Below are 57,671 nucleotides of genomic sequence, written 5' to 3'. Positions count from 1 at the left end.
CAGCAACAGCAATGTCATCATTCCGCCAAACAAAATGTTTTCCCGAGTCACTGCCATGTCGTTGATGTAAAACAATGGCGTTGCACCGTTATGTCGAAATAGCGGCAGGATTCCCATAGTAAACACTGCCACACCCAGTCCGGTCATTACACTTCTCTTCCACACGACGCGCCCGCACAAAAAAAGAGAATATACTAAGGAGATCACAAAGGACGTCACGATCATTACAGGATGCATTGTAGACATTGTCACAGCAAGTACTGCTGCCAAATATCCAAATATCACCCACGGATGAAATGATTCAAACGCTGACCTTTGCATTCTTCCTCCTTACTACATTCTCTTTCCTATTTCCTACTCGACCTTTCCGGTACAAGTATACAGCCATTCGATATGATCTCCAGCTTTGACTGAATAATTGGAAGCCCCATAATTAGGCAGCTTGCCATTTACCCGGTACAGCCAGCCACTCATATCGCCGGCTTCCTTTTCATATAAATATCCGATGCCCCGAATATACTCTGTCGAAAACATCGTACTATACTCTGCATCAAGCGCAATATTTTTCGCCTTGCACACCTTCTGTAAGATCGAATATACCGTATCGGATGCCGTGATATTTACCGTTGTCTTCTTAAGAAACAGACCGTTCTCCGGCATCTTGGCCTTTACTTTATCCGATAACGAATCCCAATGCTTCCGTAAACTGTCACAGCGGATCGTTATCGTACAGGTAAGTGCTGCAGGTTTTGCTGTCGCTTTCTGCGCAGCGGATGGCTTCTTCGTTGCTTTCGGTACCGACGATGACCGCTTCGTTTTGGTCGACGGCTTCCCGGTCGCTTTCCGTGCCTTCAACGGCTTTGTCGTCCTCTTTACAGACGGTTTTTGTTTCGCAGAAGGCTGTGGCGAAGCGGTGTTATCCGTCCCCGGCGTACGTTGCGGCGATTCCTTCACCGTTTTAGGCTTTGTCGTCTGTTTCCCCGGTTCTGACGTTGACGTTCTTCCCGGTGCCTCAGATGCACCGACCTCGTCCGGTGGCTCCGTCTCTGATACAGTGCCGTTGTCTGTCTGCGTCTTATCCGGCGTAGCAAACAGATCATTTGCTAACTGCTTCTGCTCTTGTTTGTACTGACCAACCGAACGGATCCGCACACCGGATAACGTGATCCCAAGCAGTACCAAGATCACAAGGCCCGTGACTATTTTCTTGATTCTGCGCTTATCGCCCTTCATTAGGACTTACTCCTCTCCCAACGTCCGGAAGCACCACACGGCAATACCAGCCCATTGCTGCTTACCGGCAATCCGATCTCCTGTGCATCCACATGACCACCAAACTTTGGTACCAGCGCAGTATTCATCATATAAGACAATACCGCCGGCTGTAATCCGGTCGTATAGGAATTGATCAGGAAAAACAACGGATCCTTACTTAACACTTTTGTACACAATTTCACAAATGGAAAAATCTTTTCTTCGATCTTCCATATCTCGCCCTTAGGCCCTCTTCCATAAGAAGGCGGATCCATAATAATTCCATCGTAATGATTGCCACGGCGGATCTCACGCTCCACAAATTTCACGCAGTCATCTACCAGCCAGCGGATCGGCTTGTCCGATAAACCGGACAGTGCTGCGTTGTCCTTAGCCCAAGCGACCATTCCTTTGGACGCATCCACATGTGTCACAGAAGCTCCTGCTGCCGCTGCTGCAAGCGTTGCTCCACCTGTATAAGCAAATAAATTTAATACCTTGATCGGTCTGTTGGCCTGACGGATCTTGTCACCAAACCAATCCCAGTTCACTGCCTGCTCCGGAAAAAGCCCCGTGTGCTTAAACTGAAATGGCTGCAAATGAAACGCAAGTTCTCCATAATGGATCTTCCATGTCTTCGGGAGATCAAAGAACTCCCATTCACCGCCGCCACGATTGCTGCGATGATAATGTCCATTCTTTTGCTTCCAACGCGGCTCTTTATGTGGCGTATTCCAAATAACCTGTGGATCCGGACGCACTAAAATATAATCACCCCAGCGCTCCAGCTTCTCTCCATTTGAAGTATCAATAACTTCATAATCTTTCCAACGGTCTGCAATCCACATATTATCCCTCCAGACTCTGTTCTGCCTGCTTCAGTGCATCCAAAATAAACTTCGTAGAACTCTCTACATAGCCTTTGCGCAGCTCTTCCACCGGCGCAAAATCAATATTGTCGGCAATGCACTTATGTCCATCAAAACAGTCTTCAATACGACGATCCGAAAGTCCAAACATTTCCATGACAGACAAAATTTTGTCGCCGTTACGCTTTCCGACAAAAAACTGCTTGTGGAATAAGATGGAGAAACAGGTTGCATGGAAAGAATTGGTGAAAATATACTCTGCTTCATCCATATAACCAAGCCACTCCTCGATACCAATATCATAAACTACTTTATGCCGTGTTCCTGCCGGAATTTTGGCATCTGCCAGATTCTCGCTAAGTTCGATCACTTCCAGATCATGCTCTTTGGCAAAATCGACCGCAAGCTCGATCAATGGGATCGCACTTTCCATGACAACATAGAGCAGTACATAGCCTTTCTTTCTCTTCGGCCGCTGAATGATCGGCTCATAAAAGCTCTTGTCATGAAGCAATACCGGATCTAACACATGCGTTGTCTCGATACCGGAAATCCGCTTAATATACTCCCCAAAACTTTTCTCGCGGATCGATATATTTTGAAACTGTGAAATGTACTCAATAAAGGTTTTACGCTTGTCCTCTTCCAGCTCTACTACCGGACCACGGCTAGCCGCATATGCAATCTTGTATTTGCCTTTCATCGAATCGCAGGCTAAGAAAAATCCTCTGTCAAATCCGGCTTTCTTATTACATTTCCAAATAACATCTGTCGCACAGATATAACAGTCCAGTCCCAGATCGTTTGTATCGAGTGTATTCTCGTTGTAGCACTCGTCCGTTGTAATATAATACTTGTCGATAAAACGCTGAAATTTATCAAAACGGATCTGACGCGGAATAAACAGCTTAAGCCATTTTTTCAATGCTGCACGCTGTTTCTTTTTATTTTTCATCGGATGAGACAACTGGTAAAACAGTGGGTGTCTCGGATTATATTGTCCATAATAGTTTGGTTTATAATCAATGATCACACTGTCATATCCATGCATTTTCAAAAACTGCTGAAATGCATAAGAATGCAGCGGTGACGCAAAATTTAATACTTTTGTATGCGCATTGATCGAAATAATTCCTATCTTCATAATAGTAGTAGTCCTCCATTAACTTCTTAGGGCAAACGCCCAATTTGAGGGTATCATATTTCACCTGTCAAGTCAATCTGCCTGTGTGAGGCGTTGTTTACAAGTAAAATAGCCATCAAATGCCATTAATATCATCATCGGCAAAAATGTGATCACATAGCGGCTGTTACATTCCCACAATATCTGAAACAAGGCAATACCGATCATCGCGATCCTGCCGATCATCATCGCATCCTGCCTGCCCCGGTGTCCCAATGCCAATAACCCTGACAATACAATACCAAAAAACAAGATCACATAATAGGTCCATGTATAGATCAGGCAATACGAGTGTGACGTTCCATTCCATTTCATAAGCTGTACCAAAGGACACTCCGGCAAATACGGCATACGGAACAAATAGTCATCCCCTGCAAAACAACTGTCCCCCCAGGTGCGAGGCATTTTATCGAAAAAGATAAAATGTATGTAATCAGCTGCACCAAAACAGCGAAGTCTTGCAAGTATAACGCGGACATTTTCCTCCGTGCGTTCTTTTTTTGTCTCAAAGGTCGCCGTATATGCAACATCTTCCTGCATATAGCCACCATCGCTTTTTTCGTTTAATCCCATCATGATCCAGTGCGTCAATGGGTACTCCCACTCATCTTTTATTGCATCTGTAATTCCAAAACAGTCCTCTGCATATTGATCTGAATACACTCCAATGCATTGAATCACGCCACCCAACGTCAGGCTCATCATTAATAGCAGTATACATTTCTGATACCAGCGCTCTTTCTGTAAAAATAATGCGATCACTATGGCTAAAAAAACAATAAACGGAATAACTTTGATATGATAGGTAACCCCTGCCACAATACCAAGTAAGATGCCTAGCCATAGTTTCCGATAAAAACGATGACTTTTATAAATACAGATTCCCAGATATAACTGTATCGTCAGTAACAACATCCCCGGCGTATCTGTATATAAAAACTGTGCGTACATATATAACGGCAGACAGCCGGCCGCCAGCATTCCTGCGATGCACGCTCTGCGTTTTCCCCACACTTTCTTAGCTATCAGATAGATCATCCCGATCGATAGCCATACAAATATACAACTGATCACAATGGATATTTCCTGAAAATCAACAAAGTTGGCATCCGGCAGAACAATACGAATCCATTGAAATAACGTCACCATACAGATCAGGCAAAGTTGATTATTGGTATAACGTGCATAATATTCTTTTGCATCTAACGTCCCTTTCAACACATACTCTGATGCCGATTTCAGCACCTGCCCCCAATCCCAAGATGGTGCCACTTCACACAAAAAGGAAAACGCGATCAAAAACACCAAACACGCCCCATATACAATATACCAAAGCACCGAACACCATTCTTCTTTCAATATTCTCTTCTTTTTCGTAATATATATAATAAACAATGCTACAAATATTGGAAGGATCCATACCATGCGAAAAGACCACGTAAACATAGACCCCATTACTACAATTAACAGGATTCCAAATAATAACACATATAAAATATTACATAGTTTCTCTACATGATGCATCGCGTTCTCCATTCTTTTATAACACTTATTAAGTTCTCTGCATTTTTATAATGATCGTGTCCTCATATAATCTGCGTATCATGTTAACATATTCATCCCTTTTTTTCAACGATACGCCTATTATGATATTTGAATGAACGCCGACGTAATCTCTATCTATATTTGACATAATATTTGCATTCTGCTACCATTATCGAAGTGTGTATTCATATTTAATCATATATTTGCGCACGCTTTCTGCGCATAACGCATAATTAATATTGCTAAGGAGATAACGATTATGAAAAAAAAGTGGCAGCAACTGTCGATTTTCCTGCTGGATCATTCATTTATTATACTGTTTATTATAACAGGGCTCGTATTTTTGGGCTTTAACCTTTTCACCCCGTACGTTGCTGATGACTATACTTATATGGGTGGCAAATCTCTGCTTGATATGCTTCACAAGGAATATATGCAATACATGAATATGAACGGACGCTCTGTCGCTCATTTTTTGGCACGCGTATTTCTCTCTCAAAACAAAATACTATTTGACGTTATAAATACAGGAATGTTTTTGTGGCTTACGTACTGCATTTATCTGCATGCTAACGGAACAAAACATACACGAGTTTCCAAAAACATTTCCGCACTGACTTACTTATTTATTCCCTGCAGCATTTGGCTTTTTGTTGATGTGATCGGACAGACATGTCTATGGCTTGTCGGTACATGCAACTATATGTGGGGGGCTGTCTGGATCATCACTTTGCTATTACCGTACAGCCTGTATTTTATTCATGGTCAAAACACATGTCAACATTGGTATCAACAGATCCCGCTTATACTATTAGCCGTTGTTGCCGGTTGGAGCAGTGAAAACACTTCCGGTGCATTGATCATGATCATGCTTGGATGGATTGTCTATGCTCTTTTTACCAAGACCAAATTAAAAGCATGGATGTTTGAAGGTCTGATCGGTACGCTGATTGGTTATGCATTATTAATCTTTTCGCCCGGTCATTCCGTTCGAATGAATGACCCGCAATATGCGATGAGTGTTGTCGATGACCGAAACCCTTTATTGATCATTGCGGAGCGATTTGCTAACGCAACAAAGTTTTTATTTACAAAACAGATCGTTCTCATCTTGTTACTTGCTTTCTTTATCATACTGCATATTTATCAAAAGAAAGCAAAAGAGCTTATTTACTCTGAGATTCTCTTCGGATTAGCTGCATTTGCCTGTGAATATGCACTGATCCTTTCTCCGGGACGTCAAACTGACCGTGTTACATTCGGTGTGACAATATTGTTGGTAATTGCATGCTCCATCGGACTTGCAGGCACGGCTTACGACCGCAAAGAGCTGCATTTTGCCCGCAGTGCCGGTATGACAGTATTGCTGCTATTTACATTCTATCAAGGTGTAAACGGTGCCTATGATGTCGTAACCAGTTATAAATCAGCCACTGACCGCGTCAATTATGTAGAAACTCAGGTTGCCAAAGGTGCGAAACAGGTTGTTGTTCCATACATCACTCCAGAACCGGCAACCAAGTACTCTGCACAATATATGTTATGCGATCTGTCAGAATTCCCGACTTTTTGGACTAATCGGGTTTTTGCGGAACATTATAAATTAGATTCGGTCAAAGCAGTGAAGCAGGAACGCTTTGATCTTATCTATAAAAATACAGAAAGACGTTTCACGAAATGCTCTGACTTTACCGAATACCTGCGGGCAATCCGTAAAAAAGGATACACTGCATTTTTGTCTGTACACGATGATGGTTCACAGTTTCTTAATCGCACAGATAAAAAAATACTCAAAAAATGCGGCATATCAAAAACACCGACATTTCGTCAGTCATTCCTTGCCGTAATTGATGATGGCAAAGCGCTATACTCAAATACCGGAACGGAAAAGCTCTCTTATAACTGCACGATTGATGATAAACAGTTCTCATTGCTCAGTCAGGGAAAGTACAATACTATCGATGCTGACTGCAGCATTAAAATGAACAATCAGGAGCTGACTTCTCCTGCCGGCGGAATGCACGTTATTGTTTATAACAAAAAGAAACACTGTCTTGTCGACAGTGTAACCTTTACATTATGGCGCGATCGCAATTTTATCCGCTAAGCAGACGTGATCGCCATTCTATCCGCTAAGCAGACGTGATCGCCATTCTATCCGCTAAGCAGACGTGATCGCCATTCTATTCGCTGAGGATCATTCTTAATGATCCTCAGTTGTTTCTGTAACAATATAACGTGGTCTATGCTTAACCTCTTCATATATTTTAGCTATATAATATCCTATAATTCCAAGACCAAACATCAATACACTTCCAATAAATAACAGCAAAATAATAACCGTTGTGAATCCCTCCAAAGAGTATCCCATAAACCATTTCACGATAGAATATATTGAAAAAATAAGAGAGAATATAAACACAACAATTCCACATCCCATAACAATCTGCATTGGTGCCGTTGAAAACGATGTGACATTATTGATGGCATAACGAAACAAGGATGCAAAGGACCACTTTGACTCTCCCTGAGCACGCTCCTGTACATTAAATTCTACACTCGTTGTCTTAAATCCCACCCAGGATGACAATGCTCTGAAAAAAACATGTCTCTCCGGCAGTGCAATAAAGGCATCTACCGCCTTGCGATCAAGCAATTTGAAATCAGAGGCTCTGGACATATCAATTCCTGTGGACTCACTCATCATGCCATAAAACATTTTGACAAATATTTTATGTATAAAGCTTTCCTTACCACGATCTGCTTTGACACCCTCAATGACCTCATATCCACGCTCCCACAGATGATACATCTCTATGATCGTCTCCGGTGGATGCTGCAGATCACAGTCCATAACGACACAGCAGTCTCCTTTCGCATATTCCAAACCGGCAAATACTGCGCCTTCTTTTCCAAAGTTCCTTGAGAAACATACTCCGCATACTTTCTCATTATTCCGGTGTGCCTTTTGAATTTCATCCCATGTCGCATCTTTTGATCCGTCATTCACAAATACGATTTCATAATCTATACTGTGTTTTTCCATGATGTCTGCGACAACCGAAGCCGTATTTTGGATCAATGCACCTTCATTGTATGCCGGTATTATAATTGATAATAAACTCATCCTATACCTCTAGCCCTTTCTTAATCTGCAAACTTATGACAGTTTCAAAACCTCTATTAAGCCTCATCCTTCTTAAATACGATAAAACGCTGACCAAAATAGTTCAATACAACAAACAATCCCATACCAACAAGCATTGCCAGATTTTCCTGTATGCTTTTAGATGCGCCGCTTAATACCATGCGCACCAGTGGCTTGGCAACACCATATGCTGCCAGATAACAGATGGAAATATTGATAACAAACTTAATGACCATCGCAAATGATTTCTCATTATTCTGAAATGTAAAATACTTGTTCAAAACGTAGCTTACAATACTACCAATGATGTAATTCGATGCTGATGAAATCCAATAACTTGCATGCAGTAAATTATACATCAAAAACATAACGCCGGTACCAACAAGTGTATTCACTATTCCAACCAAAATAAATTTTATCGTTGTCTTGTCGATCAGTTTCATCTCAGACCTCCTAGAATCTAAAGTAAATAAACGGATTGTACGTGGAATTGACCAAATACAATACACTAACATAAAACAGCGCTAACAGTACTGCATATCCCGCTGCAGCACATGCCCATTTGCAGATGCGGTTCTTTTGTATCCGCTTGTAGACTGCTGCCTTCAGAACACGATATATCGGCATGGAAAGAATCACACCAAGTACAAGATAAACACCATACTGTACTGCATACATATGCAGCAATGACATTCCCTCGCTCGTAACATTACCTGAGAACAATGCCTTAAACCAAGTCACACACTGAGATAATCCAGAATCGCAACGGAACAATACCCAGCCAAGTGTCACAACAAACATGGTATATATATGCTGGAATACACGCGGTATCTTCGCAAGCCATTTTCCAAGGAATAACTTTTCAATCGCCTGAAACACAAAATAATACATTCCCCACAAAATAAAGTTCCACTCTGCGCCATGCCATATGCCGGTAAGTGTCCATATAATGAACATGTTCACATACATCCGAGGCATCCCCTTGCGGTTACCACCGAGCGGAATATATACATAGTCACGGAACCATGTAGTTAATGAAATATGCCAGCGCCGCCAAAAGTCACCAACCGATTTTGCGATATACGGGAAGTTAAAGTTTTCCTCAAAATGAAACCCAAAGACACGTCCCAGACCGATCGCCATATCCGAATACGCCGAAAAATCAAAGTAAATCTGCAGCGTATAGGCAATTGCTCCAAGCCAGGCAAGCGGCATATCAATACTATTCATTTCAAAAATTTTATCTGCCAATGCCCCTACATTATTCGCAATAATGATCTTCTTTGCAAAACCAAGTATAAACCGTTCCAGTCCGTCTGCAACATCCTCTATATGTATCTGTCGATGTGCAATTTCATTTTCTACGGTTTTGTAGCGGACGATCGGACCTGCTACAAGCTGCGGAAACAGCGATACATACAACATAACGTAAAACGGATTTTTCTGTGCTGCTACATCACCACGATATACATCAATGACATAACTCATCGCCTGAAACGTAAAGAACGATATACCGATCGGCAATACGATCGTCGCAATTTTAATATCATTTTTGATGAAATGATTGATGTTTTCAATAAAGAAATTCGTGTATTTGTAATAACCGAGCACCCCCAGATTTACGACCACTGAAAACACGACAAACAGCTTACGTATTTTCTGTGTCTTGATCTGCGCGATCGCAATTGCAAATACATAATCCGACATAACCACTGCTAACATAAGCAGCAAATAATTAACTCCGCCCCAGCCATAAAAGATCAGACTAAATATCAATAATATATAATTACGGTATTTGGGTTCCGCCAAAAAATATAAAAATAACAACAGCGGCATAAATCCAAAAACGAACACAGCACTACTAAAAACCATACTATTCCTTTCCTGCCTTATTGCTTAATCCCAAATGTTGACGAAATGTCTCATAGGAAAAATGAGCATCTGATTGATTTGGTATATAGATCACATAATCCGGAGATTGCTTTGCTGCTTCTTGTGCCAAAGTACCGGACTTCGTATTATAGCGATAATCGTACGATATCATCTCTCTGCAGCTTGGAATGATCATCGCTTCCAATGCATTCGTATAGGAACTTCCGCTGATCATGATCTTAGCTGCATCCTTCTGAGGTGTCGTAATATCAGTATACGCATAATCACCACCCATAAACGCACTGGCATAAGTGTCTCCTTTGCCAAAAAGCGGCGCCTTACTGTTTAGCCGTTTATATTTTAGTTTCCATTTTGGTCGAAGAGTAATCTCTTCTTTACCGGCTGACACTACATATCCAATCTTACGGTTAAAGGATCCGGCAACTACCTTTTGCTTGATTCGATAGTCTGACAATGACTTTGTCTGGGTTGCCGGGAACTGCTGTTTCACATATTTCATGACTTCATCATAAACAAGCTGCGAACCATTTGCATTTACATGATGATCTGTCTTGTAATACAGTAATCCATCTCCATCATATTTTTGAAACAGCTCATTTGCATCGATGAATATCACATCGTCCGACAATTCTTGCCGAAGTATACGAATATATCGTTGATAATCTTTCGTAGAATCCGGATAATAACTTGGCAGATACTGTTTAGCACCTACATCTTTACGTGGATAATTGATAAAAAGAAACTTTGCGCCATTTTTTGTAATCTTGGCAGCTTCTCTATTCACAACCTTAGCGAGTTCTTTACTTCGCGGTCAAATGCCGCATAGTCATTGATCACCTGCGGTTGTTCAAATAATTGATTGTCTTTTCCAATAGAAACTGAACCGGCATACTTCATATGAAGCTTATTTACTGTCAGATCATAATATTGGCGGATTTTATTCTCGCGACTGCTGAGCTGATCTGAAAACGCATTCTCAACCTTTGAAAGATACGAATCTTTCGTCATTTCCGAATAATCCAGATCCGGAAATTGAGTCAAACTCCTGCCCTCTGTCAGACTTTTCGCCTCTTTGCCTGCTATCGTCTTAAGCCCTGTGAACCCGATAAACGCCACAAAACATCCAATAAATAGTATTTTTATCCACTTCATTCGTGCGATCCTCTTTTCCTCGCTTTCTCGCTTTCTTCTATATTGATCAAACTGTTGCTGCTGCGCACTTTATGCGTCATATCTCTATTTTATCAAATAGTATAAGATGCCCTTTTTACGCTTCTTTATTCTGATCAATCGCTAAAATTGCCTCATATACTCGTTTGCAGTTATCTGTGTCTGTCTTGTAATAGAAGTTGTCTACTCTCTTCTTATACTCTTCCGACATTTCACAATCACGTTTGATCGCATCAATGATCGACTGCACAGTCGTCTCATAATCATAGCATACCGGACCAAAACCATCCGTTTCATAATTGAAATAGCCTTCATCGTATGTTTGTCCCTCAAAGAAGGCTTCGCGGTCAAACTGCGCATACACCAGACTTTTCTTCATATAAGCAAAATCAAATGCCACACTTGAATAGTCTGTAACCATTAATGCATTCTCCACAAATTCTTTTTGATAGTTCAATGCACCTTCATGAATCTGAATCACATCATTGCCATGATAATCGCCAATCTGCTCCATATGATTTACATGCAGACAGAATTTACCGGTGTATCCATGCTCTCGCATACAGTCAAGCAAACGTTCGTCTTGAATCAATCGATCATAAAACTTAAAGAAGGCAGAGTTCTTAAATGTATCGTTGTAAATGCGCTGCCCTGTTTTTTGATCAATAGAGTTCGCAAGCTGCTTTCTCCAGGTTGGCAATATGATGATCTGCTTCTTTGTTTTATTAGCCACAAGATTGTCAAACCTTGGAAAACCGGTCAACTTAACTTCCTTGTCTGTATAAAAATAATTGCCATCCACAATGGATTGATACTCTGGTTTCGCTGCCGTCACAAATAGGCTGATGTTCTTATTAAAACGGTTCACCCACCCGGACAGATCATCCTTCGTCAGTCCATGCTGTAAGAATACAAAATCAAATCGGAAGAGGTTTTTCAAGTAATCTCTCTTCACACCAAAGGCATTGATCACATACTCATCAATATGTGCAGATATGATCTTATCCGCTGACAAAAAATACATGCAATATCGAAATGAACCATGTGGCACTACCTTTCCTATCTGTTTCATGCGTTCATAATCACTGCATTTCTTGGAAATATCAAAATAAACATCAACATTTCCGGTGTCAATCCGGTTCAGGTATTGAAACAGTGCTTCCCCGTTGTCTCGTGCCAAATTGATTCGATCTGACAACAACCAAATCTTTTTGTTGCTGTGGATTTTACGAAATACTCTTGTCGCATAACGATAAAAGCATTCTTTAAAATATCCTTTTTTTACCAGTTCCAAACAATATCTCCGCTCACATTTACGATAGCGTTTTCTTGTTTTTTTCTGAACATATATGGTCTTTCCCTTGGCGCGAAGGATATGATGATCGTATAAACCATACGAAGAATCCATTGCATGCGTTAATTGGCAAAACTTACCATAACCGATCATCATATAACATCTTTCACCGTTTTTGTATTCAAACACAGCACGAAGCCTTCTGACTCCGGCTAACGGTATGGATACGTGATATCCTCTAACGTCACCATAATCACCTAACAAACTATGTCTTGTTCGAAATGGTAGTGGATAATATGTCGGATAATACTCTGTTCCATTTTGATCCTCAAACAAAATTTTATAATCATCCTCATATATCCAAAAATCTGCCTGACCGGTAATTTCCAGCACATTATCCTTAATATCTACAAAATCTAATGTCAAAAAACGTCGTCTTGCCATGTGCGTTAACCGCTGTCCATGAAAACAAACCAAACCGCCATCAAACGTTATTTCATCCCGGCAATCCTTTTGATATTTTAATTGATAAGCTAGCAGGTAATGCAGACTTAGACAATTTTTCTGAGTAGCGATCATATCATCGTCAATATCTTGCAAAATAACGTGAAGAAGCTCCAAATACTGTTTCTTCTCCTCTTCTGTCAACACACCTGACGGCACAACAGTACGCAGCCGCCATTTCATATCATACATAACGAGATACTGTACATATTTGATCGGCCTGCCAAATTTTTCTTTGGACATTTCAAGAAGATGTTGAAACACAAGTTTTTCTGTGTCAAAATACCATGTCTTCTGGGAAATTGTGTTTTGCATTGCGGATGTTCCGGTATTACGCATACGGTAATAATATACGCAATCTCGAATAACGCCATATTTACACTTGTCAAATAATATGGTATTGATCAAAAGACAGTCCTCTCCATAACGGATTCGAGAATCAAATTGTCGTCCTTTTAATGCCTCAGCGCGAACAAATGTTGTCGCCATACTTAGCTGTATATATTCATGATCTTTCTGAATATCCACAAGTTTGTCGTTATCAAATTTATAATCCAATACATGGTAATTATTTTTCATTTCAAAATATTTGATACGGCCGGCAACAATATCAATCTCATTTCCGTATTTTTGAAAAAAGCGATACGCACGCTTAAAAGCAGTTTTTCCCCATTTGTCATCAGAATCCAAAAAATTGATAATTTCGCCTTCTGCATATTTTAATCCGTTATTTCTAGCGGCACTGACACCTGCATTTTTCTGTTCAACATATACAATGTTATCCGGATATTCCCTCTGATATTTCTCACATATTTTGCCACTATCGTCCGGACTTCCATCATTGACCAAAATAATCTGAATATTTTTCTTGAATCCAATCGTCTGATGTATAACAGATTGAATCGTCTCCTCCAAATAATTCTCCACATTATATACCGGTATAATTACCGAAAATTTAAATCGACTGTTTCCCATATCCTCTTCTTTTCACTTTCTGTCACTACTTCCGCAGTGCGCATACTCCTTCCTGCTTGTCCTAATATTAACGAACGAAACGCAGGAAAACAACTGTTTTGTTCTCCTGCATTCCCTTTCAAACCAATAGTACCTTTTATTATAAAATATTTCTCTATATTTCGCAACTATTCACTGTGATGCAAAATATGATTACTTTTTCTTACCGACCTTGCTGACCCGCGGTACGCTCTTGCCATATCGGTTGCTTGCCGTCACCTTAAACTTTGTACCCTTTTTGAGCTTTGGTATTTTTATAACAAACGTGCCATCTTTTTTCACCTTTCCCTTATACACCTTGCCGGCTACTGTCGCAGCAACTTTGGTCTTTGTGTTAGAAACCGTGGCAGCCTTATTCTTTGGTGCGCCGACCAAATTCACCTTGCCGACAACCTTTCCTTTGCCGGTTGGTGCACTTACAACGATCGGACTGTCTGGTACTTTCTGTACCGGATGAACACGCAGCACCGGGCTTCCGCCTTTCACATTCACAACGTATACTTTCAAAGTGCCTGTGGAATTGGTTCTCGGTATCTTTACAGTATAGCAGTAACGTTTTGATTTGGACTTATACTTTCCTTTGGTTGCCACATAACGTTTCTTGCCAATCTTTACAACTGCCTTTTTACATTTTTCATAGGCATACACTTTTACTTTCGTCGTCTTATTGCTGACATGCGAAATCGTCGGTCTGATCGGCACCGCCTGATTTGTGATCACATGTGTCGACAAACTGCATCTGGATACCGCATCTACCGTTCGAAGCTCAACTTTTGTACCGGCCTTCAGCGTAGACGGCAGCGTCAACGTAAAGGATCCATTCTTGTTCAGTGCAATACGTCCCACTTTGACCTTGTTTTTCTTCTTGTAGAACGAAGACTTACGGTACAATGCCTTGACGTTCTGATTTGGTACATATACTGTTTTGTTGTTTACAAGGATCATTGGATAAGCATAATTGTCGTTTACCTTACCTGTTACCAGTTTGCTGTTCGTCTTAACTTTGTGAAGTGTCGGCCTATTCGGACCGGTTCGTTTTACGGTCACGATCGTACGTGCACTTGTCATTCCCTTACTGTCAACAACATATACAAAGATGCGTTTGCCGGCTCTCTGTGGCGGCATCTTGTAAGAGAACGTACCACTCTTGGTTGCAACGGTAGAATACGTTGCGCCCCCTTCAACCTTAAAATATACTCTGGCATAGGCTTCTGCCTTACCGGTAATCTTCGTCTTACGGTTTGTATAACCATCTACTACCGGTGCCGACAACATACTCTTATTGATGTTGAGTATTTTGAGTACGACAACACTGTTATTACCTTTCTTATCAGTTGCGCAAATGGTAAAGGTTCCATTGCGGTCACAAGACCATACGTTACCATTGATCTTTGATGCCGTCTTCCAAATTGCATTGTCTGCCGTATATTTGCCAGCCGCATAACGAACGGACGCAATTCCTGAAGGATCCGTCGCCTGAATCAATACCTGTATCTTTTTGTTCGTAACACTCTCATCTTTCACAACAGCCGTCAGGCAAGGTCCTGTCGTATCCGTCGTAGACTTTTCGTTTGGATTTGCTACGTAATACCGAACATTACTATCGCCACCGATCGATGCTTTAATCCATCCCTTGCTGCCTAAATAGCGGGACGCCTTAGCACCACTCTGTACAATATAGTTATAGTTATCCGAGTATTTTACACTCCAGTTATTATCCTGCATCGGCTTGATCGTACCGCTGGCCATTTGTATCTTCTCGATAAAGGACTGAATATAGCTGCGATACAACGCCTTTTTGCTAATGGATAGTATTGTCGGCTTCATCGTCTTAAACAGATTGTTATTCGGCAATTTATTAGACAACACAATAAAGGAGGCCGTATTTGAAATATTTGCTCCGTTGCGTGTCAAGGATACGATACGATGGGTATCGTTGATCTTTCTCCCCGCTGCATCATAACGAGGCGCTACTGTCGTATCTATCTTGTACTCTAATCCATCAAATATAAAATACTGTGACCAATCCGTCAGATAATCATCCTGCATTACGAACTGAAACGGTTTGCTGGAATCATAGTTTAAGATATCTCCTAACGATGGCAGCCCCTTGGTCTGAAGCAAAGCATTTTTCTGCTGTAAACTACTTTGCGCTGCCGGCGCAGTATTTGTCTGAGACTCATATACCGCCGCCTGAGAAGATGTCTCTTCCTCTCTGTCTGCCGTCCCCGCAGACACTGCTGATCCGGTTGCTACATCCGGTGATGCTGTCGGTTCTGCCGGTGATGCTGTCGGTTCTGCCGGTGCATTGTCTCCCAACAGATTTTTGCCGGCCTGCTCATAACCGCCTGCGGACCACTCCATCCATTCCCGGATCTGTGCGCCTGTCATCTTGTAGATATACAAGCCTGTCCGATAACTGACCAGATCATAAATATTTGCCTTCTTAAACTGATTTTGAATATCTATGTAATCCTCTCCGTCGGACGATCCGTATTTTAGATAAGTAGACGCCGCAACTACCGGGAGATTTTTGTATTGTGTCTTCGTTTTATTGATGTATTGCAATCCATAACTGATCTTAATATTATTCAACAATTGGATTGCATCATTATCTTCCATCGTACCAAAATAATTTTGTAATTGTGTATCTGCCGCTACCTCACTGAGGATCTGGCTGCTATCCGCCATAAATGTTTTGGTCCAGTTTCCAAATGCTGCGTTGATCGTTGGATCTACCTCTGTAGAAGCATTAACTTTTCGGATCTGTGTAGACTTTCCTGTGATCGTCGGTTTGTTATTCTTCGTACCGATATTCAGATCAACCATACCAATGCTTGCTCCTCGGTTTTCGATCTGGACAAGCGGTTTGCCGTTCACAATACCCGTTGTCTTATTGACCCCCGGATAATCATCATATTTTGTGCCATTGGCATCCGGGAAATCTTTGTGAAGGTGACCGCAGAGTACCGCATCTACCCCACTGATCTTCGTCAGTGCATATCCCGTATTGGCATCTAACTCTGCCGGTTTCTGCTCTCCAATACCGGAGTGTGCCAGTACGACAATGATATCTGCACCTTTCTTTTGCAGGATCGGTACTTCCTTTTTGACATTTTTGACAATATCTTCTCCATTCAGCACTCCGGTGTAATTGGTCCGTTTCTTAGCCAAAGTGGGAACTGTCTCACCGATCAAACCTACCTTGACTGAAATTGTCTTACCGGACTCTGTTACCAGATTCTTAGTAATGATCTTATTCTCTGCCCAAATATGTGCTCCTGTATTGACATTTGTAACATTCGACAATACCACCTTGCCGGACATCCCGGTAGAAGACAACTGTTTTTGAATATAATCCAGTGTATAATCAAATTCATGATTTCCAAGTGTGATCGCATCGTATCCCATCTTGGCCATCGCAGTGTACATCGGCTGCTGTGCCGAACTATTTACATCGTATATGTAATCCGTTGTATAATCAAAGAGAACATCTCCCAGATCAAATAACAAAGAATTCTTTGCATTGACTTCTGCCTTCGCTTTCTTGATCAATGTTGCCGTTCTCGACAAACCACCCGTCGTGTAGACCTTGCCGGTCTCATAATCCTCTGTCGTCAACTGTCCATGCAGATCTGATGTAAAGATCATACGTAACTTTGCAGTACCATCTGCTGCACTCACGGAAACGGCTGGTGCAAGCCCCGCAAAACCGGACACCACCATAACACTCGACAATGCAACAGCCATCAACTTTTTACTCAAACCACCTAATCTCATATTCTCATGATACCTCCCAATCTATCTTCAAGACATCTATTTTCGTTCACCATTCTACCGCCAATATGTGTCAAAAAAATTAAAAAAATATCTCAAAATCAATAAATCTTTCCTTTTTTTCTCAATAACCCAAACGGCAGGAATTGATGTCAATTCCTGCCGCATACATGTTATGTGTGCTGTTGTTATTTTGTATTTTCGTTAATGTAGTTGATGAGGCCTTCTGCCTTGATGATCTTCTGCATAAACTCCGGGAATGCCTGACCCTGATACTCGGTTCCCTTTGTCTTGTCATAGATCATACCGCTGTCAAAATCGATCTCAACGGTGTCCCCTGCTTCAATTTCTTTGGCTGCAGCCGGGCACTCAATGATCGGAAGACCGATATTGATCGCATTGCGATAAAAGATACGTGCAAATGTCTCCGCAATAACGCAGCTGATGCCGGATGCTTTGATCGCGATCGGAGCATGCTCTCTGGAAGAACCGCAGCCAAAGTTTTTGTTGGCTACCATAATATCACCCTTCTGCACACGCTTTACAAAATCCGGATCAATATCCTCCATACAACTCTTAGCAAGCTCTGCCGGATCTGAAGAATTCAAATATCTTGCCGGAATGATTACATCTGTATCTACATTATCTCCATATTTATGTACTGTACCACAAGCTTTCATGTTTATCTCCTTTCACTGCTCACATTAATTGATTAAAGACCAAGTTCTGCCGGCTCAGAAATCTTACCGGTCACCGCACTCGCTGCTGCCACTGCCGGGCTGGACAAATACACCTCGGAATCCACATGACCCATTCGTCCGACGAAATTACGATTTGTTGTAGAGATTGCACGCTCACCTGCTGCCAGGATTCCCATATAGCCACCTAAGCACGGTCCACAAGTTGGTGTGCTGACAATAGCACCTGCCTCAATAAAGGTCTGCACTAAGCCCTCTTCAATTGCCTGCATATAAATTGCCTGTGTTGCCGGGATCACGATCACACGGATACCATCGGCAACTTTTTTGCCTTTGAGGATCTCTGCCGCTGTACGAAGATCCTCAATACGACCATTCGTACAAGATCCGATCACAACCTGATCGATCTTAACGTCTCCCGCTTCTTTCACCGTCTTAGTATTCTCCGGAAGATGAGGGAACGCAACCGTTGGCTCTAACTTGCTTAAGTCAATGACATACTCTTCATCATAAACCGCATCCTCATCTGCTTCATATACTGTATATTTCTTTGTAGAATGCTCTTCCATATAAGCGATCGTCTTGTCGTCCACCGGGAAGATTCCATTCTTAGCACCTGCCTCAATTGCCATATTAGCAATGGAAAAACGATCATCCATAGACAGATTTTTCACTCCATCACCAGTAAACTCTAAGGAACGATACAACGCTCCATCTACACCGATCATACCGATCAGATGAAGGATCACATCTTTACCGCTTACCCATTTGGATGGCTTACCGGTAAGCACTACCTTGATGGCAGAAGGCACCTTAAACCATGCCTGTCCGGTAATCATGCCACATCCCATATCTGTACTACCTACACCTGTAGAAAATGCTCCCAGCGCTCCGTAAGTACATGTATGTGAATCTGCTCCGATGCAGGTCTCACCTGCTACGATCAATCCTTTTTCCGGAAGCAGCGCATGTTCGATACCCATCTGACCTACTTCAAAATAATTCGTAATGTCGTGCTCTTTGGCATACTCACGAACACATTTGCAGTGTTCTGCAGACTTAATATCCTTATTTGGTGCAAAATGATCCGGCACCAATGCTACTTTATCTTTGTCAAATACTGTCTTTTTATTTAACTTCTGAACCTCATGAATAGCAACCGGTCCTGTAATATCATTTGCTAATACCAGATCCAGATCTGCCATGATCAACTGTCCTGCTTCTACAGAAGGAAGACCTGCATGTGCTGCAAGAATTTTCTGTGTCATTGTCATTCCCATAATTAGTATTCCTCTCTTTCTATTGTTCAAGCCTCTGATCTCAAATCCATGTACCGGCTCTGTCAATACCAATATGCTCTGCCTGTACGTTCTAAACTCTACTCAGATCTAATGTACCAGACTCATACTTTCGATCAGGCGCTCATACATTTCACGCAAGCCAACCGTCGCCTTCCAGCCAAGTTCCTGTAACTTCGTACTATCCAGCTTGACGATCATCTCCGGATTGTATCCGAAACTTGCCAGATCTTCCGGAATGTCACGTTCCACCGCAATATTCGACTCCGGCAAGATTCCACTGACTAACTTCGCCATATCATATATTGAGATCGCCGTATCCATATTCGTAACATTATACGCCTCTCCAGCCTGCCCTTTTGCCAAAATGGTAAGCAATGCCGTAACAGCATCGATCGTGTAACAGTATGTACGAACCGTCTTGCCCTCAGTATGGAGCACGATATTTTTGCCCTCGATCGCACAGCGTGCGAACTCAGCAAATACTCGGCCATCATCGTAAGCTACGCCTGCTCCAAAAGTCTGCGATAATCTGGCAACTTTGACCGGAACATCGTATTCTTTCGCATAAGATGCACACAAACACTCAACGATACGCTTTCCCTCCGAATAACTGCTTCGTACGCTGAGTGGCTCAATATATCCATAATCTTTCTCTGTGATCATACCCGCATCTTCCGCAGGAGTTCCATACACTTCGAGTGATGACAGATATACAACACCTTTTACCTGTTTCTGTTTAGCAAGTTCTAACACATAGCGAGTGCCATCCACTGCCGCACCGATCGTTTCTACCGGATGACTGACAAAATATTTGGAACTCGTTGGACTTGCCCCATGGATCACATAATCTATGTCTCCATCATAGCAGATCGGCTCTGAAATATCTCCAAGCACAATCTCCAAATGCTCCTCTTCCTCTAAATAAGGAAATACCTTTAACGCTTTTTCTTTACTGCGCGCAAAAATAATGACTGTCGTATTGCAATGGCAGATACGGTTGCGGCACAACAAAAACTTAACGAGCTGTGAGCCGATCAATCCCGTTGCACCTGTCACAAAAATACGACTGCCGTCTAACGCTTCAATTGGCAGATCAAGCGCTGCAGCACGCTCTAAATCTTCTTGAAGCACCCGGTTATCCGGACTTTCTATTCTACTCATGTAGTTTTCCTTTCCATCCGTAATCAAATTTCACAAACATTTCTGTCGTCCATCTGTTACTTTCTTATACTTCATACTTCTCTTAAACTGTCTGCTAACGAATTCCGTTCGTCAGGCCGATACCAAACGTCTGCTCATTCTCTTTGTAGTTGAGCAGCGCACGGAACATATATACATCCTCTGGTGTAGTAACCTTAATATTACCACGATTGCCCGAGATCATATGTACTTCTTTGCCAAGCGTTGTCATGATCGTGCAGGCATCTACCATATTTTCATACGAAGGATTGATCGCACGCACCTCATCGTGGGCTGCAATAATATCTTTTAAGCGGAAACTCTGTGGTGCCTGTGCCGCAAAGGTATCTTTACGATATGGTACAGAATCTACTTTCTCACCGCTCTTGCTGAGTAAGATTGTCTCGTAGCAAGCTGTGCAGGTGATCGCACTGCCATACTTCTGTACACTTTCAATGTTCTGTTTGATCGTATCATAGGATACAAACGGACGCACGCCATCATGCAAAAGCACGATAGAATCCCCATCATTTTCTTTCTCTGCATCTTTCAACACATTGTAGATGGAATCCTGAGCAGTTGCACCACCCGGAATGATCGATACTACTTTATCCAATCCATAACGGTCTACTAATTTCTGTGTCTTACCAATGTAGTCTTCCAATACGGAAATATAGATCTTGTCGATCATATCATGCTCCTGAAAGAGCTCCAATGTATGCACAAGTACCGGCTTTCCGTGAATCTCCAAAAACTGTTTTGGAATACCGGAACCCATTCTAACTCCACGACCACCGGCAAAGATCATTGCAATATTCATAATTAACTCCTTTCTTCTTCCTCCAATGCGCTAAAATTAAGCAGAGGAAGTCTTTGGTTTACTTTCTCAATATGACGCAGTTTTTTCTGAATGTCCTCCGGAATATTTCCAAGCAGGATCCAGTCAATCACGCGGTCTGACGCATGACTATCAATATAGTCAAAATGCTTGTCTACATATTGTTCAACTTTTTCATATTCATAATCCTTTTGTTCGAGTGCATCCATGATCTGTGCAAAGGTATAGCAGACCTTACCCGGTGCCGCTTCCTCATAATCACGATGGAACCCTCTTGAAAAAGAATATTGGATCTTGTCAAATGCGAAAAACAGCATTGGTTTACGCATCAAACTATACTCAAATATATTGGACGAATAATCCGTGATCAATATCTCTGTAATATAAAACAGATCATTGATATTTGGATATTTATTAGCATCCACAAAGCGGTCTTTATGAGCCTCTTCGATCGGTACCGCCTCACTCACCCAAGGGTGCATCTTGAATAACACAACGTATTCCTCTCCGCAGAAATCATACAATCGCTGAAAATCGATCATGTGATACGGATAATAGGCTGTTTTACGGTTTTTGCCACGGTAGGTTGGTGCAAACAAGATCACCTTTTTGCCTTTACACATTGGATACTGTTCATAAAGCTCTGCCGTTTTCTTCTCACGAAAGGCTTCATCCAGATACTCATCCATACGCGGCATACCGGTTGGCAAGATTTGATCATCATTAATGCCAAACACCTCAGAGAAGAACTTCCCGATCTGTCTGGAACCGGCGATTCCATAGCGGTATTGTCTATGGCAGCTCACTGGTGCCGGGCATCCCAAGTGTCCCCATCTGCTGTAACCGGAGGACTTAAAGCCCGCTCCCGCATGCCATAGCTGTATCAGCTTTGTCCGTTTATCTAATGTCAGCCAGTCAAAAAGCGGTACATGATCGTCAATGAATACCATATCGCACTGTGCTAATTTGTGGAGCAGCTCTTTGGTTGAGCTGCGCGCCTGTCTGATATAAGAAGCAGGTCTTGCGGAAAAAAGAATGGTATATTCCTTATCCAATCCCCGTTCACACATACGGTCATAAACCGCCTGCAGATTCGTACCGAGCGTATCGCTCTGCTCCGTCATAAACATGATCACCTTTTGACGGTCTTTATACTTCTTAACCTGACTGTGATAATACGCTTTCCAACGCATCCGGCCTGCATTTTTCTTCATTTTGATCGCTGGATCTGTCACCGCAGATTTCACGATCTCACCATTGCTTTCCTGTTCCATGCTGACCTTCATCGCATCCATGATATGCATCAGGAGCGGAAGATCATTTTCCCCTTCCGTGACATAGAAGTTTACAAGATAACCTCTCGTCCGGTTGTTATGCAGGAAAGAACGCGATACATTTTCTGCCTCCGGAACCAATTCATGCGCCATCACACATTTTGCCAAAATCTCCTGCTTGCGGCAAACATAAAAGAAATAACTTCCCATCGGCAGACATTCGCAGTTCCCCGGATTTGTCATATTCATTGACAGTCGAATATGCTCTTCATCCACAATTGTCTGCTTAAATCGTGCTTTGGCATGAAAGTTTTGATCCACGGCATATACATCAAATTTTTCACCTTTTAACGACTCATCCGCATACGTAAGCTGTAAATCGATATGCACAATGATTCGTTCCCACCAGATTTTCGTGATCGTCGCAGTAAGTCGTCTTGACGAAATCCGGTCTTCCATCATGATCTCTTTGTCCATGGTATTCTCCATTTCCTATTTATCCCGACTTTTCGCAGGCTGACTGCTATATATCAGACAGTCTTTCAACAAAAAATGCGAAATGTGGGCATTATTTTTTAGTTTATCATCATATTCTGCAACTGTCAATCTGTCCCGCCTTTGCTCATTGAGCCTCCGTTATTCCACGCTGATAGTTCTATTTCCAATATTTATGCTTTACATGATATTTCTTGGCATACTTGTGCGCATAACTCCCCCTTTTCACATAAAGTGTAAGCTTTTTACAGCCTTTAAATGCATCTTTCTCTATTTTTTTCACAGATTTAGGCATCTTCATTTTTTTTAAGCTTCTACAATTTCCAAATGCTTTCGACCCCACCCTCCTTACTTTACTTGGTATGTCATAATACTTGCGCATGATTTCTGCGCATAATGGAGTTTCAAAGAAACTCCCAAGATAAGCACAGTGTGCTTATTATGTCAATGATTATATTGTATTTTGCAGCCACAACATAGCGATTTCTGCCGGCAGAACAAGTCAGCTTGTTGGCTACAAAATAGCTATTATTTTTGTGACATAATAAGCAATATGTGACCAGACAGCAGCATTGGAAGTGCGAAGTTTGAGCTGACTGATAAATGAGAAAAGACCCCCGGGAGTCCCCGGAGGTCTTAATACTCGAAAATATTGATAAGCCGAACTAATGTGCCAAGATAATCTTCTTTGGACATTTTTCAGCACATTTACCGCAGCCCGTACATTTAGACTGGTCAATATGTGCAATGTTATTCTCAACGGTAATTGCTTCCGCTTCACATTGTTTTGCACAAAGACCACAGCCGATACAGCCCACTTCACAAACTGCCATCACTTTTGGTCCTTTATCCTGATTGGAACAGGATACCACTTTCGTAGCATCGTATGGAATCAGTTCGATCAAATGATTTGGACATTCCTCAGCACATTTTCCACAAGCAACGCACTTTTCTTTATCCACAACTGCAACGCCATGCTCAATATGAATCGCATCGAAGCCACACGCTGCAACACAAGAACCAAATCCCATGCAGCCGTATGCACATGCTTTATCGCTGCGGCCCGGAATTGCTGCAGCACTTCTGCAGTCAGAAATTCCATAATAGTTTGCTTTGACACTTGCCTTATCACAAGTACCTGCACACTTTACAAACGCAACTTTCTTTACGTCTTCACCGGCAGATACTCCCATGATCTCACCAATCTTATCAGCGACAGCCGGTCCACCTACCGGACAGCCATTAACCGGTGCTTCTCCTGCAGCAATCGCTGCTGCCATCGCATCACAACCGGCATAACCACAACCACCACAGTTGGCTCCCGGAAGAACATCACGGATCGCAATTGCCTTTTCATCGACCGGTACCTCAAATGCATTGGCTGCCACACCAAGAAGTACGGCTATCAACAGACCGGTAATACCGATCACGGCTGCTGCTGTGAGGACGCCTGCTGCTGCAGATGCTAATACCACACTCTGTATCATATATTCGTCCCCCTTTCTACACCAATCCTGCGAAGCCGCAGAATGCAATTGCCATCAAACTTGCTGTTACTAACACGATCGGTGTTCCCTTAAATGCATTTGGAACATCATTGTGTTCAATTCTCTCACGGATGCCTGCCATGATCACGATAGAGATCAGGAAACCAAATGCCGTGCAGAAACCACAAACAACACTCTCGATAAATCCATATCCATTGGAAATGTTTTTGATAGCAACACCGAGTACGGCACAGTTCGTTGTGATCAACGGCAAATATACACCGAGTGCTTCATACAATGCCGGCATAAACTTTTTGAGTGCCATCTCCACAAACTGTACTAATGCTGCAATGATCAAAATAAATGCAATCGTCTGTAAATACTCTAAACCAAGCGGCTCTAAAATACATTTCTGAACCGGGTAAGTGATAATACACGCGATCGTAATAACGAACGTTACTGCAGCTCCCATTCCGGCTGCTGTCTCAACTTTTTTGGAAACGCCCAGGAAAGGACAGATTCCAAGGAACTGGCTTAATACCACGTTACTGACTAACATGGATGAAATAACAATAACAAATAATTCTCCCATCTAATTAGTCCTCCTTTCCTTCGGATTTTTCCGCTGCAGCAGCTTCCTTTGCTTTGGCCTCTTTGGCTGCTTTCGCTTTGGCAGCAGCTTCCTTGGCTGCCTGCGCTTTCGCTGCCTTAGCCGCAACACGCTCTGCTTCTAAAATGCCTTTATTGGCAACACTTGCACAGCCTACACAGGATGCACAATTACCACCACAGGCAATGTCTGAATCATTCTCTACATTTGTCGCTGATGGCAGCTTCAATTTGTTCTGAATTGCTGTCAAAAATGCTAACACAAGGAATGCACCCGGCGCCAATACGAAAAACGTAATGTGATAATCGTCCGGAATAAATGTCTTTCCAAAGATTGCACCAGATCCTAAGATCTCACGGCAAATACCGATACAAGTAAGTCCGAATGTAAATCCAAGACCCATTCCAAGTCCATCGAACAAAGATGGAATCACTTTGTTCTTAGACGCATATGCCTCAGCACGACCTAAGATAATACAGTTTACTACGATAAGCGGAATGTACACACCCAAGGACTTATTCAAAGATGGGATGTACGCCTGTAATAACAACTGGATCAATGTTACAAAAGATGCAACAATAACGATGAATGCCGGAATACGCACTTTATCCGGAATCACTTTACGAAGCAGTGAGATAAATACATTGGATAACACAAGCACTGCTGTTGTCGTAAGTCCCATGCCCAATCCATTAATGGCGGATGTTGTTACCGCAAGGGTCGGACACATACCCAACATCATAACGAACGTAGGATTCTCCGTTATGATACCATTTTTTAATCGTTCTACACATGTATTCATGGGAACCCTCCTATTCTAATGATGAAATAAACTGAAATGCACCATCAATGGCTCTTGTAACTGCCTTACTGGTGATCGTTGCACTGGTGATCGCATTGATCGTACCATCTTTGGTACTGCCACTGCCATCTTTTACAACGTTCAGATCCTGTGATGCATTGGTGCCAACAAACTGTCCGTTGAACTCCTTGTCCGAAGATTTCTGTCCCAGACCCGGCGTCTCATTGGAACAATCGGTGATCTGAATGCCCTTGATCTCGCCCTTTTCGTCAATACCAAGTGCAATGCTTACTGCTCCACCGTAGCCCTTGCCGCTACAAGAAACAACATAACCGGCATCTTTTCCATCTACCTTTGCTTTCATTGCTTCCGCAATTTCAACATCAGATAAGGAACCGAGAGCCTTCGAACTTACCTTGCCTGCCGCAAGGTCTTTATTGAACTTTTCCAATGACTTGTTAAGAGCACTGTCTTCCTCAAAAGATGCTCCCTGATAGACAGCTTCGTATGCTTCCTGTTTGTTCTTTTCCTCCTGCGCTGCGATCGGTTTTTTGGTGATCGTATAACCTGCACCGAGAAGCAGACCGGAGATCAATGTGATCAGGAATAAGCAAATGGTGTCATGCACCAATGTGCTCTTCTTCTTAACTTCTTCTTTTTCTTTATTTGCCATCCTTGATACCCTCCTTTCCAAATGGAACCGGGATCGTTACTCTTTCGATCAATGGAACAAGCAGGTTACAGATAATGATCGCATAAGATACACCTTCTGCGGATGCACCAAAGACACGGAATACTCCGGTCAAAAGACCAAGCAGTACACCAAATATGATCTGTCCTTTCGGTGTGATCGGGCTTGTTACATAATCGGTTGCCATAAAGAATGCACCTAACAGCAATCCACCACCGCACAACTCTGCTGCAAGATAAGTAAGATCAAATCCTCTGCCGCCAAAGAGCAGGATAAAGATTGCAAATACTGCGATATAACATACCGGAATTCTCCAAGAAATGATCTTGCGGATCAACAAGTACGCAGCTCCGATCAACAGTGCGATCGCACAAGTCTCACCGATCGTACCTCCGGTACTTCCGATAAACATCTTTAAGAGGGAAGTTGCCTCCTGTGTCTTACCATCACCGGATGCCAAGATCTTCTGAATAGAATCTGATCTGCTGCCTGCTTTAATGATTGCAAGCGGTGTAGCACCGGTGATTCCATCGTGTGCAAAACTTGTCATCTGTCCTGCAAAAGATACCATCAGGAAACATCTTGCACCAAGCGCAGGGTTCATAAAGTTCTGACCCAAACCACCAAACAACTGCTTTACAATAATAATTGCAAAAACACTTCCTAAGATCGCCATCCAGATCGGGAATGTCGGAGTCAGGTTCAATGCTAACAGCAAACCAGTAAGTACCGCACTTCCGTCATTAACGGTAAGCGGCAATTTCATACATTTCTGCCATATGTACTCGGACAAAAGGCAGGTTGCAATACAGACAGCGATCAAAACTGCTGCCCGAATACCAAAATTGTAAATGCCAAATATACTCGTCGGTATCAAGGCAAAGATCACATCCCACATGATACTTCTCGTAGACGACTTGTCACGCACATGCGGAGATGATGATATGTTTAATAAATTGCTCATATTAATCCTCCATTATTTGTAGTATGTACTCCTGAAACGTCTGCCCAAGGCAATTCCGGGAGCTCATACATTATTTTTTACGTCTCTGTGCTGCGACATACTGTCTTGCCTGCTTAAAGCTCTGTGTCAATGGACGCTTAGCAGGACATACATACGTACAACTGCCACATTCGTAGCACTCCATGCCATTTAACTTTACAAAAGTATCATAGTCTTTGTTCATAGCGGCTTCTGCCATCTTCTGTGGTACCAGATTGCCCGGACATGCCTCTACGCAGCGACCGCAGCGGATACATGGTGTCGGTTCATTCTCTGCTACCTCGTCTTTTGTCATTGCCAAAATAGAAGAAGACGTCTTAGTCACCGGAACATTCAGATCAAACATGGCAAATCCCATCATTGGACCACCGGAAATGATCTTCTTAGGCTCTTCCTTAAATCCATCTCCTTCTTCCACCAGTTCTGCATGACTGCATCCAATACGCACATCTACATTGATCGGAGTATTGAATGCCTCACCTGTCAATGTTACAACACGTGTGATCAGTGGCGTCTGTTTGCACACCGCACGATAAATTGCAATTACCGTGGATACATTATCCACAATACATCCTGCATCTGCCGGAAGTTTTGCAGAATAGATCTTGCGTCCGGTTGCAGCAGAAATCAGTGTACGCTCACCGCCCTGCGGATATTTCGTCTTTAACACCTTCACTTCAATGCGGTCTTCATCTTTGACAGCCTCCTGCATTTTAGCAATTGCCTCCGGCTTATTGTCCTCAATGCAGATGAGTCCTTTCGCCTTGTCAAAAATATGCAGGATCACTTTCAAACCACCAACGATCTCTTCTGATCTTTCTAACATCTGTCTGTAATCCGAAGTCAGATACGGCTCACACTCCGCACCATTGACCAGAATATAATCGATTTTATCCGGCTCTTTCGGCGCTAACTTTACATTGGTTGGAAATCCGGCACCACCCATGCCGACTACACCAGCTTCCTTCACAATGTCGCGGATCTCATCAGCAGAAAGTTTCGTGTAATCACGATCCTCTCCCAATCCTTCAATTGCTGCATATTCTCCATCATTTTCGATGACAACACAAGTTGCCTGAGAACCATTGAGGAGCATTCTTGGCTCCACTGCCTTTACCGTTCCCGAAACAGAACTGCAGATATTCGCAGAAATAAATCCGCTTGCCTCTCCAATTTTCTGACCAACTAAAACTTTATCGCCTTTTGCGACAATTGGCGTTGCCGGTGCGCCAATGTGCTGGCCCATCGGAAATACCAGTTCTTTCTTAGGCTGTACAGTCTTGATCGGTAAGTCCTTGGATAAATCTTTTCCCTCGTAAGGGTGTACACCCCCACGAAATGTTGCTATACTCATTCCGTTTCTCCTTTCTGTTGATTTACCTTGGCATTTTTCCACATCTTATCATGCCAAAACTCACCCTTTATTGTAGCATTTGTACGAAAAAAGTCAATATTATCAGACATTTTTTATCAATAGTAGACAAGACTAACCTCAAGAACATATCAAAACAATCCTTGGCGATGCGGCGCTACACAGCACCTTGATCCTATCAATCGGGTAGGATGTATACGGACAGACAGATCGTACTGTACGATTGCCACCCTTCGCGTAATGCTACTGGGCACACGCAAGACGTCGTTTTGACAAAGCCTTGAAGGCATTGCCAAAAGTAAAACTGCCAATGGGCTTACCTAGGTCAGACAAGCTGCCAGCGGAATGCAGAAAGTAACTTTAATGATATGCCACTCCTCAATAATTTATATATCGTCTGCTTCTTCCGAAAGTTCAAACTCTTCTTCATTTAGATTTTCATTTGTTAAAGAAAAAACTTCTTCTTGTTTTTGGCCTCTTTGATCTGTAATCGTATAGCGTCCCATTATTGCATGCGGACGCTTTGTTTTTTCCTGATAATAAGGTTCAATTTTAACATGTACATCATTACCGCTCTCTAATTCATCAGCCCAGGCATTTTCAAATGTTTTATATGCACTCCGATTTATAAAACGATTCTGTGCAATCAAATTATTTAATTCACCACTTCCACCAAAACGACTGCCAATCAAATGTCCCCCTTCGTCCGTATCACGCCGAAATTCCCCTCCTGCTTTTAATTGAGCAGAAGTATCTCTTACCCCCTGTCCCAAATGCAAATCTCCCTCCGCCAAAATAATTCTTTCCTCATCATCTTTTTCATATGAATATCCATTCATTTCATATGAATTTAGATCGTCTTTTTTTTTACATACTCATAAACCTCTGGGTCTTCCGCCTCCCCCATCTCCTCCCACTCGTCAAGCATTTGACTTAATTCATCAGAAATATCTTGTTCTTCATAATCTTCTCTGACATCGGGTTCCATATCTCCAACATCTTCATAGTCCTCTGAAATGTCGACTTCATCAGGGTAATATTCTGCAACCTCATCATAGTCAACATCACTTGCATCATACTCCATATCTGTAATACCAATCATGTCATCCAACACTGGGGCATCTGCAACTTCACTACCGATATCATCAACATATTCCATATCACAACTCATATCATCCATTCTTCTCACTTCCTTTCATAAACAAGGTAATCAATTTAATTTTTTCCTTATCATCCATTTTATATAATCTATCATTCAACTGAAGTTTTCGAAACAATTTGATCCTTACACAAATAATAAATTCCCGATCATTCCCATATCCCATCGCTGCTATTTTTTTAGCAAAAAGAGATGGAATACTTAAAAACACACCTCTAACTGTTCTTTTCTTATCTGTATTCTTATATAATGCATCAACACAAACCGCATAGGCCTCGCTAGAAATATATTCTGCATCTGCCTTGATTCTATAATTACAACCATCACCATATAATCCACACAAATAACACTCTTTGTATGGACATAATAATTTTTGCTTATTATCCCAGTAATGCATCAATTTTCTAATCAAATCATTGTCTATACTTAATTTAATTTGTTTCTTTTCTCTTATATCCTCCGTCATCACAAGTTGCGGTTTATTAAATGCTGTAGAATAAACATACGCTTCACCAACTTGCAAACAGGAGAGAGTTTCTTCCATTTCTGCGTCCATATTGGTACTGTTAGCAATCAGTCTCCTTTCCGATGCCTCCACAAGACGAAACATAATTTTTGTGTCTGTGGCAGCAATGATATCATGAGTCACTTTTGACGGTGATTGATCCGCAATAATAACCCCCGTCCCATACGCCCTGATTTCTTTAAGCATCCTCTGTAACGAACTTACTGTTGATGATCCTGCAGAGATATCCGAATTATCCCCCCTTCCTTCCGGAGATAACAGAACATGTGCCTCATCAATCATCAAAACATTTTTGAGTCTGGTTCCTATACTTAAACTATTTATCTTGGTATATGCACAAACATCAACCAACAATAGCGCCATTATTAATGCTTTTTGCTCCATGTTTTCTATAGAATTTAGTTCTATAATAGTCGGTCTTAAAATTAAATCCTCAATAGGTATAGTATTGATTGAATCATAAATATTGCTATTCATATCAATTAAATTCATCAATCGCATTACACCTGCTGTTTCCAAATTTGATTTTACATCTTTGCTATAATTTGATGTTTGGAGCAACTTCTTAAACACTAAAATAAATTCGTGTAAGCCAAATATAGTAACATCACTGTCATCAGACGTACTGTAATCTTTCCACCCGTATTTCGTATAGCATTGTTGTATAGCGTTTTGGAATAATAAATCTAATGGTGATGGCATAGAAAAAGCAGCCATAAATGCACTTACCAAAACAGGTTTATATTGTTCCACCGTAATTCCTTTTAATGGGATAAACGGATTAATAATAAATGGAGAAACACTAACATTTCCCGGTGTAAAAATTTGTATATCTGGTAGTTGTTCTATCAATGCTCTATACTCTGTCTTAGTCGGTTCGACAATCAAAAACGGAATGTTTCTTTCAGCAAATTGCAGCATCAAATTAATAGAAAAGGTTGTTTTACCGGTTCCTGGCATTCCCACAATCAATACATGCTTTGACAGTATTCTTTCATCACAACCAATAGTAACCTTTTTCATATCTGATGATATTAATTGTCCAAACTTTATATTAGAATCACTAACGACCTCTTCTTTTAACTGTTCTCTTTGCTTTTTATATCTGGTTCCCTCAACACCTGACATATTTCCATCGTAAACCGGTAAACGAAAAAAGGAAATCAATTCTTCGATTGTCATCATCAACGGAAGCCGATACAAATAATTGGAGAGTGGAATGTATTTACGAATTTTCACATTTCTATATTTGTACATTAATAATGCACTTACATTCCATATATAGTTAGGAAATTCATTGATTATGCTACCAATACTTTTTGATATATCAACATAACTCGCTTCAAAACCACCAATATTACTGTCTCCACCTTGTAAAAGACTGATAATTTTGTTAGATAATACAGCGCAATCTTCTTTAGTTCCAAAAGTCAATATATTTGATAAAAACATAGGTGCATCCCGATTATCTTTGTAATAAGATAATACTTCAAAAGGTTCCTGAGCACATGAATCCTTTACAAGTTGTCCATTAACAGATATTCCTTTTGATAATCCTTCCAGTTCAGAACAATGTTGCACTAATATTGCGACTTCGTTCTCATACAATTTTGTTGGTATTATGCTAAACGAAATACCACAGTTCTCCCTCTGACTCAAGGCATTGATCAAAGATGCCAGCCCCTCAGTATTATTTGATGGAATGATCTCTGTATAATAAAATGGACAAACACCGGATGGATTAATAACCACCTTTTCCTTTTTCTCCACAGCATATACCCGACTTTTTACATTCTGTCTCCAAAGATCATCGAAAGTCTGACGGCAATGTTCTGAGTCTTGATAAGAATATCCAAAATCCGATACTATATTTCGAATGTTATTTATAAGCATTTTAACGCACGATGCGGCTTCTGCACTGACGTTGTCTATCTTACGTACAACAATATAAATATGGATTTTCGAGATATATGATTGATTATCAACTTTCTCAGTCAACCAAATAATTTCATAAGCAACATTCTGATTTTCAAGTCTATACAACTCTCCTAAAACACTTTCAAAATCTGAAGTTGTGTCAGAGAAAGTAACAATTTCCAGCATATCAACTGCCAAGAAACGATTATCTGCTAATTCATACACCTGTGCCATACTTCATTAACCTCTCAATTCCTGTATATAATCCTCTAATTCTCTTATTTTATTTACGCATGTTTCATACGTGTATTTTTGTTTTCCCAAATCAGCAATACAAGATTCAATTTCCTGCTTTTTTAGGGCAATATCATCATATTCTTTTTGTTTCTTCCGCAACATTGGCTTTTTTGTGAGTGATTCAATACGCCAAACAACACCACGATAAAAAATTCCCCATAGACTAAAGATTACTACACCTGTGAACACACCATCCATTATGTTTTCTGTAACACAGATATACAACACCCAAACTATACATGCTATAAATGATAATCTGAAATCATGAGGTTTCGATAATTTCTCTATATTAGGTTTCAGTTCGTTCAGTTGCAACTGCAACATATCAGCCTGTTCTCTCTTCTGACTGATTTCCAGCGATACATCACTATATCCTGCAATCTGATTTTGATAATTATTTTTCTCTTCTTCTGCTTCACTTATTTTCAGTCGCTTATTCTGCTCCTGTAGTCTTCTTATATAGTCTTTCCACTCCTCCTGTATCATTTTTGCCTTATCTGGATTTGCAACAGTAATTGCATGTTGTACCATATTTTGCATCTCAGAAGCCAACTCATTGTCCAAACGAGTTAAACGCTCACTTTGTACATAAGGTACTCCCCACCAACCACGATAATCTTCCGGATATCTGTTTTGCATTTCAATGTATAATTCATATGCTTTTTGAGCTTCATTCAGTCTCATAAAGGTTTCCGCATTGGCTGCTAAACGGTTCACCTCAGATGTTTCCTCATTCGGGAGAATCCCATTCTTTCTTTTGCTGTTCTGAATAACGCGATTAACACCCTCTACCAGATATTCCACATAGCCTATTTTGTTCAAATCAAAAGACTGAAATGCTGAAAATTCCATTGGCATTTCATATGGAGACATATTCTTAAAACATGCAATCAGTGTTTTGTTCTTATTTTCTTTCTTTAATTCCAAAAAACGAGACCATTCGTTCTTTACCCAGGTAGAATTATAATATTCCGTTTTAGTTCCCAAAACAATCATTACCGTTGCACTCATCAATGCAGCATATATGTACGGTTCATACTCTTGTCCCAACTTACTTTCCAATGATTTTTTGCAAAAATGTGCGGTATCCCGCCTGCTCTAACGAGTTATAAATATTATATGCTATCATGCTGTCTTCTGTAGGCTCTCCATTTTCCATTTTATCTTTGTAACATATAAAAACATCATATGGCTTCTCCTCTTTAACAATTTTAATATACTTATTATAAATTTCGTCAATTTTTTTCGCTTCTTCTTGAAAAACATAAGATTCGTATATATCCGCATTTTGCAATGCTGCCTTATAATCCGGATCATCAAAAATAGAATGATCCTGTATTCTATGACATGTTGGCTTCCTTTCTCCCCCAATATCATTTACATACTCAATACCATATCGGCTAAAACCATTCCCCAATGAGCCGCTGAATCTTTATAATCTTCTCGAAGTAAATCATCAAAAACAGATATTGCACCATCAAAATCCAGATTTTGTCTTAAAAACGTAGCACGATTAAATAAATTTTCTATTTTATCCTTATTTTTGGATACAATCATTTTCGAATCACAATACTTGCACGTTGCTATTGATGTACTTTCATCAAAATCAATATTGCTCCGCATACTTCACACTTTAGTATCATAAGTACCTCCTCATTATAATAAATCCTTTAATTTTTCTCGTTCGATTTTGAACTCCTCGTCAGTGTATAATCCTTCCTGCCAAGCCATTTTCAAACGTCTTAACCTTTTCATATACTCTTCATCATCAACGTGATGTGTTTCATTGGATGTATTTTCTCCTGGTGTTTTCAAATGAATCATTCCCGGTATATCATCACTATCCTCGTTGACGTTGCTAGGGGTTACCTTTATATTTGCACTATCATTGTCTGAAATCGGTGTCATTAGACTACTTCCCTGAATTTCATTTCCAAAACTACCCATTGTCTGACTAATAAATGGTGCCATCCCCATTCCCATTCCAACTCCCATCATTGGTGCGCTACTTCTTCCAATTCCTTCATTAGCTGCCGCAATATCCATCACCCCAAATCCTCTTCGCTGATGTTCTGTCATATTAAGAGTTTTATTAGCAATACTTTGAGCGATTGCATCGCGCTTTTTTATTTCCTCATCTGCCATATGCTCCGTAATTCTGACATTTGCATTGATTGCAGCTTCTTTTATCCGATTTTTTTCTTCCAGATCCAAGAAAGTATTTTGAGACCACAAACGTTTATACATTTGATAATTAGGATCATCAGCAGATACATTGATATTATTCACGTATAGATCCACCAACGCTATTCCATATTCAAACATATAACTGGAAATTGCCTTTTTAAGTTGTTCTGCAATCCCCATTGGATTACTCTCAAGATTAAAAATCGAAGCATTTTCTTCTCTTAAAATTGCCGGAAGCCATTGTTTGATGCATGAAATTATAATCCCCTTAAAATATCTCATCATATGTTCTTGATCGAATTGCGTCTCCGTTCCAACCAATTTCAATAATATTTTTTTGGAATCTACTACTTTAATACTCATTTCACCGGACGTACTAATAGCAAATGGCGGCAAATTCATGCTTGGATCACTATATTTTATGTCTCCCACACCCCAATTAATTGCCATTTGTTCCGTCTTGTTTACAAAATATACTTCACAATGAAATTGCGATATTCCATCATTCGGCAAATTGATAAGCTTGTTTAAAATAGGTATATTTTTAGTATGCAACTTATATGATCCCGGTTGAAAGATATCCGTCAACTGACCATCTTTAAAAAAAGCTGCCTCTTGTGTTTCATGTACAATCAGGGTTGAATGAGTATTAAAATCTTCTCCTGGAAACTTCCATACGAATGTTCTATTATTTATTTCACCTTTTATTACGTCAAATATTTGCATATGTTCCTTGTATGATAATTATAAAATTAATTACCACACATTTCCTTTCTTTTAATATTGTGATTTAATATAATTCAGATACTTTGAACTTTTGTTTTTTCAGCAGCTTGACTACTCGACTAAAGTGTATTGCCGCTACCTTTATCTGAATTGTTTATCAACTATTCCTTCTTTTTGAGCCCAACCAACTATAGCATTAAAGTCAACATAAATATTTTCATTTTCCGTAATTTCTTTTGCATAATCCATTCCGTATGGATGCCCACTATCATATGCAAAAGAAAAATAAAAAACAGCTAACTTTTTCATTTTTAATGCAGCACCTTGGTCAGAAATTTATCTCTTTTTCCTCCTTTTTTCGTGTCCTTGTTTTCATGCGAGGGAACGATGCCAGATAAGTCTTTACACCGTTCAGCAAAAAAAGCATATCACATGGCATGTACAACTTTTTTCCGAAATTTTACAACAAACATCTTTTTCAGAAACTCGAAATACACTGAAATAATCGCAACAAAAACAAGTAACTGGCATTTATTATCATATTTTTTTGTAAATTATCCACAAAATTCAAAGAAAAACTTTGGTGACTTTTTTGTGATTTTTTCAGTAATCCTTGAATGGGTGAACACTTCTGTATACTCTTTCTGTTACGCAGATACCATTTGCAGATAGTCCTCTATATGAAGTTGTCTGTTCTTAAATCCATCTTTGGTTACATTCATTTACTCACATCTCCTAAAGTCCAGTCCTTCCCACTGCTAGGGCGGATTCGGGACTTTCACCCATTAGCGACGTGCGCCGCAAGGCGCACATTAAAAAAAGACGCTGCGCACATCTCTGCACACAGCGCCAAGGCTCGTATCCCCATATTTTTCACTACATATCAAAGTGGAACGTATCTTTCAGACCATGCCACAACTGATCTTTATCACTCAAGTTAAGTGGGGTACCGTCTGCCAAAGCATATCCTTCCGCTGAGGCAGTTCCTTTGTACTCACCTTTCAGTTCCGGCCAGTCCACGCCAATCTCCGGGTCATTCCAAGCAAGACCGCCCTCGTCTCCCGGATGATAAAAATCTGTACATTTGTAGCAAAAAACTGCTATATCCGACAATACCAAAAATCCATGTGCAAATCCTTCCGGAATGTAAAACTGCTTGAAATTGTCCTCTGACAACTCCACACCAAACCATTTTCCATAGGTCTTGCTGCCGGTACGTAAGTCAACTGCTACATCAAAAACACGCCCCTTGGTGACCCGCACAAGTTTTCCCTGCGGATACTGCTTTTGGAAGTGCAGACCACGAAGCACTCCTTTGGTAGACTGGGACTGATTATCCTGTACAAATTCCATATCCAGTCCCTCTGCCACCATATCCTGCTTATTGTAAGTCTCTACAAAATAACCGCGGTTATCGCCAAATACCTTTGGCTCGATCACACACAACCCTTCAATACCACCTGCATTTTTCTCTACTTTTATCTGTCCCATATGAATCCCATATTCCTTTCCCGTCCTGTAGTCTGATCCCCAGGCACACCTTTACATCATAACAGTTTTCTGTCCCACGGACACACCTTTATATTATAACAGTTTTCTGTTCCACGGACACACCATTACATCACAGCAACTCTCTGTCCTACGAACATTTCAGTATACATTCAATTACAGCACTTCCTGCAAATACCGTGTCAGCGCATCCTGCCAAGTTGGGAGCAGTGTAAATCCCTGCTCGGTAAGCTTACTCTTATCCAGTCTGCTGTTAAACGGTCTTGCTGCTTTCGACGCTCCATATTCTGCCGTTGTCACCGGCTTTACCGTCAAATGCGCTGCATCATATTCTTCGTGACCAAGCGCTGCCGCCTGTGCAAAGATTTCCCGCGCAAAGTCGTACCAACTGATATAGCCACCTTCATTGGTCGCATGATAATAACCATACTTATCCGTCTGGATCATATCAACCAACAGCCTTGCCAAGTCATATGTGTAAGTCGGTGTTCCGATCTGATCGTCTACAACCGTCAACGTGTCATGCGTTTTTCCGACTTTTAACATGGTTTTGATGAAATTATTGCCATTTAAGCCAAATACCCAGGCGATACGCACAATGAAAAATCTAGATGCAAACTCTGCCACTGCAAGCTCTCCCGCCAATTTCGTTTCACCATAAACATTAAGCGGTGCATACTCCTTACAGTCCGGCTTCCAAGGTGTCTGTCCCTGACCGTCAAACACATAATCTGTACTGATATACATCATCGGGATGTCTAACGCTCCACACTCAGTAGCAATATTTTTCGTTCCCTCTACGTTGACCTTACGTACGGTCTCCTGCTTATCCTCATCTTCTGCAGCATCTACCGCAGTCCAAGCAGCACAATGGATCACCGCATCCGGTTTCAATTTCTCCAGCATCGCACTCACAGCAGCCCCATCCGTAATGTCCAGTGAATAATACGGTGCATCAATAGAGGTCACCTCCGGCAAAACATCACTGCCGATACTCTCTATTCCTCTTTGGTGCAATTCATTCATCACATCATAGCCAAGCTGTCCGCCGACTCCTGTTACAAATACTTTCATTTCTTATTTCTCCTCGGAACGATTTCCATACATTTTTGCATAATAGTTCTGATACTCTCCCGAAATGATCGTCTCCCACCACTCACGGTTATCCAAATACCATTGGATTGTCTTCTTGATACCATCGGCAAACTTTGTCTCCGGAAGCCATCCAAGCTCACTGTGGATCTTTGTTGGATCGATCGCATAACGCATATCGTGGCCCTTACGGTCAGCAACATATGTGATCAAACTCTCCGGCTTGCCAAGTTCTTTACAAATAATCTTAACAATATCAATGTTGGTCATCTCATTGTGACCACCTACATTATATACTTCACCGACTCTGCCCTTATGAATGATCAAGTCAATAGCACGGCAATGATCCTCTACATACAGCCAGTCACGGACATTTTCTCCCTTGCCGTATACCGGAAGCGGCTTATCATTCAGCGCATTTGCGATCATCAGCGGGATCAATTTCTCCGGAAAATGGTATGGTCCATAGTTGTTAGAGCAGCGGCTGATCGTTACCGGCAAACCGTATGTGCGGTGATATGCCAATACTAACAGATCCGCAGATGCCTTGCTGGAAGAATATGGACTGGAAGTATGGATCGGTGTTTCCTCGGTAAAGAACAGATCCGGGCGGTCCAAAGGAAGATCTCCATACACTTCATCGGTAGATACCTGATGATAGCGCTCAATGCCATATTTACGGCATGCATCCATAAGTACCGCCGTACCAAGGATATTCGTGCGAAGAAATACTTCCGGATCCTCGATAGAACGGTCAACGTGGCTTTCTGCCGCAAAATTCACAACGATATCCGGATGCTCTTCCTCAAACAACTGATAAACGGCATCACGATCGGTAATATCTTCTTTTACAAAACGGAAATTCGGATTATCCATAACCGGTGCTAATGTTGATAAATTGCCGGCATACGTCAGGCAGTCCAAACATACAATGCGGTAATCCGGGTATGTATTCAACATATGGAATACAAAGTTGCTGCCGATAAATCCTGCTCCACCTGTCACAATAATTGTCTTACTCATAATATTTTCCCTCCAGTACATCCATCAAATATTTACCATATTGGTTTTTCTTAACTTCTTCATATACTTCCAATACATCTTCCTTGGTGATCCAACCATTGCGGTATGCGATCTCTTCCAAGCAGGCAATCTTGCGGTGCTGATGCACTTCAACCGTCTTGACAAAGTTCGTTGCATCTACCAAGCTCTCATGAGTACCGGTATCCAGCCAAGTAAAGCCCTGTCCCAAAAGCTCTACATTCAGTCTTCCCTGTTCCAGGTACATTCTATTCAGATCCGTGATCTCAAGCTCATTTCTCGCAGATGGTTTCAAACTCTTGGCAAGTTTCACAACATCATTATCATAGAAGTAAAGTCCGGTGACACAATAATTACTCTTTGGTTTCTCCGGCTTCTCCTCGATGGAAACTGCCTTTCCATTCGCATCAAACTCAACAATACCAAAGCGTTCCGGATCATCCACATAATATCCAAACACCGTAGCTTCTTTCTTCTGTTCCGCATTCTCTACTGCCGCATGCAATCTTTTCTTAAAACCATGTCCGGCAAAAATATTGTCACCAAGCACCATAGCAACGCAGTCATCGCCGATAAATTCCTCGCCGATAATAAACGCCTGTGCAAGACCGTCCGGGCTTGCCTGTACCGCATAGCTTAACTGCACTCCAAACTGATGTCCGTCTCCTAACAACGCCTCAAAACGAGGTGTATCTTCCGGAGTGGAAATGATCAAAATATCTTTGATCTTGGCATCCATCAATACAGACAATGGATAATAGATCATCGGTTTATCATAAACCGGCAAAAGCTGTTTACTGGTTACTTTCGTCAATGGATACAATCTGGTTCCGGAACCACCGGCAAGAATTATTCCCTTCATTGTGTTACCATTCCTTTCCTATGAAAAACTTAAACTGTTTCTGATGCTCCGGATAACTGAACGTTCTATCCTAACAGCATCTGTCTCTTATTCTGCAATTTATTTTGTCTAATTGCATACTAAAAGGTGACGTTACGTCACCTTCAAGTAGTTTTTTCATTTTTGTGAATAGTATACAATATTGCACGTCTGATTTTGTGGTATTTCACCAAATAATTCTGCACATTACTGCTAACTGTATCAATTGATGCAACTTCTGTATATTGTTATCAATCATTTACCGTCAATCATCTCTCACCGATCATTGCGAATCGTTTGCATCCGTTACACTGATAAATATCCCGGCATCCTTTGTGATTGTATATCCATTGCGAATCTGTCCCTCGACATATTTGCGAAATTTGTTGTATTTCTCCAAAATATACTGGTTCTGATTGCCATGACACGACAACACATATTCGATCAACGGCTCTGCCTGCGTCACGATAAGTGCATCCTCGTATTGCTGCCAGTCCACCTCCGCAAAATATGGTGCAAGTGCCTGTGCACCATTTTCTTTGCCAAAGTGCTCGTACAAATTCTCGCCGGACAACGTGATCCGATCGTCAAACTGTGTAACAAGCCGGCTCACTTCCTGCATATGCGCCACACCATACGTTCCACACACAAATCGTCCACCCGGTTTTAACACACGGCCAACCTCACTGCAGACACGGTCCACATCTTTGCAATAAAAGAGGACATGATTTGCAATCACCAGATCAAAGGATGCATCCTCATACGGAATCGCATGGCAGTCAAACGCCGCAAAGGAAAATCGATCATCCTGCAGACTTTGTTCACGACGGACATCTCGAATCATTCCCTCTGAAATATCCGATAAAATGATCTCACAATCTGCAGGAAGCTTGGCTTTATTCTCTATCCACAGACGGCCATTGCCGCAGCCCAGTTCCAAGATCTTCATGCCTTCTGTGATCTGGCATTGTTCATAGATCCAAGGAAACCACCCCTGCTTATTGCTGGAAAATAGACGATGTAATCGGATCCTTGCCGATATATTGGTCGAGTTGCGATACTGCGCCTTGAGACTGTTTTCCATGCCCGTCAAATGGATCAATTCCCGCATACGGTTCCAGTCTACATTCTGTTGCTGCCTGATCTCCGTTACCGTCTCACCAATCGCCTGCTCCACAAGCTGCAACTGCTCAATACGGTCACGCACAAGATTTTGCTGCTGTTCCAGCGAATGTTCCAAATACGAATAATCGCTGTCATTCACTGTCAACTCACGAATATCTTCCAACGAAAAACCAAGATATTTTAGCAGCATGATCTGCTGCAGTCTGGCAAAATCTTCTTCCGTATAAAAACGCGCCCCTGTCGGCGTGACAAGGGACGGTTTTAGGATATTCTGTTTATCATAATAACGCACTGTACGCACAGTGATCTGTGCCATTCGTGCAAATTCTCCGGAGGAGTAATACACTCCGCCGGATTCTTTCTTTTTGACCATGCTTCTACTCCTGCTTATGCGGTCTGTCCACACAAAACTTTTGTTTGACTGCAGGTTCCCACAATCACATTATTTGTTATCCTGATCCTGTGGCTCTTCCTTGCGGATCTCTTTTGTGCGGATCTCCTTGCAGATCGCATCGATAAATTCGGACAGATCTTTCACGCCCTCATCACCTGCAAAGCGGCTGCGAACAGAAACCTTATTCTCTTCCTCTTCTTTTGCACCAACAACGAGCATATAAGGAAGCTTATCCAGTCTTGCCTCTCGAATCTTGTAACCGATCTTCTCAGAACGGTTATCCACCGTTGCGTCAATACCGTTTTTCTTGAGTTCTGCCAAAACTTTCTCGGCATAGTCTGCGTATTTCTCAGAAATTGGAAGTACACGAACCTGCTCCGGGCAAAGCCATGTTGGGAATTTACCGGCATATTTTTCAATCAGCCATGCAAGGGTACGCTCATAGCATCCAAGAGAGGTTCTATGAATGATATATGGACGTTTCTTATCACCATTCTGATCAATATAATACATATCAAAACGCTCAGCCAAGAACATATCAAGCTGGATCGTAATCATCGTATCCTCTTTGCCATATACATTCTTAGCCTGAATATCAAGCTTAGGGCCATAGAAAGCAGCCTCGCCGGCTTCCTCTGTATATTCCAGACCGATGTCATCCAAAATCTCACGCATTGCGCCCTCAACGCGGTCCCACTCTGCCGCGTCACCAAGATATTTGTCCGGATTTTCCGGATCCCACTTAGACATACGATATGTTACATCTTCCTCTAAGCCAAGTGTCTCCAAGCAATATTTTGCAAGATTTACACAATTCTTAAATTCGTCTGCGATCTGCTCCGGCATACATACCAGATGTCCCTCGGAGATCGTAAACTGACGTACACGAGTAAGTCCATGCATCTCTCCGGAATCCTCATTACGGAACAGGTAGATGTCTCACCCATGCGGTATGGCAGATCACGGTAAGATTTCTGACGAGCCTTGTATACATAATACTGGAATGGGCAGGTCATTGGACGGAGTGCAAAGATGTCATTACCGGAAATGCTGTTGCCTTCCTCATCTTCATCATCCTCACCGAGAATGAACATACCCTCTTTGTAATGTCCCCAGTGATCGGAAATCTTGTACAGATCGGACTTCGCCATCAGTGGTGTACGAGTACGAACATAACCCCACTCATTATCCTCCAGATCCTCGATCCAACGCTGTAATTTCTGGATCATTTTTGTTCCCTTTGGCATGAACAATGGAAGCCCCTGTCCGATTACATCAACCGTTGTAAACAGATCCATCTCACGGCCAAGTTTGTTGTGGTCGCGGTTCTTAATATCTGCAAGATACTCTAAGTATTCTTCCAGATCTGCTTTCTTATTGTATGCTGTACCATAAATACGAGTCAGCATCTTGTTCTTCTCATCGCCTCTCCAATAAGCTCCTGAGGAAGAAGTAAGCTTAAATGCCTTAATCTGCTTTGTGCTCATCAAGTGTGGTCCGGCACAGAACTCAATGAAATCGCCCTGCTGATAGAAGGATAATGTCTCATCATCTCCATGCTCTTTGATCATCTCTACTTTATATGGCTCATCGCGCTCTGTCATCAGCTTGATCGCCTCATCCTTAGGCAATGTAAAATACTCCAGCTTATCGCCTTTTTTGATGATCTTCTTCATCTCTTTTTCGATCGAATCTAAGTCTTCTCTTGTCAGACTTGGCATATCAAAATCATAATAAAAACCATTGTCGATCGCAGGTCCGATCGTCAGCTTTGCGTCCGGATACAAGTGCTTTACTGCCTCTGCCATAACGTGTGCACAGGTATGACGGTATGCTTTCTTACCTTCCTCAGAATCGAAGGTTAAAATATTCAAGGTACAATCTTTATCTACGGTAGTTCGAAGATCAACGATCTTTCCATCTACTTCTGCGACACAAGCAACACGTGCCAGACCTTCACTGATATCTTTTGCAATATCAATGACTGCCATTGCACTCTCATACTCTTTGAAAGAGCCATCTTTTAATGTAATCTTCATGATTTTCCTCTTTTCTGTGCTGCGTGTTATTTATTATAACTACACCGTCAGGCAGCACACGGACGGCGAAGTTGTAAGCATTGTTCGGAAAGGGCAGAGCTTTTTTATTTTATAGGAAACGAGCAGTTTCCTATAAAATAAAAAAGTCCCTTCTATATCTCTATAGAAGGGACGTAATATCAGCGCGGTTCCACCCTTGTTCAGTGAGCATCTTCTGTCACTGCAACTCATTCGACGATAACGGTGTCAGCCGAACCGGATTGGGGTCACTCCGAGGTAGTTTTCCACTTCTTTGTGATAAGATGTTCCAGCGCCTCGGCAACTGCCGATTCCCATCTCTCTCTGTCATCACGCATGAAATGTACTCGTCTCATCAACGTTTTTACTTCTTTGTATTCGTAATCTTAATACTATCTTTTCACTTTGTCAATCGTTCAGTTCACTTTTTTTCTGATAATATTTTTGTACAATATCTTTTTTATCGCGTTTGCGGATCGGGATCACCATGCCGTTTTCATATGAAAATCGTAATCAATGACGCCATCGACCTGCTCCACGTTAATAATATAGCTTTGGTTACAGCGTAAAAAATATTTCATATTGAGTTTTTGCTCGATCGTGTTAAGCCGCTGATATGCACGATATTTTTCATCTCCATGATAAATATATACCACGCGCCCCTCCGACTCTATCACACTAATTTCTCTCTGTTTAATGCAGAATTTCTTCTGCTGAACGCTGAAACGCAAAAACTCCATATCTTCATCATGTGTACTGACCTGATTTCTCGAAAAGTAATCACATATCGTTGCACGTACCTGCATAACATCATAGGGTTTCATCAGATATGCAAACGCATGCAGTTCATAGCCTTCCCGCAGATATTGATCACTTCCGGTTGCCAATATGATCTCCACTTTGACATCTTTTTTACGAATCGCACGTCCGGTAGCGATACCGTCCATCTCTTTCATAAAAACATCCAAAAAGATCAGGTCATAATCTCCTCTTGAAAAATTACGCTGTAACTTTTCACCTGAGGAAAACTCCACGATCAACACTTCCTGATGTAGTTCCTGTAAAACTGCCGTTACTATTTTGCGAAGTAATCTTCTTTCCACCTCATTGTCATCACATAATGCTATTTTTATCATACTCATCCTCCATGTATCCGTTCATCTACTGCCAAAGGAATGGACACATATTTATACTCCCTGCTTTATCTTTTATTCCTGTGCTGCGATCATCATCGCAGGTATGATCTGCTTCTTACGAGAAACCGTATCCTGCAAAATGATCTGCTTCGTATCTTCAGGCAGATGAAATGCTTTCACTGCCAATTCTCTTGCCCCATTGCCATGATACAATAGCTCTGTCGTACCCTGCAAAATGTCGGTCAGCATAAAGAACAACATCTCCACCTCATGGTTGGCAAGCGCCTTTTCCATATATGGTAACAATTTATCCTTGATCGCAACAAGTTCCTGACGATCCATCGAAGTGATCTGTCCAACCCCAAAGACAAGGTCATTTGCCACAAATTTCTTGAAATCCTGATAGAAAATTTCTTCCGGAGATTTCGAAGATAATTTGCTGCCCGCCGCAAACATTTCTGCCGCATACTGTTCCGTATCAATGCCGGCAATCTCTGCCAGCGCCTCTGCCGCCTCGCGGTCTGTATCTGTGCAGGTCGGAGAACGATAAATCAGCGTATCGGACAAGATTGCGGAGCACAATAACCCGGCAATCTTCTCTGTGAGTTCCACACCTGACTCGCGGTACATTTGATAAATGATCGTTGCCGTACAGCCTAACGGCTGATTGCGGAAAAATACCGGTCCCATTGTTTCAATACTTCCAATACGGTGATGATCGATAATCTCGATAATCTCGGCCTCTTCCATGCCATCTACTGCCTGTGTCAGCTCATTATGATCTACTAAGATCAGCTTTTTCTTACGCGCACCGAGCAGACTTCGACGGGAAATCATACCAAAATAATTCTCATTCCAATCTAAGATTGGGAAATCCCGGTATCTCTTTTTCGCCATCGTGTCACGAATATCATCCAAATATTCTCCCAGACCAAACGTGATCAGATTTTCACTCTTCATAAAGAAACGGATTGGGATACTCTGGTTTATCAGACGTGATGCCGTAAACGTATCATAAGGCGTTTTGATAATATAACAGCCCCTGCTTTCTGCAAGACGGCTGATGGTATAAGAAACCAATGCTCCATCACAGACAATAATACATTTTGCGCCCATCTCAATGGCACAAAGCTGCGACTCATAACGGTTTCCCAATATGACGATATCATCTTTTTCAATATAGCTTTCCATCAGATCCGGGTTAGCGGCTGCAATCAGGCACTTACCGGAAGTAATCTCCTCATCCATATCACCGTGTATCATATCGCCATCTAAGGTTTCTACAATATTATGAAATGGTGTCCCTGCTTTTGAAATGATACGGCTGTCATACACATCCATGTAGGATTTCGCAATATCTTCAATCGTGATCAACCCCAACAGCTTTTGGGAAGCATCGACGATCGGAAGTGTCTGCAGCGTGTCTGTTTTCATCAACTCCCATGCACGTTTCAAAGATATTTCCTGACTAACACCAGTCACTCTCTGCACATCAATATCAATAACCTGTGTCCGGACATCGCCCATATAGTCGGGTGCCGACACACCAAAATGCTTCAACACAAACTGCGTTTCTGCATTGATCTGTCCCGCTCTCTTCGGGATATATTTTTCTCCGGTACTCTGCGACTTCAGATTCGCATATGCAATCGCTGAGCAAACGGAATCAGTATCCGGATTGATATGACCGATCACATTCACAACGGATTCATATTTATATGACATACTTAACCTCCATGCATCTGATATCCTGACTTCAAAATCCAGTCAAGTCTAACTTCCACGATTGTTTATCGATAATCCTGCTCTGTATATTGTGAAATATCAATAATATATTTAAATCTTCTTGCCAACGCCGGAACAAAGCGGAACAACTGATCCAACGTCGCTCCCTCATCCGATAAGATCACTGCAAAGTCACCGTAATATTCATCCATAATGGAGAAAATCTTCGTGATCGTTGGGAATAACAGATCTGCCGCTCTGGTAACTAACAGACAATTTCCTTTGAGCTGTGACTTAAACTGCATCAGATCCATACTATTTAACTGTTCTGCATCAATACGCGCGATACGTCCTGCACTTAAATATCCGGTTTCCCGCATAACCATTGCTATTTTCTTGGATATTCCAAGAATACGTTCTTCTCCATCCCCCATCAAAACAAAATGAGATGGATCCAGTTCTCCTCCGATCAAAATCAAAATATCGGCAAAAGAACGATGTAACGCACGTGTCGTTGGCAAATCCTTTTCCGGCAGCGTTTCTCCGGTCAAAGACTGGCTGATCGCTGCGTCCTGCTGCTGTACTTCTTTTTCTAATTCGTCCATTAATACCGCCTCCGCTGTTTGTTCTGTGCCAGCGATCTGCTGCTCTGGCAGCGAATCACCATCTTCGTTTGGTATTTGTGTTTCCTCTGATGTGTTAATTTCTGACTCGGCAGTCATTGCCGCATCCTGTTCCGTCTGTCCGTTGAAAGCTGCATCAACGACATCGTCATTCACCGGCTGTTCTACACTGCCGGATACATTTTCTTCTGCAGACTGCTCCGGTAAAGATTCTCTCTCTGCCTCCGGTGGAATAACCACTGTCTCCTGAAACATCGGTTCTTCCGGTACATCCACGGTCGGAATGACATTCGTCTGCGCCATATCTGTCTCTTCTGCTGTAACTTCTTTGTTCTGAGAAGAGAGTGGAACATACTCTTTTGTTGGTGTCTGTGCAGATGATTCTGTCATACGCTCAAATACTTCATTTGTTTTATTTGGCAATTCCTGGTATACAGCAACTGCTTTTTCTTTTAACTGTTCATTTTGCTCCGCCTCATAAATAGCAGAGATTTCTGCCGCAAGGTCCTGTGTGATCCCGGTTCCTGACTGTGAAATTCTTGGAAAATCTGCAGGATTGATCGCGCTGTACTTATTGTCTGCCGGTTGGGCTGTAACCGTTGTCTGTGCCGCCCTAGGTTCTTGTGGTTCTTTAGCGGGCTCTGACGCAGTCTCCATTGCAATGTTCTCCGGCTCTGCGTCTACCGGAGCATCCGAAAAGATTTCCTGCGCCTCTTCTGTCGCAGCCGATTCCACCGGAGTCTCCGGTTTCCATATATCTGTAGATTCCTCTTCTGCTGACTTCTCTGTACTCTCTGTCGATGCAGACTGTTCGTCCATCTCCGACTCACTTTCCTGCTCCTCCTCAGATATTGTCTTAACCATCGTCTCCTCAAACTTCGCAGGATCTACTTTCTTAAGATATTTCATCTCCTGTTCATTTCCCGCCTCCAAATATTCATTCAACGCCGGAAGTGATCCGGTATCATCCGGATTTGGTTTCTCGGTCTTAACCGTAAAATCCTTATCATCCATAAAAGGCAGCGGATTTTTCTCTTCAATATGCTCCAGCAAAAGCTTGGCGCGTTCTACGATCTCGCCCTGACCAAACCATAACTTAATATCTTCGCATTCTTCCGCACATTCCTCGTAGCGCCCCGCCTGCTGATACAGTTTCGCTAACTCATATGCCCACTCTTCTATGTATTCTTCTTCTTTGAGACTCTTTAATGTGTCGATTAACTGACTGATCGGCACGCCCGCAGCTTTATCAATGCGGTACCGTAAGATCAAAGCATCTCTATTATTTGGATTCATGCGTACAAATTCTTTATAATAGCTTTCTGCATCGTCCAGTTCATTGGTGCGTATCGCCAAATAGATCAAACGATATAAAATACGGCGTGTTCTGGACTTTTTATAAATCCGCAGATAAGTTGCCTTCGCCGCCTCAAACTGCTCTGTGCGGGTGTACACCTCCGCAAATACCTTGAGGTCACTGATATTACGAACCTGACGCATGTCTAACGTCTGGATGACCGTCAATGCTTTCTTATATTTTCTTTCTTCCGCTAAATGATGCACCTGTGCAATGCGGATCGCTATTTCATATTGTCTCATATCTTCCTCCATGTCATTTACTTTAATTATTTAAAGCAAAATAAGTGCGGTACAGATCTTCTCTGCGATCTGCCCTAGTGCTGAATTTGTGACGCAATGACCACGCTCTGTCATCCAGATCACAAACAAGAATTCCTTCCCTGCCGGACAGCATTCCTAAAATATTACCGATCGAATCTACTGCCATGCTGTCTCCGGAATACGCACAGCCATCATGCATTCCCACGCAATTCACGCCGACTACATAAGACTGTGTTTCGATTGCACGTGCCCGCAGTAGTGTCTGCCAATGTTCCCGCCTGATCTGTGGCCAGTTAGCGATCACCAGCAAAACATCCGCTTCCCGTGCTGCGATCTGAAAGATCTCCGGAAAACGTAGATCATAACAGATAAACAGGGCTATCTTCCGTCCCAAAAACGGGACAGTAACAATTTCATTTCCTTTGGCATAACAATCCGATTCACCCCCATAAGTAAACGGATGCATTTTTTTATATTCTCCGACTACCGTTCCCTCTTTGTCCAATAGTGTAAAGCGATTGGTTACAAGCTTTTCTTCTCCCTCCGGGCTTGCTGCCCATCCAAAGCCAATGGCAAGATTGTAAGATTTTGCCAATTCTTTCATTCGCTGCACTGTGCGAGAATCCTTAGGATCTTCTGCCACTTTTGCCGTGTTTAGAGTGACTCCGGTAAAGCTCATCTCCGGAAATATAATGCATTCTGCCGCGGCTTCCGCTGCCTGCTTGATCAACGTCTCCGCTCTATCTATAGATGCATCTGCATTCTCCCACACCATGTCCAGTTGTCCAAGTGCTATCCGCATTTGTAATCACCAAACCTTTCTCGATGCATTTCATTAAGAATCTATCTTCCCACTATCTTATTCAGTATAGCACAACTCCATATGATTTGCGACAGTTTTTGCAAGGAAAATTTGAACAATCTGACAACTCAACATATTAGAGTTCGAAGATCCATGATAAATACATAGTCAAAAAAAAAGATGTGTGCTATAATAATCGAAATACACAAGCTTCGCACATCCGAAGCTGCTGTCAGGTTACATATTGCTTATTATGTCAGCAATAAAGGGGATATTTTGCAGCCAACAAATGAACTTGTTCTGCCGACAGCGAACTAAGATAATTGCCGCAGAACGCAGAGTTTTTTTATGATTTCTTATTTTGTTAAGTCTCTGATGAATACATGCCCGAAGGAGTGTCTGAGATGTCCCGTTTTAGCAAGGTATCATCCATTTTTGGACGGGACGCTTTCGCTACGATGCGCTACGTCACGTTACTTAATGTCTCTGAAATACAAGACATAAGTAACGACGAGCGCAAAGTCCCTTTCAAAAATGATGAATACCTTGCTTCCGGGACGTCGAGTTCTCCGTAAGGCATGTAAATCAATCATCAGAGACAACAAAATTTAGAAATCACCAAAAACAAAAATGCGGCAAGGCAATTACTATAGTTCTCTGCCGGCAGAAGCCACTATGTTGTGGCTGCAAAATGCTAAGTATTCTGACATAATAAGCAATATGTGACGATATGATCATTTCGGATGTGCGAAGTTTGAGGCACAATATTTTATCGAAATGTTCTCTCCGTATAGAGACGTTTCAGAATGGAGGAAAAAATGAACATACAATCAGTAAATGACAAAGCATTTGAAGTATATGGACGCGTCGTAGACGGTTACGATTATGCCGAACTACTTGCCACCTTGGAGAAGTGCTCTGAGAAGCCTGCCGATTCTGTGATCTACGTTCCGGGCTGTGCTGAGTTAGAGGCAACACCTGCTTACAAGGATCTTCAGATCAACTGCTATGGTGGTATGCCGATCCAGATCGGTTACTGCAATGGAACAAATACCAAGTTAAATTGTTTTGAATATCATCGTGACAGCGAGATCGATATTGCTGCCGATGATGTCATCTTATTGGTAGCAAGACAGCAGGATATACAGGATGGCAAGATTGATTCATCCAAGACAGAAGCTTTCTTATGTCCAAAGGGAACTGCTGTTGAGCTCTACGCAACGACCTTACATTATGCGCCATGCAGTGCCAAGCTTGGTGAAGGTTTCCGTGTTGTTATCGTACTCCCTAAGGGCACAAACGAAGATAAGCCTGCTTTGACCGTTAAGAATGCAGAAGATAATCTTCTGTGGGCTCAGAACAAGTGGCTTCTTGCTCATAAAGATACTGCTGAAGCAGCAGATGGCGCACATGTTGGAATCACTGGCGATAACATCGATATTACTGATTTGATCAAATAGATTTGGAGAAACTCCTATGAATTTACCAGAAGCATTTTTAGCACGTATGAAAAAACAGCTTGGTGCGGAATATGATGCATTTGTCGCATCCTATGATGCGGATACTTCTTATGGACTTCGCTTAAATCTTTTAAAAGGGACTGTGGATGAGATCATCCCAGTCCTTCCTTTTGCCTTGACGAATGTCCCATGGATCCGGAAGGATTTCATGTAAGCAGCGCCGAACGCCCCGGCAAACATATATTACATGAGGCCGGAGCATATTATATTCAAGATCCAAGTGCTATGTCTGTTATCACATTGCTAGATCCGATGCCGGGCGAGCGTATTCTCGATCTCTGCGCGGCTCCCGGCGGCAAAAGTACCGGGATTGCTGCTCGTATGCAGGGGCAGGGACTGCTCGTTTCCAATGAGATCATTCCCGGCAGAGCGAAGATCCTATCTCAAAATGTAGAACGAATGGGCATTACCAATGCACTGGTCTGTAACGAATCACCGGAACGTATTGCCTCGCATTTCCCGCTCTTTTTTGATCGTATCGTAGTGGATGCTCCCTGTTCCGGGGAGGGGATGTTCCGCAAAGATGCCGGTGCCATTTCTGAATGGTCACCAGAAAATGTCACACTTTGCAAAGAACGTCAGAAAATGATCTTAGCTTATGCCGATGCCATGTTAAAACCCGGCGGTGTCTTGGTGTATTCTACCTGTACATTTGCGCCGCAGGAAGATGAAGAACAAGTGTCCGACTTTTTGGATAAACATGACGAATATTTTATCGAACCGTGGGAAGATTTTCTTCCGACAGACTGTGGCATTAAAGATGGCACCATTGCAGGTACCATGCGTTTATATCCCCATCTGATCTCTGGTGAAGGGCACTTCGCTGTGCGTCTGCGCAAGGGGCAGGGCGATCCACACACAGCATTGGATACTTCTGATCCGATCGACACACGTCAAAAACGAACCAAAAAAATTTCGAAAAAAGCGTCAAAAAGCACTTTTGATCTGTCCTATTTTACGGACTTTGCAAAACAAGTTTTTACAAATGAACCCATAGATATTGCAATGGACTCCCTTACTGTTTTTGGAGATGAACTCTATGCGCTCCCAGCGGAGACTCCATCTCTAAAGGGACTCAAAGTAATTCGTCCGGGACTACACTTGGGAACCCTTAAGAAAAATCGTTTCGAACCATCGTATGCGCTTGCCAAAGCATTACGTTCAGATTCTATGCTTTCTTATGAAACTACAGAGGAAGAAGCTGCAAGGTATCTGCAAGGAGAGACGCTGATGACCTCTACCTCATTGCAAGGATGGGTGCTTGTGTGCTATCAGGGATTTCCATTAGGGTTTGCCAAAGCCACAAAAGGCACACTGAAAAATCATTATCCAAAAGGGTTGCGAACACAATATTAAAGAAGCTCCACAGAACAAAGAGTCGCTTGCGACTCTTTCGCGCTCGAGCGGTACTGTTTGCAGCTAACTTCTTCTCCGCGAGATGCGCATCCTCGCGGAGCGTTTTTTGCTTTATAGGAAACGAGAAGTTTCCTATAAAGTCAAAAACAGAGCAAAACGCTGGTTTTGCTCTGTAATTTGTTCGCTATTAGCACTTATCGCAAATGCTACTTGATGACTTTCACTTTTATTTTGTATCGTTTCTTCAAAAATTTACGTTCCTTATACATTTCTGAATTCTTTGGTGTTTTTATGGTAATGTTGGAAAGGTTACACTTTAATCCACGATAATAAAATATGCTGTCAATGTACAACCAAAGATTTTTTATGCCTTTAGGAACCGTCACACTCCTCAGTTTCGGACAATCAATAAACACATATTCTCCAAGTTTCTTAACTCCTTTTTTTAGCACTACAGACTTTAACTTTTTGCAATCTGAAAATGTTTGATCTAGTTCCACCTTTCCGTATACGGTTATCTTCTTCAACGCAGAGCTACGAAATGCTGTCACCTCCAATATCTTCAGTCTTCTAGGCATCCTAATATAATTCAACGAACAGCGCACAAACGCATTCTGTTCAATTATCTTTACCGTATCCGGCAGGATCACCTTTTTGATGTTGGTGCAGAAAGAAAAAGCGGAATCTGCTATCTTTGTTGTTCCCTTTTTTACTTTAACCGTTTTTGCCGTATATTTTCTAGGAACTGAAATCAATTTCTTTCCATTTTTGGTATATAAAACCCCTTTATATGACTTATACCACCTATTACCGGATGCCACATTAAATTTTTTCAGATGCATTAAGAATGACTGCATTCCCTTGCAATACCCCTCATTCAACGATCCCCCTTCATACGCATCGATCAATTTAACCGTCTTAGGAATATTTAATATTTCCACCTTTGGTACAAGCCACGTTCCCTCTTCCACATCATATAATTCATAACGATAATCTTGCTGTTCTGATGCTCTAAATACATCATACAAATCTATCTTTGTTACTGTTTTTCCGTCAATCTTTTCCGGTACGTTGACTATTTTTTGATCCATTGGTATTCCCACGATCTTAGCTGTATTATTTTTTTCCGAATAAAGATAAGTAAACCCATTTTTCTGACCCCACTTGCCACACTCTGCTTCTTTCATGGTAAAGAATTTTTGAAATAACGTCAAATACCTGTCATCCACCGGCACGTAGTCTCGCTGTGCATGTACTGTTACTGAGGAAGACACTGCAACTAATGCACAAAAGACCGCTAATAAAAGATAATTTTTCCACTTCATACGAATCCCTCCTGTTCAACTATACTTTTTGTTATCATGTTCCACATACTAATATTCCTAGTTTCAATCACAACGTGAATATGTTTTCCATGCCGAAGTTGTGCTGATAGACTTATCTAATTTTCTCGCATAAGTATATACCCTGTATAAGCAAATATCATTCTTTGGATTCTTCGAGTCATTTGCTCCAAAATTATTAAAAGCATTAATATTAAACTTGTTATGCTTGTTATAATAATTTTGCAGCAGTCCTGACACCGCATGCTTAGCTCCGTACTGATAACGGTTTCTATTTGATCCCGGATAATCTGCATAATGTCTATGAGATTCTCGTCTTCTATCATTGACTGATTTGCCATTATATTCATGTGTGATCTTCTGATCTAACGCAGAATATGTTATATAACTGCCATACATGTCTCTTATGATCTGATCGCACTCTGACGTCATAAACAAGTCAGCCCCTCCATTACCAATAACGTCTTTCCACAATTGTTTTCGCATAGAATCATCATTTGGCACAATCGATTTGTGAGAAAATGCATCCCCTGCTACATGCAGTGCCATTCCAAGCACCCGCAGTGCTCTGTTATTGGCAGCCGCATTGGTCCCGGTATAGGCATTTGGGATGTTATAAGCCTTACCGCCTTTTTTAAGTTCTTTGGTGCAGATAATATTGATCGCCTTATTGATATATGACAGATTTGCCAGATCAATGACTGCACCTTTGGCAGAATCACTGTTCATGATCGCCGTAATGCTTTTCCCCTGATTAGTTTTCTGTAAATATGCGATCTTATATAGGTAATAGGCTGTTGTAATATAATTGGTATATTTATGCGCATGCAGGTTCGGTACATCCTTTGCCAGATTCACTGTGGTACCCCCGCTTGTTCCACTGCAGGTATCCACTGCCAGACTAACCGCTTTTAGCACAGCTATCTTTTTATCCGTGTATTTTGATTTCAAGTTCGCATCCGATACAGCATCGCTAATAAGACTATTGTGTCCTTTTTCCATCCACTTTGCCACCACTCCCGGTATCACATACCGGTCTTCTGCAGTAACATGGCTCCCACACTCCGGCAGATCACTTGTGCTGCAATTAGGCTTATAAACAACATCAAAATCTTTCGCCAGCTCCGATGCAGCTTTATAGTCTACGATCTTTCCGTTCCCATCAGCAAGCTGTTTGGCACTGACATCCATGCATTGTCGTATCTTATCGGCGGACCAGTCTGCATGGTTCTCCCACAGCTTCGCCGCTACCGCAGCAATATGCGGTACTGCCATACTGGTGCCGGATTCCACGGTCAATCCTCCCAACTGGGCAAGTACCGGAATATATTCTCCCGGTGCTGACAGTTCAACTCCCGCTCCCTGTACCGAACAGTCTGCCGGCGACATATCTGCACTGACACCGCCAACAGCCATGACTTCCTCATATGCGGCCGGATATAATATTTGATCCGCTTCTTTATCATTTCCCGCTGCTGCTATCATCAGAATGCCTTTGTCTGCAACAGATTTGATCTCTTCTCTTAAAATATCGGAATCGTAATTCGTACCAAAGCTCATGTTGATAATATCAATACCATTTTCTTCACACCACTGCAGCGCCGCAACCACTCTGCTGATCGGTGCTTCGTTGTTTTCATCCAAGATCCGCACGGAATAGACTTCCAGATCATCATCGATTCCCGTCACACCATTGTCATCATCTTTCGCACAGATGATACTGGCAACTGCCGTTCCATGACCGGTCATATCACAGCATAGAAAAGAGGATTCTTCCCCGGCGTACAGAAGATCCACACGGTCAGCCACATCAATATCTTCTATAATGTCTACCCCGGAATCGATCACAGCGATCTTCTTTTTGCCGTTTTCTGCCTTCTTCGGTTTGCCAGATACTCCACGCTCCACATTGACCGCATCAATATTCCATGCTTCCTTAGCAAACTGAATGATCTGGTCTGCTTCATCCGATTCACAGCCGCTTACTATTTCGTCACGTTCTACGGATACCACTCCGGACTCCTGTTCCAATTGCTGTGCTTGTGAATCGGTTAGTGCCAAGCTCACACAGCCGGAACTTTCCAATAATTCTGCTGTACTTTCATTGTGATCCACAGTGTCATACTCTTCTGCCAGCTTGTCAAGCTTATGTCGATCTGCCACGTTCACGATGTAATCTTTTGCTGTTTCTTTGTGCGCTGCCGCACGAACTGTAAATGTCTCTTGTACCCCGCCAAGGACCATAGATGCCGCCAATATGCTGACCACGATCCCTTTCCTTACTCGTTTCTTTTTCATTTGCTCCTCCTTACCCATGTCACTTCTCACATGTAAAAAATAGATACTCTAGATACAAAAAATAATTCACTCTATACAGAACTTCCGTTAGTTACATCTTTAGTACACCATAGATCTATTACCTTGTCAACAATAGCAGCATAATCTTAATAATTCTTAAGAATTTGGACATATCTGATCATCTATAAAAAAAACCTCGCCCCTTTTGAGAAGCGAAATTGATGGATATCTGGTTGAAGATTCACAAAATACTCGCAAGGAAAATTCAAACCTTTTTAACACCTTAATCGTCATGAAAAAAAGTGATTAAATAACTGGAACATTGAGGGCAAAACATATATCCATAAAAAAGCACACATAAGCAAGCTAAAATTCCTAAAATCCTAATTCCAGTCAACTGATATGTAATGACCTCTTGTCAAGTACAAATTAACAGAAATCACCACAAACTTTATTTAATTGTTGCTGAAGGCACCCAGAAAGAGCCTCGGAGTATCAGTTCTCGGCCTTGGCCACTCTGATATACGTGGATTGGTTACCTACAGGTCAATGGTCCGCCGTGAGCTCTACCGTCTAAAAGCGTGGATCACAGATCTCTCTGTGCCGACATAGTTGAATCGTAGATAGCTCGAACCTTGAAATGGCCGAAGCCCTTTCAAGATGTCTTCAGTTGTTACTTTGTATTGGCCAGATGTATGTGGCGTAAGCCATCTTACATCTGCTTAATTACCCACCATAACAGCGGGATGATGATGTCAAGGCTGCGTAAGCACCGCCATAGGCGGCTTGGTCTTGACAGTAGCAGCACGATGTTATACCCACGTCAGGCAATGTTATCTGTCATCATGCCCCACATGAAGCATGCAAGTTCCCTTGCGATTGCTGTTTTGGCTACATTATGTTTCTTATACTTATTAAGCACCATCTTGTAGTATCG

The 57,671-nt window shown here is 41.8% G+C and carries 46 protein-coding genes and 1 pseudogene (1 of these 47 running past the window's edge); 4 read left to right on the top strand and 43 right to left on the bottom strand.

The annotated features are described in order from the left end of the window. From DW981_RS04250 to DW981_RS04230, 5 genes are all read right to left on the bottom strand, one after another. Positions 1 to 321: the beginning of an energy-coupling factor transporter transmembrane component T gene (locus DW981_RS04250; protein ID WP_118506887.1), read on the bottom strand. Its footprint begins 639 nt before the window's first position; 321 of the gene's 960 nt are visible here — the first part of the coding sequence; it begins with the start codon at positions 319 to 321; its stop codon lies beyond the left edge, outside the window. 33 nt (positions 322 to 354) lie between these two features. Beyond that, positions 355 to 1,233, bottom strand: a complete 879-nt coding sequence (locus DW981_RS04245) for a DUF4430 domain-containing protein (protein WP_118506886.1) — start codon at positions 1,231 to 1,233, stop codon at positions 355 to 357. Next, positions 1,233 to 2,102 (bottom strand): class I SAM-dependent methyltransferase, encoded by an 870-nt coding sequence (locus tag DW981_RS04240; protein ID WP_118506885.1) that lies wholly within the window; start codon positions 2,100 to 2,102, stop codon positions 1,233 to 1,235. The genes DW981_RS04245 and DW981_RS04240 overlap by 1 nt, the downstream gene beginning before the upstream one ends. 1 nt (position 2,103) lies before the next feature. Then, positions 2,104 to 3,267 carry a polysaccharide pyruvyl transferase family protein gene (locus tag DW981_RS04235; protein ID WP_022024857.1) on the bottom strand — a complete coding sequence of 388 codons (1,164 nt, stop codon included), beginning with the start codon at positions 3,265 to 3,267 and terminating at the stop codon, positions 2,104 to 2,106. A 72-nt stretch (positions 3,268 to 3,339) separates the two neighbouring features. Next, entirely contained in the window at positions 3,340 to 4,830 is a 1,491-nt protein-coding gene (locus tag DW981_RS04230) for a glycosyltransferase family 39 protein (protein ID WP_182434130.1), read from the bottom strand. A 280-nt stretch (positions 4,831 to 5,110) separates the two neighbouring features. Between DW981_RS04230 and DW981_RS04225 the strand changes: the two genes are divergently transcribed. Continuing rightward, positions 5,111 to 6,958, top strand: coding sequence for a DUF6056 family protein (locus DW981_RS04225; RefSeq protein ID WP_118506883.1), 1,848 nt, complete (start codon positions 5,111 to 5,113; stop codon positions 6,956 to 6,958). Positions 6,959 to 7,054: 96 nt separating this feature from the next. Here the strand turns inward: DW981_RS04225 and DW981_RS04220 are convergent, their stop codons facing one another. The 36 genes and pseudogenes from DW981_RS04220 to DW981_RS04045 all read right to left on the bottom strand — a co-directional run bounded on the left by DW981_RS04220 (position 7,055) and on the right by DW981_RS04045 (position 50,217). After that, complete coding sequence (locus DW981_RS04220) at positions 7,055 to 7,978, bottom strand: glycosyltransferase family 2 protein (protein WP_118506882.1); 924 nt, start codon at positions 7,976 to 7,978, stop codon at positions 7,055 to 7,057. A gap of 56 nt (positions 7,979 to 8,034) precedes the next feature. Next, positions 8,035 to 8,442: a GtrA family protein gene (locus DW981_RS04215; RefSeq protein ID WP_022024861.1), complete on the bottom strand. Its 408-nt coding sequence runs from the start codon at positions 8,440 to 8,442 to the stop codon at positions 8,035 to 8,037. A 10-nt stretch (positions 8,443 to 8,452) separates the two neighbouring features. Continuing rightward, positions 8,453 to 9,871: an MBOAT family O-acyltransferase gene (locus DW981_RS04210; RefSeq protein ID WP_118506881.1), complete on the bottom strand. Its 1,419-nt coding sequence runs from the start codon at positions 9,869 to 9,871 to the stop codon at positions 8,453 to 8,455. Position 9,872: 1 nt separating this feature from the next. Beyond that, positions 9,873 to 10,676, bottom strand: a complete 804-nt coding sequence (locus DW981_RS04205; protein ID WP_118506880.1) for a hypothetical protein — start codon at positions 10,674 to 10,676, stop codon at positions 9,873 to 9,875. Beyond that, positions 10,673 to 11,044 (bottom strand): hypothetical protein, encoded by a 372-nt coding sequence (locus DW981_RS04200; RefSeq protein WP_118506879.1) that lies wholly within the window; start codon positions 11,042 to 11,044, stop codon positions 10,673 to 10,675. The genes DW981_RS04205 and DW981_RS04200 overlap by 4 nt, the downstream gene beginning before the upstream one ends. A 115-nt stretch (positions 11,045 to 11,159) precedes the next feature. Beyond that, positions 11,160 to 13,835 carry a CDP-glycerol glycerophosphotransferase family protein gene (locus DW981_RS04195; RefSeq protein WP_118506878.1) on the bottom strand — a complete coding sequence of 892 codons (2,676 nt, stop codon included), beginning with the start codon at positions 13,833 to 13,835 and terminating at the stop codon, positions 11,160 to 11,162. Positions 13,836 to 14,027: 192 nt separating this feature from the next. Continuing rightward, positions 14,028 to 17,654, bottom strand: a complete 3,627-nt coding sequence (locus DW981_RS04190; RefSeq protein ID WP_118506877.1) for an Ig-like domain-containing protein — start codon at positions 17,652 to 17,654, stop codon at positions 14,028 to 14,030. A gap of 185 nt (positions 17,655 to 17,839) precedes the next feature. After that, the gene (gene leuD, locus DW981_RS04185; RefSeq protein WP_022024866.1) at positions 17,840 to 18,331 is read right to left on the bottom strand and encodes a 3-isopropylmalate dehydratase small subunit; all 492 of its coding nucleotides are present in this window, start codon (positions 18,329 to 18,331) and stop codon (positions 17,840 to 17,842) included. 32 nt (positions 18,332 to 18,363) lie between these two features. Continuing rightward, positions 18,364 to 19,629, bottom strand: coding sequence for a 3-isopropylmalate dehydratase large subunit (leuC, locus tag DW981_RS04180; RefSeq protein WP_118506876.1), 1,266 nt, complete (start codon positions 19,627 to 19,629; stop codon positions 18,364 to 18,366). Positions 19,630 to 19,737: 108 nt separating this feature from the next. Next, positions 19,738 to 20,811, bottom strand: a complete 1,074-nt coding sequence (locus DW981_RS04175) for an NAD-dependent epimerase/dehydratase family protein (protein WP_118506875.1) — start codon at positions 20,809 to 20,811, stop codon at positions 19,738 to 19,740. A gap of 94 nt (positions 20,812 to 20,905) precedes the next feature. Next, complete coding sequence (locus DW981_RS04170) at positions 20,906 to 21,649, bottom strand: IspD/TarI family cytidylyltransferase (RefSeq protein WP_022024869.1); 744 nt, start codon at positions 21,647 to 21,649, stop codon at positions 20,906 to 20,908. 2 nt (positions 21,650 to 21,651) lie between these two features. After that, positions 21,652 to 23,418, bottom strand: a complete 1,767-nt coding sequence (locus DW981_RS04165) for a CDP-glycerol glycerophosphotransferase family protein (RefSeq protein ID WP_243034653.1) — start codon at positions 23,416 to 23,418, stop codon at positions 21,652 to 21,654. A gap of 683 nt (positions 23,419 to 24,101) precedes the next feature. After that, positions 24,102 to 24,923 carry an RnfABCDGE type electron transport complex subunit B gene (locus DW981_RS04155; protein WP_118506873.1) on the bottom strand — a complete coding sequence of 274 codons (822 nt, stop codon included), beginning with the start codon at positions 24,921 to 24,923 and terminating at the stop codon, positions 24,102 to 24,104. 16 nt (positions 24,924 to 24,939) lie between these two features. Further along, complete coding sequence (rsxA, locus tag DW981_RS04150) at positions 24,940 to 25,515, bottom strand: electron transport complex subunit RsxA (RefSeq protein ID WP_118506872.1); 576 nt, start codon at positions 25,513 to 25,515, stop codon at positions 24,940 to 24,942. 4 nt (positions 25,516 to 25,519) lie between these two features. Further along, the gene (locus DW981_RS04145; RefSeq protein ID WP_118506871.1) at positions 25,520 to 26,335 is read right to left on the bottom strand and encodes an electron transport complex subunit E; all 816 of its coding nucleotides are present in this window, start codon (positions 26,333 to 26,335) and stop codon (positions 25,520 to 25,522) included. 10 nt (positions 26,336 to 26,345) lie between these two features. Then, positions 26,346 to 27,008: an RnfABCDGE type electron transport complex subunit G gene (locus DW981_RS04140; RefSeq protein WP_118506870.1), complete on the bottom strand. Its 663-nt coding sequence runs from the start codon at positions 27,006 to 27,008 to the stop codon at positions 26,346 to 26,348. Further along, positions 26,998 to 27,990 (bottom strand): RnfABCDGE type electron transport complex subunit D, encoded by a 993-nt coding sequence (locus tag DW981_RS04135; RefSeq protein WP_118506869.1) that lies wholly within the window; start codon positions 27,988 to 27,990, stop codon positions 26,998 to 27,000. The genes DW981_RS04140 and DW981_RS04135 overlap by 11 nt, the downstream gene beginning before the upstream one ends. Before the next feature lie 70 nt (positions 27,991 to 28,060). Further along, positions 28,061 to 29,383, bottom strand: a complete 1,323-nt coding sequence (rsxC, locus tag DW981_RS04130) for an electron transport complex subunit RsxC (protein WP_022024417.1) — start codon at positions 29,381 to 29,383, stop codon at positions 28,061 to 28,063. A 404-nt stretch (positions 29,384 to 29,787) separates the two neighbouring features. Next, on the bottom strand, positions 29,788 to 30,240 hold the full coding sequence (locus tag DW981_RS04125) for a DNA/RNA non-specific endonuclease (protein WP_118506868.1): 453 nt from the start codon (positions 30,238 to 30,240) through the stop codon (positions 29,788 to 29,790). Between the two features lie 11 nt (positions 30,241 to 30,251). Continuing rightward, complete coding sequence (locus tag DW981_RS04120; RefSeq protein ID WP_118506867.1) at positions 30,252 to 30,581, bottom strand: hypothetical protein; 330 nt, start codon at positions 30,579 to 30,581, stop codon at positions 30,252 to 30,254. After that, entirely contained in the window at positions 30,574 to 33,237 is a 2,664-nt protein-coding gene (locus DW981_RS04115) for an ATP-binding protein (protein WP_118506866.1), read from the bottom strand. Before DW981_RS04115 ends, DW981_RS04120 begins: the two co-directional genes overlap by 8 nt. A gap of 6 nt (positions 33,238 to 33,243) precedes the next feature. Next, positions 33,244 to 34,227: a hypothetical protein gene (locus DW981_RS04110; RefSeq protein ID WP_147352603.1), complete on the bottom strand. Its 984-nt coding sequence runs from the start codon at positions 34,225 to 34,227 to the stop codon at positions 33,244 to 33,246. Positions 34,228 to 34,351: 124 nt separating this feature from the next. After that, positions 34,352 to 34,717, bottom strand: a complete 366-nt coding sequence (locus DW981_RS04105; RefSeq protein ID WP_147352602.1) for a hypothetical protein — start codon at positions 34,715 to 34,717, stop codon at positions 34,352 to 34,354. Next, positions 34,678 to 34,857, bottom strand: coding sequence for a hypothetical protein (locus DW981_RS04100; RefSeq protein WP_147352601.1), 180 nt, complete (start codon positions 34,855 to 34,857; stop codon positions 34,678 to 34,680). Before DW981_RS04100 ends, DW981_RS04105 begins: the two co-directional genes overlap by 40 nt. Before the next feature lie 99 nt (positions 34,858 to 34,956). Then, a complete protein-coding gene (locus tag DW981_RS04095; RefSeq protein ID WP_118506862.1) occupies positions 34,957 to 36,213 on the bottom strand; it encodes an SPFH domain-containing protein in 1,257 nt (418 codons plus the stop codon). A gap of 141 nt (positions 36,214 to 36,354) precedes the next feature. Beyond that, a complete protein-coding gene (locus DW981_RS15015) occupies positions 36,355 to 36,522 on the bottom strand; it encodes a hypothetical protein (protein WP_182434127.1) in 168 nt (55 codons plus the stop codon). Positions 36,523 to 37,089: 567 nt separating this feature from the next. Beyond that, entirely contained in the window at positions 37,090 to 37,704 is a 615-nt protein-coding gene (gene rfbC / locus DW981_RS04090) for a dTDP-4-dehydrorhamnose 3,5-epimerase (RefSeq protein WP_118506861.1), read from the bottom strand. 174 nt (positions 37,705 to 37,878) lie between these two features. After that, a complete protein-coding gene (gene rfbD / locus DW981_RS04085) occupies positions 37,879 to 38,796 on the bottom strand; it encodes a dTDP-4-dehydrorhamnose reductase (RefSeq protein WP_022024920.1) in 918 nt (305 codons plus the stop codon). A gap of 3 nt (positions 38,797 to 38,799) precedes the next feature. Further along, complete coding sequence (rfbB, locus tag DW981_RS04080) at positions 38,800 to 39,837, bottom strand: dTDP-glucose 4,6-dehydratase (RefSeq protein ID WP_022024919.1); 1,038 nt, start codon at positions 39,835 to 39,837, stop codon at positions 38,800 to 38,802. Beyond that, positions 39,830 to 40,717 (bottom strand): glucose-1-phosphate thymidylyltransferase RfbA, encoded by an 888-nt coding sequence (rfbA, locus tag DW981_RS04075; protein WP_022024918.1) that lies wholly within the window; start codon positions 40,715 to 40,717, stop codon positions 39,830 to 39,832. Before rfbA ends, rfbB begins: the two co-directional genes overlap by 8 nt. Before the next feature lie 301 nt (positions 40,718 to 41,018). Continuing rightward, positions 41,019 to 42,233: a methyltransferase domain-containing protein gene (locus tag DW981_RS04070; protein WP_118506860.1), complete on the bottom strand. Its 1,215-nt coding sequence runs from the start codon at positions 42,231 to 42,233 to the stop codon at positions 41,019 to 41,021. A 69-nt stretch (positions 42,234 to 42,302) separates the two neighbouring features. Beyond that, positions 42,303 to 44,296 (bottom strand): annotated as a pseudogene (gene thrS / locus DW981_RS04065) (threonine--tRNA ligase). 497 nt (positions 44,297 to 44,793) lie between these two features. Beyond that, complete coding sequence (locus DW981_RS04060; RefSeq protein WP_182434126.1) at positions 44,794 to 45,447, bottom strand: LytTR family DNA-binding domain-containing protein; 654 nt, start codon at positions 45,445 to 45,447, stop codon at positions 44,794 to 44,796. A 72-nt stretch (positions 45,448 to 45,519) separates the two neighbouring features. After that, positions 45,520 to 47,172, bottom strand: a complete 1,653-nt coding sequence (locus DW981_RS04055; protein WP_022024914.1) for a putative manganese-dependent inorganic diphosphatase — start codon at positions 47,170 to 47,172, stop codon at positions 45,520 to 45,522. 65 nt (positions 47,173 to 47,237) lie between these two features. Beyond that, positions 47,238 to 49,394, bottom strand: coding sequence for a hypothetical protein (locus DW981_RS04050; RefSeq protein ID WP_118506858.1), 2,157 nt, complete (start codon positions 49,392 to 49,394; stop codon positions 47,238 to 47,240). A gap of 22 nt (positions 49,395 to 49,416) precedes the next feature. Beyond that, the gene (locus DW981_RS04045; RefSeq protein WP_118506857.1) at positions 49,417 to 50,217 is read right to left on the bottom strand and encodes a nitrilase-related carbon-nitrogen hydrolase; all 801 of its coding nucleotides are present in this window, start codon (positions 50,215 to 50,217) and stop codon (positions 49,417 to 49,419) included. Between the two features lie 818 nt (positions 50,218 to 51,035). Here DW981_RS04045 and DW981_RS04040 point away from each other — a divergent pair. From DW981_RS04040 to DW981_RS04035, 3 genes are read left to right on the top strand one after another with little or no spacing between them, the layout of a single operon-like run. After that, positions 51,036 to 51,677: a DUF4867 family protein gene (locus DW981_RS04040; protein WP_118506856.1), complete on the top strand. Its 642-nt coding sequence runs from the start codon at positions 51,036 to 51,038 to the stop codon at positions 51,675 to 51,677. Between the two features lie 16 nt (positions 51,678 to 51,693). After that, positions 51,694 to 51,891 carry a hypothetical protein gene (locus tag DW981_RS16100; RefSeq protein ID WP_347474502.1) on the top strand — a complete coding sequence of 66 codons (198 nt, stop codon included), beginning with the start codon at positions 51,694 to 51,696 and terminating at the stop codon, positions 51,889 to 51,891. Next, positions 51,867 to 53,093, top strand: a complete 1,227-nt coding sequence (locus tag DW981_RS04035) for an RsmB/NOP family class I SAM-dependent RNA methyltransferase (protein ID WP_347474501.1) — start codon at positions 51,867 to 51,869, stop codon at positions 53,091 to 53,093. The genes DW981_RS16100 and DW981_RS04035 overlap by 25 nt, the downstream gene beginning before the upstream one ends. A 206-nt stretch (positions 53,094 to 53,299) precedes the next feature. Here the strand turns inward: DW981_RS04035 and DW981_RS04030 are convergent, their stop codons facing one another. Both DW981_RS04030 and DW981_RS04025 read right to left on the bottom strand, forming a co-directional pair. Beyond that, positions 53,300 to 54,418 carry a leucine-rich repeat domain-containing protein gene (locus DW981_RS04030; RefSeq protein ID WP_118506855.1) on the bottom strand — a complete coding sequence of 373 codons (1,119 nt, stop codon included), beginning with the start codon at positions 54,416 to 54,418 and terminating at the stop codon, positions 53,300 to 53,302. Between the two features lie 63 nt (positions 54,419 to 54,481). Beyond that, a complete protein-coding gene (locus DW981_RS04025; RefSeq protein WP_182434125.1) occupies positions 54,482 to 56,734 on the bottom strand; it encodes a S8 family serine peptidase in 2,253 nt (750 codons plus the stop codon). Between the last annotated feature and the right edge of the window lie 937 nt (positions 56,735 to 57,671).

This window comes from Clostridium sp. AM49-4BH (assembly GCF_003478335.1).
In the GTDB taxonomy this organism is placed as follows: Bacteria; Bacillota; Clostridia; order Lachnospirales; family Lachnospiraceae; genus Butyribacter.
Note: the sequence above shows the minus strand (reverse complement) of the source record. Positions and strands in the feature narration are given on the sequence as shown.

Excerpts from the sequence above, each read along its gene's own strand:
- DW981_RS16100 (WP_347474502.1), top strand. The coding sequence starts at position 51,694 with ATGAATTTACCAGAAGCATTTTTAGCACGTATGAAAAAACAGCTTGGT.
- DW981_RS04045 (WP_118506857.1), bottom strand. The coding sequence starts at position 50,217 with ATGCGGATAGCACTTGGACAACTGGACATGGTGTGGGAGAATGCAGAT.
- DW981_RS04225 (WP_118506883.1), top strand. The coding sequence starts at position 5,111 with ATGAAAAAAAAGTGGCAGCAACTGTCGATTTTCCTGCTGGATCATTCA.
- DW981_RS04030 (WP_118506855.1), bottom strand. The coding sequence starts at position 54,418 with ATGAAGTGGAAAAATTATCTTTTATTAGCGGTCTTTTGTGCATTAGTT.
- rfbA (WP_022024918.1), bottom strand. The coding sequence starts at position 40,717 with ATGAAGGGAATAATTCTTGCCGGTGGTTCCGGAACCAGATTGTATCCA.
- DW981_RS04175 (WP_118506875.1), bottom strand. The coding sequence starts at position 20,811 with ATGAGTAGAATAGAAAGTCCGGATAACCGGGTGCTTCAAGAAGATTTA.
- DW981_RS04120 (WP_118506867.1), bottom strand. The coding sequence starts at position 30,581 with ATGGATGATATGAGTTGTGATATGGAATATGTTGATGATATCGGTAGT.
- DW981_RS04200 (WP_118506879.1), bottom strand. The coding sequence starts at position 11,044 with ATGAAGTGGATAAAAATACTATTTATTGGATGTTTTGTGGCGTTTATC.
- DW981_RS15015 (WP_182434127.1), bottom strand. The coding sequence starts at position 36,522 with ATGAAAAAGTTAGCTGTTTTTTATTTTTCTTTTGCATATGATAGTGGG.
- DW981_RS04230 (WP_182434130.1), bottom strand. The coding sequence starts at position 4,830 with ATGCATCATGTAGAGAAACTATGTAATATTTTATATGTGTTATTATTT.
- DW981_RS04095 (WP_118506862.1), bottom strand. The coding sequence starts at position 36,213 with ATGCAAATATTTGACGTAATAAAAGGTGAAATAAATAATAGAACATTC.
- DW981_RS04245 (WP_118506886.1), bottom strand. The coding sequence starts at position 1,233 with ATGAAGGGCGATAAGCGCAGAATCAAGAAAATAGTCACGGGCCTTGTG.
- DW981_RS04125 (WP_118506868.1), bottom strand. The coding sequence starts at position 30,240 with ATGAATGGATATTCATATGAAAAAGATGATGAGGAAAGAATTATTTTG.
- DW981_RS04155 (WP_118506873.1), bottom strand. The coding sequence starts at position 24,923 with ATGATACAGAGTGTGGTATTAGCATCTGCAGCAGCAGGCGTCCTCACA.
- DW981_RS04060 (WP_182434126.1), bottom strand. The coding sequence starts at position 45,447 with ATGATAAAAATAGCATTATGTGATGACAATGAGGTGGAAAGAAGATTA.
- rsxA (WP_118506872.1), bottom strand. The coding sequence starts at position 25,515 with ATGGGAGAATTATTTGTTATTGTTATTTCATCCATGTTAGTCAGTAAC.
- DW981_RS04055 (WP_022024914.1), bottom strand. The coding sequence starts at position 47,172 with ATGTCATATAAATATGAATCCGTTGTGAATGTGATCGGTCATATCAAT.
- DW981_RS04240 (WP_118506885.1), bottom strand. The coding sequence starts at position 2,102 with ATGTGGATTGCAGACCGTTGGAAAGATTATGAAGTTATTGATACTTCA.
- leuD (WP_022024866.1), bottom strand. The coding sequence starts at position 18,331 with ATGAAAGCTTGTGGTACAGTACATAAATATGGAGATAATGTAGATACA.
- DW981_RS04235 (WP_022024857.1), bottom strand. The coding sequence starts at position 3,267 with ATGAAGATAGGAATTATTTCGATCAATGCGCATACAAAAGTATTAAAT.
- rfbD (WP_022024920.1), bottom strand. The coding sequence starts at position 38,796 with ATGAAAGTATTTGTAACAGGAGTCGGCGGACAGCTTGGCTATGATGTG.
- DW981_RS04190 (WP_118506877.1), bottom strand. The coding sequence starts at position 17,654 with ATGAGATTAGGTGGTTTGAGTAAAAAGTTGATGGCTGTTGCATTGTCG.
- DW981_RS04170 (WP_022024869.1), bottom strand. The coding sequence starts at position 21,649 with ATGAATATTGCAATGATCTTTGCCGGTGGTCGTGGAGTTAGAATGGGT.
- DW981_RS04025 (WP_182434125.1), bottom strand. The coding sequence starts at position 56,734 with ATGAAAAAGAAACGAGTAAGGAAAGGGATCGTGGTCAGCATATTGGCG.
- DW981_RS04035 (WP_347474501.1), top strand. The coding sequence starts at position 51,867 with ATGGATCCGGAAGGATTTCATGTAAGCAGCGCCGAACGCCCCGGCAAA.
- DW981_RS04165 (WP_243034653.1), bottom strand. The coding sequence starts at position 23,418 with ATGGACAAAGAGATCATGATGGAAGACCGGATTTCGTCAAGACGACTT.
- DW981_RS04050 (WP_118506858.1), bottom strand. The coding sequence starts at position 49,394 with ATGAGACAATATGAAATAGCGATCCGCATTGCACAGGTGCATCATTTA.
- rsxC (WP_022024417.1), bottom strand. The coding sequence starts at position 29,383 with ATGAGTATAGCAACATTTCGTGGGGGTGTACACCCTTACGAGGGAAAA.
- DW981_RS04195 (WP_118506878.1), bottom strand. The coding sequence starts at position 13,835 with ATGGGAAACAGTCGATTTAAATTTTCGGTAATTATACCGGTATATAAT.
- DW981_RS04070 (WP_118506860.1), bottom strand. The coding sequence starts at position 42,233 with ATGGTCAAAAAGAAAGAATCCGGCGGAGTGTATTACTCCTCCGGAGAA.
- rfbC (WP_118506861.1), bottom strand. The coding sequence starts at position 37,704 with ATGGGACAGATAAAAGTAGAGAAAAATGCAGGTGGTATTGAAGGGTTG.
- leuC (WP_118506876.1), bottom strand. The coding sequence starts at position 19,629 with ATGGGAATGACAATGACACAGAAAATTCTTGCAGCACATGCAGGTCTT.
- DW981_RS04210 (WP_118506881.1), bottom strand. The coding sequence starts at position 9,871 with ATGGTTTTTAGTAGTGCTGTGTTCGTTTTTGGATTTATGCCGCTGTTG.
- DW981_RS04040 (WP_118506856.1), top strand. The coding sequence starts at position 51,036 with ATGAACATACAATCAGTAAATGACAAAGCATTTGAAGTATATGGACGC.
- DW981_RS04100 (WP_147352601.1), bottom strand. The coding sequence starts at position 34,857 with ATGATTGTATCCAAAAATAAGGATAAAATAGAAAATTTATTTAATCGT.
- DW981_RS04220 (WP_118506882.1), bottom strand. The coding sequence starts at position 7,978 with ATGAGTTTATTATCAATTATAATACCGGCATACAATGAAGGTGCATTG.
- DW981_RS04140 (WP_118506870.1), bottom strand. The coding sequence starts at position 27,008 with ATGGCAAATAAAGAAAAAGAAGAAGTTAAGAAGAAGAGCACATTGGTG.
- DW981_RS04135 (WP_118506869.1), bottom strand. The coding sequence starts at position 27,990 with ATGAGCAATTTATTAAACATATCATCATCTCCGCATGTGCGTGACAAG.
- DW981_RS04145 (WP_118506871.1), bottom strand. The coding sequence starts at position 26,335 with ATGAATACATGTGTAGAACGATTAAAAAATGGTATCATAACGGAGAAT.
- DW981_RS04215 (WP_022024861.1), bottom strand. The coding sequence starts at position 8,442 with ATGAAACTGATCGACAAGACAACGATAAAATTTATTTTGGTTGGAATA.
- DW981_RS04115 (WP_118506866.1), bottom strand. The coding sequence starts at position 33,237 with ATGGCACAGGTGTATGAATTAGCAGATAATCGTTTCTTGGCAGTTGAT.
- rfbB (WP_022024919.1), bottom strand. The coding sequence starts at position 39,837 with ATGAGTAAGACAATTATTGTGACAGGTGGAGCAGGATTTATCGGCAGC.